Origin of the sequence: Culturomica sp., from assembly GCF_003524185.1 — a bacterium.
GTDB classification, from domain to species: Bacteria; Bacteroidota; Bacteroidia; order Bacteroidales; family Marinifilaceae; genus Culturomica; species Culturomica massiliensis.
Genome location: NZ_DOED01000026.1, coordinates 1 through 43,918, shown reverse-complemented (window position 1 = coordinate 43,918; position 43,918 = coordinate 1). Strand labels below are relative to the sequence as shown.

At 41.1% G+C, this 43,918-nt stretch carries 37 protein-coding genes and 1 tRNA gene; 15 read left to right on the top strand and 23 right to left on the bottom strand.

Annotated elements, in window-relative coordinates:
• Window positions 1–199: 199 nt before the first annotated feature.
• Both DD657_RS09245 and DD657_RS09240 read left to right on the top strand, forming a co-directional pair.
• Complete coding sequence (locus DD657_RS09245) at window positions 200–1,573, top strand: bifunctional cytidylyltransferase/SDR family oxidoreductase (protein ID WP_068688571.1); 1,374 nt, start codon at window positions 200–202, stop codon at window positions 1,571–1,573.
• Window positions 1,570–2,742: a CDP-glycerol glycerophosphotransferase family protein gene (locus tag DD657_RS09240; RefSeq protein WP_287049648.1), complete on the top strand. Its 1,173-nt coding sequence runs from the start codon at window positions 1,570–1,572 to the stop codon at window positions 2,740–2,742. The genes DD657_RS09245 and DD657_RS09240 overlap by 4 nt, the downstream gene beginning before the upstream one ends.
• Window positions 2,743–3,052: 310 nt before the next feature.
• Here DD657_RS09240 and DD657_RS09235 read toward each other — a convergent pair whose 3' ends face one another.
• The 3 genes from DD657_RS09235 to DD657_RS09225 form a co-directional block, all read right to left on the bottom strand.
• Window positions 3,053–3,847 (bottom strand): thymidylate synthase, encoded by a 795-nt coding sequence (locus tag DD657_RS09235; protein ID WP_068688568.1) that lies wholly within the window; start codon window positions 3,845–3,847, stop codon window positions 3,053–3,055.
• Window positions 3,848–4,011: 164 nt separating this feature from the next.
• Entirely contained in the window at window positions 4,012–4,641 is a 630-nt protein-coding gene (locus DD657_RS09230; protein WP_021987582.1) for an O-methyltransferase, read from the bottom strand.
• Window positions 4,642–4,705: 64 nt separating this feature from the next.
• A complete protein-coding gene (locus tag DD657_RS09225) occupies window positions 4,706–5,923 on the bottom strand; it encodes a M16 family metallopeptidase (protein WP_068688566.1) in 1,218 nt (405 codons plus the stop codon).
• 359 nt (window positions 5,924–6,282) lie between these two features.
• Between DD657_RS09225 and DD657_RS09220 the strand changes: the two genes are divergently transcribed.
• Window positions 6,283–8,154 carry a sulfatase-like hydrolase/transferase gene (locus DD657_RS09220; RefSeq protein ID WP_287049647.1) on the top strand — a complete coding sequence of 624 codons (1,872 nt, stop codon included), beginning with the start codon at window positions 6,283–6,285 and terminating at the stop codon, window positions 8,152–8,154.
• A gap of 64 nt (window positions 8,155–8,218) precedes the next feature.
• Here DD657_RS09220 and tig read toward each other — a convergent pair whose 3' ends face one another.
• From tig to DD657_RS09195, 5 genes are all read right to left on the bottom strand, one after another.
• On the bottom strand, window positions 8,219–9,571 hold the full coding sequence (gene tig / locus DD657_RS09215; RefSeq protein WP_287049646.1) for a trigger factor: 1,353 nt from the start codon (window positions 9,569–9,571) through the stop codon (window positions 8,219–8,221).
• 117 nt (window positions 9,572–9,688) lie between these two features.
• A tRNA-Leu gene (locus tag DD657_RS09210) sits at window positions 9,689–9,770 on the bottom strand.
• Window positions 9,771–9,854: 84 nt separating this feature from the next.
• Window positions 9,855–10,586, bottom strand: coding sequence for an LPS export ABC transporter ATP-binding protein (lptB, locus tag DD657_RS09205; RefSeq protein WP_021987586.1), 732 nt, complete (start codon window positions 10,584–10,586; stop codon window positions 9,855–9,857).
• A gap of 160 nt (window positions 10,587–10,746) precedes the next feature.
• A complete protein-coding gene (locus tag DD657_RS09200; protein ID WP_068688562.1) occupies window positions 10,747–13,233 on the bottom strand; it encodes a DUF5686 and carboxypeptidase-like regulatory domain-containing protein in 2,487 nt (828 codons plus the stop codon).
• 134 nt (window positions 13,234–13,367) lie between these two features.
• Window positions 13,368–14,333, bottom strand: coding sequence for a KpsF/GutQ family sugar-phosphate isomerase (locus DD657_RS09195; protein ID WP_021987588.1), 966 nt, complete (start codon window positions 14,331–14,333; stop codon window positions 13,368–13,370).
• 429 nt (window positions 14,334–14,762) lie between these two features.
• Between DD657_RS09195 and recQ the strand changes: the two genes are divergently transcribed.
• On the top strand, window positions 14,763–16,937 hold the full coding sequence (gene recQ / locus DD657_RS09190) for a DNA helicase RecQ (protein ID WP_021987589.1): 2,175 nt from the start codon (window positions 14,763–14,765) through the stop codon (window positions 16,935–16,937).
• A gap of 90 nt (window positions 16,938–17,027) precedes the next feature.
• Here recQ and DD657_RS09185 read toward each other — a convergent pair whose 3' ends face one another.
• The 4 genes from DD657_RS09185 to lysS all read right to left on the bottom strand — a co-directional run bounded on the left by DD657_RS09185 (window position 17,028) and on the right by lysS (window position 22,005).
• The gene (locus DD657_RS09185; protein ID WP_287049645.1) at window positions 17,028–18,200 is read right to left on the bottom strand and encodes a GNAT family N-acetyltransferase; all 1,173 of its coding nucleotides are present in this window, start codon (window positions 18,198–18,200) and stop codon (window positions 17,028–17,030) included.
• A gap of 10 nt (window positions 18,201–18,210) precedes the next feature.
• Window positions 18,211–19,143, bottom strand: a complete 933-nt coding sequence (locus tag DD657_RS09180; protein ID WP_287049644.1) for a nucleoside recognition domain-containing protein — start codon at window positions 19,141–19,143, stop codon at window positions 18,211–18,213.
• A 60-nt stretch (window positions 19,144–19,203) separates the two neighbouring features.
• Complete coding sequence (locus DD657_RS09175; RefSeq protein ID WP_021987592.1) at window positions 19,204–20,205, bottom strand: NAD(P)H-dependent glycerol-3-phosphate dehydrogenase; 1,002 nt, start codon at window positions 20,203–20,205, stop codon at window positions 19,204–19,206.
• A gap of 75 nt (window positions 20,206–20,280) precedes the next feature.
• Window positions 20,281–22,005: a lysine--tRNA ligase gene (gene lysS / locus DD657_RS09170; protein ID WP_021987593.1), complete on the bottom strand. Its 1,725-nt coding sequence runs from the start codon at window positions 22,003–22,005 to the stop codon at window positions 20,281–20,283.
• A 217-nt stretch (window positions 22,006–22,222) separates the two neighbouring features.
• Between lysS and recJ the strand changes: the two genes are divergently transcribed.
• Window positions 22,223–23,983 carry a single-stranded-DNA-specific exonuclease RecJ gene (gene recJ, locus DD657_RS09165; protein WP_287049642.1) on the top strand — a complete coding sequence of 587 codons (1,761 nt, stop codon included), beginning with the start codon at window positions 22,223–22,225 and terminating at the stop codon, window positions 23,981–23,983.
• Window positions 23,984–23,991: 8 nt separating this feature from the next.
• Window positions 23,992–24,606: a recombination mediator RecR gene (gene recR, locus DD657_RS09160; protein WP_021987595.1), complete on the top strand. Its 615-nt coding sequence runs from the start codon at window positions 23,992–23,994 to the stop codon at window positions 24,604–24,606.
• Window positions 24,607–24,615: 9 nt separating this feature from the next.
• On the opposite strand, the gene cdd is transcribed toward recR, so the two are convergent.
• The gene (gene cdd, locus DD657_RS09155) at window positions 24,616–25,077 is read right to left on the bottom strand and encodes a cytidine deaminase (protein ID WP_287049641.1); all 462 of its coding nucleotides are present in this window, start codon (window positions 25,075–25,077) and stop codon (window positions 24,616–24,618) included.
• Window positions 25,078–25,198: 121 nt separating this feature from the next.
• Here cdd and DD657_RS09150 point away from each other — a divergent pair, with 121 nt between their 5' ends.
• The 3 genes from DD657_RS09150 to DD657_RS09140 are packed head-to-tail and all read left to right on the top strand — an operon-like array spanning window position 25,199 to window position 27,659.
• Window positions 25,199–26,140, top strand: a complete 942-nt coding sequence (locus DD657_RS09150; RefSeq protein ID WP_287049640.1) for a glucosaminidase domain-containing protein — start codon at window positions 25,199–25,201, stop codon at window positions 26,138–26,140.
• Between the two features lie 8 nt (window positions 26,141–26,148).
• Window positions 26,149–26,670 (top strand): DUF4199 domain-containing protein, encoded by a 522-nt coding sequence (locus DD657_RS09145; protein ID WP_021987598.1) that lies wholly within the window; start codon window positions 26,149–26,151, stop codon window positions 26,668–26,670.
• A 38-nt stretch (window positions 26,671–26,708) separates the two neighbouring features.
• Entirely contained in the window at window positions 26,709–27,659 is a 951-nt protein-coding gene (locus tag DD657_RS09140; protein ID WP_021987599.1) for a glycosyltransferase family 2 protein, read from the top strand.
• Window positions 27,660–27,697: 38 nt separating this feature from the next.
• Here DD657_RS09140 and DD657_RS09135 read toward each other — a convergent pair whose 3' ends face one another.
• On the bottom strand, window positions 27,698–28,480 hold the full coding sequence (locus DD657_RS09135; protein ID WP_021987600.1) for an acyl-[acyl-carrier-protein] thioesterase: 783 nt from the start codon (window positions 28,478–28,480) through the stop codon (window positions 27,698–27,700).
• Window positions 28,481–28,651: 171 nt separating this feature from the next.
• Between DD657_RS09135 and DD657_RS09130 the strand changes: the two genes are divergently transcribed.
• Window positions 28,652–29,695 (top strand): efflux RND transporter periplasmic adaptor subunit, encoded by a 1,044-nt coding sequence (locus DD657_RS09130; protein ID WP_287049639.1) that lies wholly within the window; start codon window positions 28,652–28,654, stop codon window positions 29,693–29,695.
• 11 nt (window positions 29,696–29,706) lie between these two features.
• On the top strand, window positions 29,707–30,123 hold the full coding sequence (gene mscL, locus DD657_RS09125; protein ID WP_021987602.1) for a large-conductance mechanosensitive channel protein MscL: 417 nt from the start codon (window positions 29,707–29,709) through the stop codon (window positions 30,121–30,123).
• Between the two features lie 105 nt (window positions 30,124–30,228).
• Here the strand turns inward: mscL and DD657_RS09120 are convergent, their stop codons facing one another.
• The 6 genes from DD657_RS09120 to aroQ form a co-directional block, all read right to left on the bottom strand.
• Window positions 30,229–31,767, bottom strand: a complete 1,539-nt coding sequence (locus DD657_RS09120) for a sialidase family protein (protein ID WP_287049637.1) — start codon at window positions 31,765–31,767, stop codon at window positions 30,229–30,231.
• A gap of 42 nt (window positions 31,768–31,809) precedes the next feature.
• Window positions 31,810–32,523 carry an outer membrane beta-barrel protein gene (locus DD657_RS09115; protein ID WP_021987604.1) on the bottom strand — a complete coding sequence of 238 codons (714 nt, stop codon included), beginning with the start codon at window positions 32,521–32,523 and terminating at the stop codon, window positions 31,810–31,812.
• A gap of 465 nt (window positions 32,524–32,988) precedes the next feature.
• Window positions 32,989–33,579 (bottom strand): porin family protein, encoded by a 591-nt coding sequence (locus DD657_RS09110; RefSeq protein WP_021987605.1) that lies wholly within the window; start codon window positions 33,577–33,579, stop codon window positions 32,989–32,991.
• 295 nt (window positions 33,580–33,874) lie between these two features.
• Window positions 33,875–34,465: a porin family protein gene (locus tag DD657_RS09105; protein WP_287049636.1), complete on the bottom strand. Its 591-nt coding sequence runs from the start codon at window positions 34,463–34,465 to the stop codon at window positions 33,875–33,877.
• A 144-nt stretch (window positions 34,466–34,609) separates the two neighbouring features.
• Entirely contained in the window at window positions 34,610–36,010 is a 1,401-nt protein-coding gene (gene pyk / locus DD657_RS09100; RefSeq protein ID WP_021987607.1) for a pyruvate kinase, read from the bottom strand.
• 46 nt (window positions 36,011–36,056) lie between these two features.
• The gene (aroQ, locus tag DD657_RS09095; protein WP_235837400.1) at window positions 36,057–36,473 is read right to left on the bottom strand and encodes a type II 3-dehydroquinate dehydratase; all 417 of its coding nucleotides are present in this window, start codon (window positions 36,471–36,473) and stop codon (window positions 36,057–36,059) included.
• Window positions 36,474–36,920: 447 nt separating this feature from the next.
• Here aroQ and xerD point away from each other — a divergent pair, with 447 nt between their 5' ends.
• Together xerD and DD657_RS09085 are read left to right on the top strand one after the other, a co-directional pair.
• Window positions 36,921–37,874, top strand: a complete 954-nt coding sequence (gene xerD / locus DD657_RS09090) for a site-specific tyrosine recombinase XerD (protein WP_021987611.1) — start codon at window positions 36,921–36,923, stop codon at window positions 37,872–37,874.
• A gap of 76 nt (window positions 37,875–37,950) precedes the next feature.
• Window positions 37,951–38,457, top strand: coding sequence for a hypothetical protein (locus DD657_RS09085; RefSeq protein WP_118774013.1), 507 nt, complete (start codon window positions 37,951–37,953; stop codon window positions 38,455–38,457).
• Here the strand turns inward: DD657_RS09085 and miaA are convergent.
• A complete protein-coding gene (gene miaA, locus DD657_RS09080) occupies window positions 38,439–39,371 on the bottom strand; it encodes a tRNA (adenosine(37)-N6)-dimethylallyltransferase MiaA (protein WP_287049635.1) in 933 nt (310 codons plus the stop codon). The two genes, DD657_RS09085 and miaA, sit on opposite strands and share 19 nt — an antisense overlap.
• A 159-nt stretch (window positions 39,372–39,530) precedes the next feature.
• Here miaA and DD657_RS09075 point away from each other — a divergent pair, with 159 nt between their 5' ends.
• The gene (locus DD657_RS09075) at window positions 39,531–40,343 is read left to right on the top strand and encodes a tetratricopeptide repeat protein (protein WP_021987614.1); all 813 of its coding nucleotides are present in this window, start codon (window positions 39,531–39,533) and stop codon (window positions 40,341–40,343) included.
• A 63-nt stretch (window positions 40,344–40,406) separates the two neighbouring features.
• Window positions 40,407–40,943 (top strand): GNAT family N-acetyltransferase, encoded by a 537-nt coding sequence (locus DD657_RS09070; protein ID WP_021987615.1) that lies wholly within the window; start codon window positions 40,407–40,409, stop codon window positions 40,941–40,943.
• Window positions 40,944–41,125: 182 nt separating this feature from the next.
• On the opposite strand, the gene der is transcribed toward DD657_RS09070, so the two are convergent.
• Together der and era are read right to left on the bottom strand one after the other, a co-directional pair.
• On the bottom strand, window positions 41,126–42,433 hold the full coding sequence (gene der / locus DD657_RS09065; RefSeq protein ID WP_021987616.1) for a ribosome biogenesis GTPase Der: 1,308 nt from the start codon (window positions 42,431–42,433) through the stop codon (window positions 41,126–41,128).
• 45 nt (window positions 42,434–42,478) lie between these two features.
• Window positions 42,479–43,360 (bottom strand): GTPase Era, encoded by an 882-nt coding sequence (gene era / locus DD657_RS09060; protein ID WP_068688539.1) that lies wholly within the window; start codon window positions 43,358–43,360, stop codon window positions 42,479–42,481.
• Window positions 43,361–43,918 lie beyond the last annotated feature (558 nt).

The following is a 43,918-nucleotide window of genomic DNA, read 5'->3' as shown; positions in this document are numbered from 1 at the left end:
AAACGACCGTTTTCCTTGACATCAAATCGATCAATATAAGCAAGTATACCGTAAAATATACGCATTGCCAGGTAACTTCCGATGTGTATATTTTGTATTATATAAATATATAGTAAATGAAAAAAATGTCCTTATCGTTGGATTTTCAGCAAGAAGCAATGAAAAATAACCTGGACATATAAAAAAAGAAAAATTCTTTATGAAAAATATAGCTGTAGTTTTAGCCGGAGGCTCCGGTAGTCGTATGGGAGAAGATTACCCCAAACAATTACTGAAAATCGCAGGGAAAAAAGTCATAGAGCACACTCTGGATGTTTTTGAAAAACATCCGCTTATTCATGAAATTTTCGTAGTATCGCATACGAACTATATTCATGATATAGAAGATATCGTTACGTCTAATAACTACCGGAAACTGACAAAAATCCTGTCCGGAGGAAAAGAGCGTTATGAATCCAGCTGGGCAGCGATTCAGGCATGTGAAGAAAAAGAATGCAACATTATTCTTCATGATTCGGTGCGTCCTTTGATAAACGAACGCATTATTACCGACTGTATCGAAGCTTTAAAAACGTATAATGCGGTAGATGTCGCAATTCCCACAACGGATACAATTATTCAGGTCAGTGAAGATAATAAAATCAAAAACATCCCCCAACGCTCCACTTTGCGAAACGGGCAAACCCCACAGGCATTTAAACTTTCTGTCATCAAAGAAGCCTATCAGAAAGCCATGCAAGATCCGCAACTACAAACAACAGACGATTGCGGCATTATCCTGAAATATTTGCCCGATGAACCCATATATGTCGTCAACGGAGAAGTTTTCAACCTGAAATTAACATACAAAAGCGATTTGTTTTTATTGGACAAACTATTTCAATTAAAATCGATCCATAATCTTCAACACCGTATCAATAATGAAGAAAAAAAACAATTAGCCGGAAAAGTAATCGTTTTATTCGGCGGTAGCTATGGAATCGGAAAATCCATCGCTGACATTTGTTCCGAGGCCGGGGCCCGGGTATTTTCATTCAGCCGGAGTAGCAATAAAATCGATGTTTCCAATCACGAAAATGTAGCAAAAGCATTAAAACAGGTACATGAAGAAACAAACCGAATCGATTATATCGTAAATACCGCCGGTATCTTAATGAAACAGCCTTTAGAAGGTATGTCCTATGAAAATATCTGGCAAATAGTAAATGTAAATGTGCTGGGAGCAATAAATGTCGCAAAAGAAGCTTTTAAATATCTTAAACAAAGTCAGGGTATGCTACTTTTATATACGTCCAGTTCCTACACCAGAGGACGTTCCTTATACAGTATTTACTCCGCATCGAAATCCGCAGTTGTCAATCTTATGCAAGCATTGAGTGAAGAATGGTATAAACATCACATCTCTGTCAACTGCATTAATCCGGAGCGAACAAAAACACCCATGCGCATCCGGAATTTTGGAAACGAACCTGAAGAAACGCTGCTGACAGCTGAAGATGTCGCCAATGTATCCATTAACACCCTGCTCTCAAATATGACGGGTGAAGTTATTGATGTAAAACTCAGTAAATGAAAAAATATTTTAAAATCATATCCAATAGCATTGCATATACCCTAAGGGGAATTTCGTATTTAATACCACGCAATAAAGATAAATGGGTAGTAGGCAATTCCAGAGGTTTCAACAACAATACCAAATACTTTTTCATTCACGCTAAAACCGTTTTGGGAAAAAACAAATGTTATTGGATCAGTAAAAACAAATCCTCCCGCAAAATTGTACGGACATTCGGATTTAAAGCATATCATCCCTGGAGTATTACAGGGATATATCATTTACTTACCGCCGGAGTTTATATATACGATTCCCGGGTGTCTGCTTTAAATTACTGGGTTTCGGGAGGAGCTAAATTTGTAAATTTATGGCATGGAGTCGGTATTAAAAATATCGAGTTTGCAGGACAGGTAAAACCATTTCCGGCAGAAACCTGTATGAATAAATTTTTAAAACCAGTCATTTACTTAAAACCGGATTTATTTTTATCGACGTCTCCATTAATGACCCGGCATTTTTGTAAATGTTTCAGAATATCCCCCCAACAATGTATTGAAAGCAGTTACCCCCGCAACGAAATCTTACAGTGGGAAGAAAGCAGACTACTCGAATTTATACAAAAGTATGAACCGAAAGAAACAATGGCGATCATCCGGCGTCTAAAAAAGGCAACACAATCTTTTATATATATGCCGACATTCCGGGATGAAAATAAAAATTTCCTCGAACAAAGTGGGATCGATCTCAAAAAGTTAAATGATACCTTAAAAGCACAAAACAAACTTTTCATTTTAAAACTTCATCCTTTTACCCGTATCAATATGGATCTCTGTGCTTTCGATCATATACTTACGGTAAATAATAAAACGGATATCTATCCCATTTTACCCTTCACAGATGTTTTAATTACCGATTATAGCTCCATCTATTTCGATTATCTGCTCATGAAAAATAAATCCATCCTTCTATTTCCTTTCGATTACCAAAAGTATATCGAAGAAGACCGGGATTTAGCTTTCGATTTCGTCACTTATATGCCTGGGCAACACGTATACAATTTCAATGCATTAATTGAGACCATAAAATCCGGAAAGATACAGGCCTCCGACAAAAACGAATGGATCAGAAATCAATTTTGGTACAGTCCCCACCCCCAAAATTTGTACGATGCTATTTCAAGATTGTAGTATTATGCATGTAAGAGATACGTCCTGAGCGACACACTTCTCTCCCCTTTCATCGTAAAAAACAAAAGAGAATATTCTATTTGTTTAAAAAATATTCAGTCAATCGGACAGTATTTTATTACCGTCTTTACTGCGGCAAAACACCGATAAGATTGAATCACCCATTTTGCTTTTCACCCACAACGGGAATTCCTGAATCCGGAAAGCTACCCCATACACACAGGGACATTAGACATGCACTCGAAATATGTAAAAAACAGGGATAATTATATCAAGTCAATACAATGAAAAAATCCTTCTGTATAAAATTTCACACTGCAACCTCTCCCTTTATATGAGGGTGAGGATTGTAGCCGGTCAATTCAAAATCCTCGTATTTAAAACCGAAAATGTCTTTTACATCCGGATTGATATGCATTCGGGGCAATTCCCGCGGTGCACGGGTCAATTGTAATTTCACCTGCTCGATATGATTCAGGTAAATATGCACGTCTCCGAAAGTGTGAATGAATTCCCCGGGTTGTAGACCACATACCTGGGCCACCATCATCGTCAGCAAAGCATAAGAAGCAATATTGAAGGGTACTCCCAGAAAAGAATCCGCACTGCGCTGATACAACTGACAGGACAATTTACCGTTCAAGACATAAAACTGGAACAAGGCATGACAAGGAGCCAATGCCATTTTATCGATCTCTCCGGCATTCCAGGCGCTGACGATCAGCCGCCGGGAATCGGGAGACGTTTTAATATCCTGAATCAACTGAGTGATCTGATCCAGATGCGAACCGTCCGGCCGGGGCCACGAACGCCATTGATAACCGTAAATATGACCGAGATCCCCATCTTCATCCGCCCATTCATCCCATATTTTAACGCCGTGCTCATGTAAATACTTTACATTCGTATCCCCCTGCAAAAACCATAAAAGTTCATAAATAATAGACTTCAGATGCAATTTCTTGGTTGTCAATAAAGGAAATCCTTCTTGCAGATTAAAACGCATCTGATGTCCGAATATACTTATTGTGCCGGTACCTGTCCGGTCGGTTTTGCGTTCGCCTTCTGTTAGAATCCGATCTAATAAATCCAGATATTGCTTCATGATCATCAAAAATTAATACAACAAAAGTACATATTAAATTATAGATTTACGATTTTAGATTAAATACATCTGATAACGAATCAGTTTACCAGACCATCTAAACTGCTCCGCAAAGATACAGTCCATTGAAAATCCCGATTCTGGATCGTAAATCAGAAATCCGTTTATTTTTTACGAATTAACATCAAGCCATGACGTACAGGCAATATCAGTTTTTCAACACGCTCATCGCCGGCAACCAAATCATTAAATGCCATAATCCCCCGGGTTTGGGCATCTTTATCCGTCAATACTTTCCCTTCCCACAAAACATCATCGGCTACAATAATTCCTCCCGGTTTCAGCTTATCGAAAATTAAACGGTAATACTCCGGATACTGCCGCTTGTCGGCATCGATAAATACCAAATCAAACGTCTCCGCCAAATCCGGGATAAGCTCACAAGCATCTCCCAACAAAAAACGGATTCGTTCCTCCAAACCGCTCTTCCTGATATATTCCCGCGCAATATCTTCAATTTCATCATTGATATCAATCGTATAAACGATCCCGTCTTCCTCAAGTCCTTCTGCTAAAGAAATTGCCGCATAACCGGTATATGTACCGATTTCCAAAACCCGCCTCGCTCCGATCATCCGGCAAAACATTTTCAGCAATTGCCCCTGCATATTCCCCGAAAGCATCCGCGGCCGCATGACATTCAGATGGGTTGCCCTCCGCAATGCAGCCAGGACCTCAGATTCCTGCTCCGAATGAGCCGTAATATATTCCTCCAGTTCCAAACTCCACTCCATAATTTACTCCTGATTCATACTATTAACAGACTTCCGAAAGGTTTTACAGATTTATTCTAAAAATCTACTTGTATATCAATACCGATTGTTTTTCTATAGCAAAAATCTCCGCTGCCACTTCCTGTAAAGTAGACACATCGACTTCCTCCACCTTCGTACAGATTTCCTCGATACTATCAACCCGGTCGTATACCAGAAAACTCTTCCCGATAGAAAGCATCGTATTTTCATAATTTTCAGCCGACAAAGTCAACTGTCCTATCGTCTGAATCTTAATTTTACGCAACTGCCCATGTCCTAAAGCATGAGTATACAAATGCTCCATCTCCCGCTCACACAATTTCCGGCATTTCTCCAGATCATCCGCATCGCAACCGAAATATACAGTAAACAACCCCGTATCCGAATAAGGCGTATAGGCAGCTTCTACATTATAAGCCAATCCGTGTTTTTCCCGGATATTCAGATTCAAGCGCGAATTCATGCCGCTTCCCCCCAACAAATCCACCAGCATGGATAAGGCTAAACGCTTATCATCCCGGTAATCATACGCAATATTACCGATTATGCAGTGATTTTGAAAAGTTCCTTTATCGATTTCCCGGAACTGAGGTACATACAACATAGGTTTCACCCGGCAAACCGAACTATCATCTCCGGAAATACCTCCGAAGTATTTTTCCACCCAACGTACCAATTTCGAAAAATCAATATTCCCGACCGAGCTAATCACCATACGTTGCGGTCTGTAATTCCGCCGGACAAAATCCAATATCTGTTCCCGGCGCAAATTCCGTACATTCTCCTCACTTCCCAGGATATTCCGTCCGATCAGTTCCCCTTTATACACCAGCTCCTCGAAATCATCGAATATCAACTCTCCGGGAGAATCCTTATAAGAGTTAATCTCATCGATAACCACCTCCTTCTCTTTCTCAATCTCCTTCTCCGGAAACACCGAATCAAAAATAATGTCCGCAAACAATTCCAAAGCCCGCTCATAGTCCTTCGGCAAAAAAGAGGCATAGATACAAGTGTCTTCTTTCGTCGTATAAGCATTCAATTCCCCGCCTACATCCTCCATACGGCTAAGGATATGATAAGCTTTCCGCTTCTCTGTTCCTTTAAAAATCACATGTTCGATAAAATGCGCAATCCCAGCCTCATCTTCCCGTTCGTCCCGACTCCCCGCATTAATAATCAATCCGCAATAAGCAGCCTTCCCGTCTACCTGCTGATGAATAATTTTCAGCCCGTTACTCAATATATACGTTTGGTACATCACCTTGAATTCACCTCATTTTCAATTCGCCCACAAAAGTAGGCAAAATATAGAAGATTCAGAAACAAATAAACGGTTTTACCCACGTCTTCCGGAAAAGATATATACAAAACAGAAAATACTAAAAAAACAGGTCGTTTATAAAAATACCTGTAAAAATCGGTCGTTTTTTATGGCTTGATATCAGATAAAAAAAACGACTCCTGTTTCATTTTAGCACCTACCAACTACACACTGTAAATGAAACACATAACAATGATTTTACAAAATTAGTCATTTATTTATTATTCAATATTTATTTCCATAAAAAACGACCGTTTTTTTAATTTATAAAATAATATGTAATTTACAGTTAGTCCATGAAACATATCCTTTCGCCGGAAAAAGAAATCTATTTAAAAAAGGGGTTCTTATTTTTCATATCCACTACCGTTATCCTGTTTACTCAATTCTTTGCATACCTGTACAACAGCTACTTAACAACATCCATCGATTGGATCGGCTGGCTGTATTATACCTTATCGGCCAGCGGTCACGCTTTTCTGTTTACACTCATTCCTTTTTTTACCTTGTACCTTCCTTCAGTCCTATTCACCCGTTTTTATAAAACAGCCCTGACCATCTTATTTTCTTTCTATCTTTTATTGAATCTGTTAGCCTACCTCAACGGAATCATTTTCCGGCTTTACAAATTTCACATCAACGGATTCGTAACCGATATGGTCTTCGGGGCAAATGCCGGGCAAATATTTGTATTCAATCCGGCTTTGGTATACAAAAGCATTGGTGTCGTTCTGGCATTTTTTATCATCGGCTTGATCCTGCTTTGGATAAGTAAAACATATTACAGAAAAATCCATCTGAAAAACGCAATTTTCATCTGTATCTTTTTTATTTCAGGCATTGTCACATCCCACATCGGTCATGCCTATGCCGCTGTTGCCGGTAAAAGTTCCATAGAAAATGCTGCGCTCAGCTTACCTCAATTTTATCCGTTGACAGCCAACCGTTTACTATTAAAACTGGGAGTTGTCAAAAAAGAAGATTTATACACCGACAACTCCGAGAAAAACAAACATAACGTTGTAAACTACCCTTTACACTCCCTGGAAACAGACGATCATATCTCCCGGAAAAACATCATATTTTTGTTGGTCGATTCGTGGAATCCCCGGACTCTTACTCCGGAAACCTGTCCCAATATGTACCGATTTTCCCGGAAATCAGAAAATTACCTCCGGCATTTAAGTTCCAGTAACGGTACGCGGGGTGGAATTTTCGGCTGGTTTTTTGGCATATCTCCCATTTACTGGAAATATTTTGAAATTGCCGGCATTCAACCGGTCTTCATTGAGCGTCTATTGCAACTCGATTACGATATCCGTATACTTGCCAGTGCCAGTCTTGTCAACCCGCCCTTCTACCGGGTAGTATTCGGAAATGTGAAAAACCTCCGGACAGAAACTCCCGGCTCAACACCTTTTGAACGGGACAACCGGATTACAAAAGATTTCCTTGCCTATCTGGATCAACGCGAACAGGATACGATCGCACACTCTCCTTTCTTCGCTTTTCTATTTTACGATTTACCACACGCCATAGATCTCCCTCAAGGTTATCCCCGCCGGTTCCAGCCGGCCTGGGAATACGCGGATTATATGCAACTCGGTAACGAAACAGATCCCACCCCTTTTTTCAATTTATATCGCAATTGTACTTGGCATACCGACTCTTTGATAGGATGTATACTACAAAAACTCGAAACCCGGGGATTACTTGAAAACTCCATCGTCATCATAAGCGGTGACCATAGTCAGGAATTCAATGAAAATAAGAAGAATTTCTGGGGACACAACGGTAATTTTTCCGATGCCCAAATTCATGTGCCTCTCCTGTACTATTATCCGGGAGTCACACCGGGTCAAATCACCCATCAAACCACTCATTACGATATCATCCCGACCTTGATGCATACCTGGCTGGGTGTAAACAATCCCTATTCCGACTACAGTATGGGACAACTACTCTCCGACAGCCTACGGCCACCGTTTCACATCACCGGCTCGTTTGACAACCATGCCGTCATCACAGACAGTGTCATCTACGAAAAAAAGACAGCCGGAAGGTTAATCATCACCGACCGGCAACTGAATAAGTACGAAGGCCGTTCCGATGCCCGTGTCTTACAAGAAGCCATACGATTTAAAAACCGTTTCCTGAAAGACAAATAACCGAAAAAGAATATCCCGGAAATCCATAGATTTCCGGGATACACATTCTACCGTATTATTTTCCTTACTTCTGGAATAATTTCTCAAAATCAGCCATAGCAATTTCCTGCTCTTCCAACTTCACATTCTCTCTGATTGCAGCAAATATTTTATTATCCACAGCTCTTTCATACAAATGCTGACGCTGTTTGGAATCTTCAAGCAATTTTACGGCAAATCCGTCCAACTGCTCGTCACTCAAACCATACAAACCATATTGCTGTAATTGAGCAGCAGCAACTTCACGGGCAACAGACTTCATATCCACTTCTTCCACTTTCAACCCGTATTCTTTACCCAAAGCTGTCTTAATGACCTGCCACTTGAATTCGTCACGATATCCCTCGAAATCTTTCTCTACATCCTCAGCCTTCATATCCTTATTGACAGCCACAATCCATCTTTTCAGGAAAGCATCCGGCAATACCACATCTTCGTTCTTTTTCAGGATCTTCTCACGGGCATCAATTGTAAAGCGATATTCCGAATGTCCTTTCAATTGTTTCTCAATATCTTCCTTCACTTTCGTACGGAATTCTTCAACACTCTTCACGTTGTCTTTTCCATAAACCCGGTCAAAAAGTTCCTGATTTACTTCAGCATCCGTATAACGTTTGATTTCATTCACAATAAAACAGAAATCCGGATTCACCTGTTCAGCTTCTTCTTTCGTCACACCGAGCATAGAAGCAAAATCTGCCTTATTCGGGAAAGATTTCACTGCATTGAATTTTACTTCCTGACCTACTTTCGCCCCTTTGAATGCATTGACAGACTCTTCATCCTTAATGTGCATTACCGACAACGAAGCATCTTCATTTTTCACTCCTCCCTCTTTTACACTACCGTCGGCATTCAGTTCGATCAATTCTCCCTTTATATATTCCGTACCTTCGATTTCATCGACCGGTTTCAACTCACCGTTGCCTTTACACATACTTTCAATCTGCTTGTCGATCATCTCATCATCGACTTTTATCAGATAATAAGGTACTTTTTCCCGCTTGCTCAATTTTACATTTACTTCCGGAGAAAGGGCAATATCATATATGAATTCGAATTTGTCATCTTCCAAATTCAATTCTTTCTGCTCCGTTTCATTCGGCAGCGGTTCCCCCAGAATCTGAAGATCATTTTCTTTGATATAATTTGTAAGAGCTTCTCCGAGTACTTTATTGATTTCTTCTACCAGAATCGCTTTCCCATACATCTTCTTAACAATTCCCATCGGTGTTTTTCCCTTCCGGAAACCGTCAATCACAACCTTTCTCTGATAATCTTTCAATACATTCTCTACGCGCTCGGCATAATCTTCTTTACCTAACTCAATCTTAATCATTGCATTAAGATTGTCATTCTGGGTCTTTGTTATATTCATGCTATCGTTTTTGTTACAACAGTCGCAACAGTTACAACAGTTACAACAGTTTTAATTATACATATTATTAAATCCTCATATCTAAAAAAGCCACCTCTTAAGGCGGCTTTCATTCTGTACGGGCGAAGGGACTCGAACCCCCACGTCTTTCGACACTAGATCCTAAGTCTAGTGCGTCTACCAATTTCGCCACGCCCGCTCATTATTTTTTCGGCGTTGCAAAAATAATCTATTTTTTCAAACTGTCAAAATCTTTACCGATTTAGACACAGAAAATACTAAATTACTTTTTCTTACGCAATTCAAAATTCTTGCCCAGGTATACACGTCTCACCTCCGGATCTGCCGCCAGATGCTCCGCAGTACCCGATTCCAATATCCTCCCGTCATACAACAGATAGGCCCGGTCGGTAATCGACAGTGTTTCCTGTACATTGTGGTCCGTTATCAATATGCCGATATTTTTCTCCTTCAATTTCTGAACAATACTCTGAATGTCTTCCACAGCTATCGGGTCAACCCCGGCAAACGGCTCATCCAGTAATATAAATTTAGGACGAATCGACAAAGCCCGGGCAATCTCCGTACGCCGCCGTTCTCCTCCGGACAACTGAATACCGAGACTCTTCCGTATATGCTGCAATCCGAACTCATCCAACATCTCTTCCAAACGCTCCCGCTGTTCTTCTTTGGGCATCTTGGTCATCTGCAACACAGCCTTGATATTATCCTCCACACTTAACCTCCGGAATACCGAAGCCTCCTGTGCCAAATAACCGACTCCCAATTGTGCCCGTCTGTATACCGGTTCTTTTGTGATCTCCCGGTCATCCAAAAAAATACGTCCGCCATTCGGAGTAATTAATCCCACTATCATGTAGAATGAAGTCGTCTTACCTGCTCCGTTAGGTCCCAGTAAGCCCACAATCTCCCCTTGTTCTACCTGAACAGAAACCCCCTTCACAACCGTACGACTCTTATATTTTTTAACAAGATCTTCTGCCCTTAATATCATATTGCCCTATATTATATTTAGGTAATAACCAAATACAGACCCAGCTCCTATTTTAGCCGGAATCTCCCTGAAAACCAAAACAACAAGCAGTCAACAGGCTGCAAAGATAGACAATTATTATCTGAAATTAAAATTCAATCCGGCTTAAACCGTTAGCGGCTTAAAAATTGAGATTTATACTGAAATTTATAGCAAAATTCTGTACATTTTGTCCGGGTACACTATGCCGGTGGCTCAACCGCCAGATCGCATCCACCCGGAGAATCCGGCATATATTTTCAATACCGATACCAGCTTCAAAATAAGGTTTAGATACCGACGACATACCTTCCGGAAAGAGCAATATCGCTTTCGTATCAGCCAAACTTCCGTTATTACGGTCTTCCAGGGTTCCGATCAGCGCCTTGAAAATAAACACTTCCCGCCATTTCAAACGCTTCATCAACGGAATCTTGCCTAAAAAGAAACCTTTAAAATGATGTTCATATATCAACGATACCCATAAATCTGATGCAAATTCATAGTAATTCATACATGAAAAAGCATAGGTATCGTAAAAATAAGTTGCATTTCCTTCATGTAATTTCAACAACGGATAAGGCACCTTACCGAAAACCTTACCACCGTTAATTATAAATTTCGATGTTCCGATAGGAGGAATACCTAAATCATACAATACCGTTCCTACTACCCGATAGTATTCATAATCATTCTTAAACATCCCTTTTACCCCCATCGATAAATCAATTCCCACAATCGGATAATCCGATCCCAGCGAAAACTTATCGAATGTTTTCCGTACCACGATCTCATCACGGGACAAACGGGTTTTCAACTGCAAGGAAAACGTCTGTATTGAATTCACCACTTGTCCGTCCGGTCGCACAAAAGGCACATAAGGAGATGAAAAAATGGTCCGCATTTGAGCGGCAAAAGTATTACTGATTCCTTGTCTCCATTCGTGTTCGTAAGAAATATCACCCTGATTTACCAAACTGAGACGATCGTTATTGCCCCGCGAAAAAACAGAACTCAGTATGTTTCCTTCCGTAAAAGCATTGACACCGGCTCCCAACTGTACGGCATCGTGCTTATAGGCCAGCTTCAACTTCGATGTCGGCAATTCATTGACCATATACTCTATTCCTCCGCCACCTTTAAAATGATTATCCTTCGTACCGTACGCCCCATATCCGCTCAACCGGATTTTCCTGCTAAAATCCGTCGTGGTACGCAACCCAAGCTGAAATCGAGCCCCCTCCAACTTATTAAAACTAAACATTTTATAATAAGGTCCGATACCTACATATTTGGTATCGTAATACCCTCCGAGCACAGTCGACAGCAATGTATAAATATTATGGTACAAAGGCACATTCTTTATTGAATCCACCATTCCATATATCTGCTTCTCCTTGTCGCTCAATGCAAAAGGACGTATTGAATCCCAATAACTTTCGTCATTTTTCAAAACATCCCTGGATATCACGACATTGTTATCCAACTTTAAAACCTCTGCCGGAATAGGTTCATTCAGGCGCACATGCGTATAATCAACCTGACGGTGTCCTAAAAAAGAAACGACCTTGGCTGAATCGGACATAACGATCGAAAAATCCGCAAAAATCTTATCCTGTTTCGGAAACCACACAGAATCATTTATCAAACGGCTTTTTGTCTCAATCACCAGATGCCTGATCCAGTTCACATTCAACCCCTTCATCATCTTCACATTAGCCGACTGTAAAGCCCAGGAAGCCGAATCGATATTAACCTCACCGTCCAGGACAGGCGTAGACATCCCCTTCGGATGAAACCGGATCTTATAAGTCTTGCGTCCGTTCACCTGCATACTGTCTACCAGAAAATACTTATAATACAGTAAGCCGTGATCGGACAGCGGACTGGCAAACTTTACGTCGAAAACATCTATATAATTGTCGTATAAATTGACATTACCGTGTAAATGTCCGGTAAACTGAGCCAATGTATAATCCTCTTCAATTCCCGAAATCCGGCTTGCCTTTACGATTTCACGGGAAAAAGAAGGATTTTTGCGATGATAATAATCCGCCGTCGCTTCCGAAATCATTACCGGCAAAAAAGATTTACCGGTAATGACCGAGGTATCCATATGTTCAAATATAAAACCGAAATTCTTCTGGAGTTTTTTATTCTTAAACCACGGGTTTATGTTGGTAAGGTCCAGCTCCATCTTAGTATAGGTTGTACAATTGTACAAAGCTATTTCGTCCGGATTATTCCTTTTCTTATTGTCCGAAACATTCCGTAAAATAGCATGTGCCGGATTTTCTCCCGGACGCACCTTTACCTCTTCCAGGTCAAAAGTAATCGGTACCAACTGAAAATCAACAGCATTAAAGGCCGTCGGAATAATCTTTACCGTCTGGGGTTCATATCCCACAAACGACACCTGGAGTTCGGACACCGGTTCCCGGGTCTCGATTACATAAAGCCCGTCAAAATCCGAAGTGACTCCTATCGTCGTACCTTTAAAAACAACGTTCACCAAAGGCAGCACTTCCCCCGTCTTTGCATCTGTAATCTTTCCCCTGACACGGGTACTCTGACCCGCAACAATGCCGGCAAGCAATAACAATATCCCCAAAAGTACGGTCCTTTTCATTGAAATCTAAATTAAAGTTGCCTCGCAACTCCCGAAAATATTCTTTTAGTTACTCGGTTCCTTTTTAACCCATAATCTGCAAATTCAATCCTAAACTCACCTTTTTTTGCTTTCTCTCATTTTTAAATTTACGATCAAACAACCCCTTCTTTTAAGATATCGTGTAAATGAACCATACCTTTATATCTTTTTTCTTTATCGACAACGACCAGTTGGGTGATACTGCTCTTCTCCATCAACTGAAAGGCATTGTAAGCCAACTCATCTTCTCCAATTGTCTTTGGAGACGATGACATAATGTCTGTTGCTTTCAAGCCATCAACATCTTCGTATTTCTCCAGCATTCGTCTCAAGTCGCCGTCCGTAATAATCCCCAGCAAATGCTCCCCTTCATCCGTGACAGCTACTGCCCCCAAACAACCGCCGGACATTTCCAATATAATCTTCCGGATATGATCATCTATAGCTACCCGGGGCTTGTTTTCCCGGTCAAACACATCCGCGACCCGGGTATACAACCGTTTCCCCAATGAACCTCCCGGATGATAACGGGCAAAATCCCGGCTTGAAAAACTTCTCAATTCAATCAGGCACATCGCCAGGGCATCTCCCATCACCAATTGTGCCGTCGTCGAATTCGTAGGGGCCAGATTATTCGGACAAGCTTCCCGCTCTACTGTCGCTTTCAATACAAATTCCGCATTTTGAGCCAAAAAAGAATCTGTATTCGACACCATAGCTACAATATGATTATTTCCGATATTCCGGATCAAAGGCAATAACACTTTAATCTCCGGCGTATTCCCACTCTTAGAGATAAATATCACAACATCTTCATCCTGTACCATTCCCATATCTCCATGAATCGCTTCCGCTGCATGCAAAAAAATAGCCGGCGTACCGGTTGAATTCAAAGTAGCTACAATTTTTTGTGCAATAATGGCACTCTTGCCTATCCCCGTTACAATCACCCGCCCTTTGCTTTCATAAATCAATCTCACGACCTTTTCGAAATCATCATCGACATAGCTTATCAAGCGTTTTACAGCCTCCGATTCATCTGAAATAACTTTTCTAGCAATATCCTTTATATCAACCATTTTCATTTATCATTAGAAATCTGTACAGTTAATTACAATATTTATGCCAAAAAAAAAAGTAAGAAACTATTGTAACAACCATTTTTTGCTATAACTTTACTAATGGCAAAAGTATCATTTTTTTATAATACAGCCATAAGAAGAGTAGGTTTAAGATTGTAGATTTACGATTTTAGATTTTAAATTAAATAAATCCGACGACGGACTGGTTTGTCAGGCAATTTAAAATTTACAATCCAAAATTTACAATTTATATGTAGGTTTAAATGAACGGAACAGGTCTTACAACATTGCAAAGACATCATTTCTTTCAAAAGATTTGAGAACTTTCGGATTTCTGAATTATGGATGTATTTTTGTTTGTTCATTCGAATTAAGTTATAAATTTGCAACTCCTTTTTCGAAAAAGTGTGCGAAAACAATATTGCGATGAAATTGGAAATTGATTTACATACAAAATTAAAAGAGTATTTTGGCTTCGATAATTTCAAGGGAAACCAGGAAGCCATAATCAGAAATATATTGGCCGGGAAAAACACCTTTGTATTGATGCCGACCGGAGGGGGAAAATCTCTATGTTATCAATTACCGGCATTGATACTCGAAGGGACAGCCATCGTTATATCTCCGCTGATTGCCCTGATGAAAAATCAGGTCGATGCCATGCGTGCATTCAGTGCAGCAGACGGAGTAGCTCACTTTCTGAATTCTTCTTTGACGAAATCCGAAATTCTGAAAGTCAAAGAAGATATTTTACAAGGCAAAACAAAACTGCTTTATGTAGCACCGGAATCGCTCACCAAAGAAAGTAATGTCGAATTCCTGAAAAAAATCAGGATATCTTTCTTTGCCGTCGATGAAGCTCACTGTATTTCTGAATGGGGTCATGATTTCCGGACGGAATACCGGAAAATACGCCCTATTGTCGAAGAAATCGGGGAAGCCCCCATCATTGCCCTGACAGCAACGGCAACCCCTAAAGTTCAGCATGACATTCAGAAAAACCTGGATATGCTGGACGCCCAGGTATTCAAGTCATCGTTTAACCGTCCCAACCTTTACTATGAGGTAAGACCTAAAAACGAACCGACAAAAGACATTATCAAATTCATCAAGAATCACGAAGGAAAATCCGGCATTATATATTGTCTCAGCCGGAAAAAAGTCGAAGAGCTGGCAGAAGTATTATGTATCAACGGCGTTAAAGCTGCACCTTACCACGCAGGTATGGATGCTGCTACGCGTAGTGCCAACCAGGACAAATTCCTGATGGAAGAAGTAGATGTCATCGTTGCTACGATTGCCTTCGGTATGGGAATCGACAAACCGGATGTACGGTTTGTCATCCATTACGATATTCCCAAAAGCCTGGAAGGATACTACCAGGAAACCGGACGGGCCGGACGAGACGGAGGCGAAGGAATATGTATCACATATTACAGCTACAAAGACATTCAAAAACTGGAAAAGTTCATGCAGGGAAAACCCATTGCCGAACAGGAAATAGGGAAACAATTGCTCATGGAAACCGTATCTTATGCAGAGACCTCCATGTGCCGCCGCAAAGTACTTCTTCACTATTTCGGAGAAAACTACACCGAAGACAACTGCGGATGCTGCGACAATTGTCTCTACCCCAAAAAAGAATTCGACGGACGGGAATATATGCAGGATGCTTTATCTTTGGTTACTGAAGTAAAAGAAAAATTTAAGATAGAACATCTCGTTAATATTTTGATCGGAGAAGCTGATTCTGCCGTAAAAGCATACAAGCACGATAAACTGGATATGTTCGGAAGCGGTACCGAAAAAACACGCCAATTCTGGACAATGGTATTCAGACGCGCACTTATCAGCAGATTTATCGAGAAAGATATCGAGCAATATGGTGTAATAAAAATAACAAAAGAAGGTTTAGACTTTTTAGAACATCCTAAAGAACTTAAGATGATGGAAGATCGTAATTTTGAGGAAAGTGAAGACAAAATCCAGGAAAAAGGTGGCGTTTCTGCATTAGACAATACATTGTATGCCATCCTGAAAGATTTACGTAAAAAAATAGCTAAAACAAACGGACTGCCCCCATATGTTATTTTCCAGGATCCTTCACTGGAAGATATGTGTATCAATTACCCGATCACTCTCGAAGAACTGGCCAACATACAGGGGGTCGGCATGGGAAAAGCCCAGAAATACGGACAGGAATTCATTGACATCATCAAGCAATATGTAGAGGATAATGAAATTGAACGGGCACAGGACATGGTCGTAAAAACCGTAGCCAATAAATCCCGCTACAAAGTATATATCATTCAGAATATCGACCGACAGATCGACCTCGAAGATATTGCGTCTGCACAAGGCCTGTCTTACGAAGAACTGATTAAAGAAATGGAAGCGATCGTATTTTCCGGTACAAAATTAAATATCGACTATTACATCAATAAGATTCTGGACGATGAGCAACAGGAAGAAATATTTGATTATTTCATGGAGGCTCAAACAGATAATATCTCAGAAGCATTCGATGAATTCGATGGCGAATATCCCGAAGAAGACCTACGCCTGATGCGTCTGAAATTCCATTCTAAACACGGAAATTAACACTACCGTTTATAAAAACAGGGGCTTTCACTAAAATGTAAAAAGCCCCTGTTTTATTATACAATTCCCACCAAATTCTTATCTACGGCATCATTTGTCGGCCGAGCGGACGAAAGTAATATCCTCCCGGAACAACTTCCGGTAAGTAATATGGGTTTTTACGGCAGTAGCACTCAAATAATCCATCAAATGCATCATTTGCGGATTAAAATCACCGACCCAATTCATTTCCAAAAACTTATAATGACTGTTTCGTTTCACGACCGTCTCACAAAAACATTTAATCAAAGCAGCTTCTACACCTTTCCCCTGAAATTCAGGTATGACACCAAACAACTGTCCCAAAGCCACATCTACTTTCTTTATATGACGATAATACAGGAATTTCAATATTCCCGTCAGATTCATCTTCCCATTCATATGCCTGATCACCTGATTCATTTCCGGAAACATCAGGAAGAAGCCGATCGGAATATTCTTATAATACCCGAAATATATCAAATCCTTATCAATGACCGGTTGCAAACTTTTATAAATCGCCTCCACCTGTGTCCGGGTAATCCCGTCTACCCCATGAACTTCCAGATTCCAGGCTTTATTATATACTTCCAATAAAGAATCGATGGCCTTTTGCTTACCGATTTCCCGGTAAGTATACACGGCATAATCCGGATTTTTCAGTAAACGATCGGCTTTCCACACGACAACCGGTGCCAGACTATCTATAGACAGGCGATTGCGGTACGTAAATTGACGGAAATAATCCCGGAAACCATAATCTTCAAAAAATTTGACGTAATAGGCATGAGTATAGGGCATCGCATAATTGGGATAGCGGTCGAACCCATCCGCCAGCAACCCCCACCATTCAATCCGTTCTCCGAAATTTACCGGCCCTTCCATAGCTTCCATGCCTTTCTCCTCCAACCATTTGCGGCATTGATCAAAAAGCATAAATGCGGCTTTTTCATCATTAATGCACTCGAAAAAGCCCATCTGTCCTACCGTATAATGATCCAAACGGCAAGTCTTTCCGTTTATAAAAGCCGCAACCCGTCCGATAACCTCCCCCTTGTCATCCTGTAACAACCAGCGTACACACTCTCCGTTCTTAAAACAGGGATTTTTATCTTTATCGAATACATGGCGTATATCGCTATCCAACGGACGAATCCAATAAAGGGTATCTTTATATAATTTCACCGGAAGCAGAATAAAAGCTTCCTCCTGTTCTTTCGTTTTTACTTCAGTTATCGAATACATAAATCAAATATTACATACGGTCCTGCCGTATTGAAACTCTATAATTTTTCAGTTTACCCATCTCCGACAATTTCAATTCCAGCCTTCGCTCCCACACAGCCAATATAGCGAGGATTAAACGCGGAATAATCAACCAAAAAACAGGCAAACCGATAACCATAAACAACAAAGGGTCCTCCAGCTCCGAATGAGAAACTGCCAGATGGTGATTCAGCAAATCCGCCTCTCTCCTATTCAAATAACCGGATGCACCGTAATCCATCATGATAGCCGCACCATAGGCCAAACCTACTGTATTTCCGACAATCCACAAAAAAGAAGTCGAAGCCGGCAAACCGAACAAATACATCAAAGGGGCAAACAGCCGAGACAATACCTTTAATATTCCGAATTCTTCCAACAAACGCTGCAATATCATCAAAGAGATAATAATCGCAAAAATCTTGACACACAAAATCAAGCTTCCTTTCAGCCAGGTCAGCATCGTTTCTGTGAATCCGACAGCAGTTCCCATTGTCGAAGATAAAACCTCCGGCATCTGAGGCAAAACCCAATTCAAACCGACGGCTGCAATGAGACTCCCCGACAAACGCAGCAAAACCATACGTAAGGCGGCAGAACCGGTCTTCTTCTGAACCAATGTCTCAATGATAAAACCGTGTGAAATCAGGCACATCACGGCCAATATGATCCCTTCCCGAACCGTGAAGTCCAAAGTTACGATAAGGGCTATTACGGTATAAATATTGGTAAAAATACTGGTCACAAATACCAAAGCAGCATCTCCCGGCAAACCCAGAAACCGGAACAAGGGAGCTGTCAAAGAAGACAAATAAGGCAGTATCCCGAAATAAGACAACAAGGTAACAAAAAGAGTAACCGGTAACATAATCTTCAGAAACCAGCAAGAGGTCCTCAATGCTACCGGAACTGCATTCCGCACACACTTGAATATACGTTCTTTAATCAACGGTTTTTACTTATAAATCCAAACATCCCCCCCTTACCTCAGTTCCTCCGTCAGCAAACGAATTTCCATCGTCGGACTGATACGCTCGTACAAAATATTATATACTGCATTTGTTATCGGCATATGTACATTGTAATGTTTGTTGATCTCCTTAATTCCTTTTACAGCAAAATACCCCTCTGCAATCATCAACATTTCCATTTGTGCCGATTTCACCGAATAGCCTTTTCCGATCATCGTACCGAAGGTGCGGTTACGGCTGAATTGCGAATAAGCCGTCACCAACAAATCCCCCAGATAAGCCGAACTTTTTATATCACGATGAATCGGATGTACTGCCGCCACAAAACGTTCGATCTCCTGAATTGCATTGGAAATCAACACCGCCTGAAAATTATCTCCGTAACGCAATCCATGACAAATACCGGCTGCAATAGCAATCACATTCTTCAATACGGCTGCATATTCCGTACCGTAAATATCGTCTGAAATACTCGTCTTTACATAATGGCAATCGAATGTCTGCGCCACCGAACGGGCCATTTTCAGATCATTGCTGGCAAATGTCAGATACGAGAGTCGCTCCAAAGCAATCTCTTCCGCATGACAAGGACCCGAAATAACGGCAATCTGCTCCAAAGGCACCTCAAAACGCATATTGAAAAATTCCCCGATAATCAGATTATCATCCGGTATCAGCCCTTTAATAGCCGATACCACCACCTTGTTTTTCAAAGAAACGGTAATGTTTGCCGTTACATTTTTCAAAAAGGCACTCGGTATGGCAAAGATGATAATATCACAAGCTCCGATCAACCGATTGATATCATCCGTAAAAGTAATCTTCGAAAGATCGAATTCTACTTCACACAAATAACGCGGATTATGACTTAACTCGCGAAAAGCCTTGATCGTATCAATATTCCGCATAAACCAATTGATATGGTCATTCGTCTCCGTCAGAATCTTGGCAATGGCTGTTGCCCAACTTCCTCCCCCTACGATTCCGAGCCTCGGTTTTTGTGGTAGTTCCATAAAAATAATATTTACGATTACGTTTTTACTTCACGATTACGTATACCCGCAAAGCAAAAACATATTCCTTATCATTTATTGTTCAACCCATCTCCTGACGTCTTCCTGAGCAGGTGCAGTCAGACCGAGTTTTTCCTTCTTATTGATACCGCATAACTGCTGATGCAATTTGTTCGGATTCTCCGTTGCTTTCAATCCCTCGACCGTTTGTATACCTGCTTTACGCAAAACAGCAACCCATTCCATCGGTATTCCGATTTCAACAAACTTGTCATCAGCATCTACGGTTATTTTTTTCTCGGGTTTCATCTGCGGAAAAAACAATACATCCTGAATGGAAGAGCTGTTCGTCAGGAACATACAAAGGCGGTCGATACCGATACCCATACCGGACGTCGGCGGCATTCCATACTCCAAAGCCCGTACAAAATCATAGTCGATATACATCGCTTCATCGTCTCCCCGCTCCTGTAATTTCATCTGTTGCTGGAACCGGTCCAACTGATCGATCGGATCGTTCAATTCCGAATAAGCATTGGCAACTTCCTTGCCGTTGACAAACAACTCGAAACGCTCCGACAAATTCGGATTTGCACGATGTTTCTTTGTCAAGGGCGACATTTCTTTCGGATAATCATAAATAAATGTCGGCTGTATATAATGTCCTTCACACTTTTCTCCGAAAATTTCATCGATCAGCTTTCCTTTGCCCATCGTCTTGTCTACCGGAATATTCATATCGATACAGGCCTGATACAAATCCTCCTCGGACATTTTTTCAATATCGTATCCTGTATATTCCTTAATGGCATCCGCCATCTTCACCCGACGGAACGGCGGTTTAAAATCAACCTCCTGATCTCCGATGACAGCTTTTGTCGTACCGTTTACCGCAATAGCAGCCCGGGATACCATCTCTTCCGTAAAATTCATCATCCATTGATAGTCCTTATAGGCCACATAAATTTCCATACAGGTAAATTCCGGATTATGAGTACGGTCCATCCCTTCATTCCTGAAATTCCGCGAAAATTCATATACTCCGTCAAATCCTCCGACAATCAAACGCTTCAGATACAATTCGTTGGCAATACGAAGATACAAAGGAATATCCAATGCATTGTGATGTGTGATAAACGGACGGGCAGAAGCTCCACCGGGAATAGCCTGCAATACCGGAGTTTCCACTTCCAGATACCCCTGACTATTGAAAAACTCCCGAATGGCATTAATCATCTTCGTGCGTTTCACAAATACATCTTTTACCTGCGGATTTACAATCAGGTCAAGGTAACGTTGCCGATAACGCAATTCCGGATCAGTAAAAGCATCAAACAGCTTCCCGTCTTTTTCCTTCACAATAGGCAATGGCCGCAATGATTTTGACAACATCACCAACTCCTGTGCGTGTATGGAAATTTCGCCGGTCTGCGTCCGGAAAACAAACCCCTTCACCCCGACAATATCACCGATATCCATTAACTTCTTGAAAACAGTATTGTAAATCGTGGCATTCTCATCCTTCGAAATATCATCACGGCTCACGTATACCTGTATACGCCCGGTCGTATCCTGTAATTCAAAAAATGAAGCTTTACCCATCACCCTCCGGCTCATCATTCTCCCTGCAATGACAACCTCCCGCTTAGGAGCAGCATCATCAAAATTATCTTTAATCTCTGCTGCATGTGCAGTTACTGTAAATTCTGCTGCAGGATAAGCTTCTATCCCCAGCTTTTCCAACTCCGTCAATGAATTTCTCCGGATAATTTCCTGTTCACTCAATTCAGTAAAACCCATTTTATTTTAGTTTAATCATTTTATATCCAACACCTTACCTTTTCCAAAGGTCATTTCGAATTGCAAAGATAATAAAAAATAAAAGAATCCTATTCTATTCATTTGATTTGTAACCCTATACCCATTTTATGTTTTAACTATTGAAAATTTATAGTTCTTTAGTTTTGAAATGCCAAGGAATTTCCGCTTCTTTGTAACAGAATTGGAGAAAAGTATAATGAAAAAAAGATGGGTTATAAACACTCCTCCGGAGACAAATAAAATACAAGAACTCGCACATAAAATAAATTGCAATCCGATCATTGCAAACCTTCTGTTACAACGCGGAATCAACAGCCCGGAAGTTGCCCAGGCTTTTTTTTATCCATCCCTCAACATGCTTCACGATCCGTTCCTTATGCAGGACATGGACAAAGCTGTCGATCGGCTGGACAAAGCCATTGCCCGGGAAGAAAAAGTAATGATATACGGTGATTACGACGTAGACGGGACCACCGCAGTAGCTTTATTATACAAATACCTCAAAAATAAATGCAATAAAAATAATCTGGAATACTACATTCCGGACCGTTACACCGAAGGCTACGGCGTTTCTGTGAAAGGTATCGATTATGCTGCTGAAAACGGTTTCAGTCTTATCATTGTGACCGATTGTGGAGTAAAAGCGGTAGAAAAAGTACGTTATGCCAAAGAAAAAGGCATTGACATCATCATCTGCGACCACCACACTCCCGGTGAAATATTGCCGGATGCCGTTGCAGTACTCGACCCCCAACGTGCAGATTGCCAGTACCCATACAAATGGTTGAGCGGCTGCGGTGTGAGCTTCAAGCTGGTACAGGCGCATAGCATCAAGCACAACCTGCCCATGTCCGAATTGTACCGATTACTCGATCTGCTTTGTGTAAGTATTGCCAGTGATATTGTCCCCATTACCGGAGAAAATCGTATACTGGCTTATTTCGGATTGCAACAACTGAATGAAAAACCCAGTCTCGGTCTGAAAACCATCATCGAAGTTTCCGGTATAGATAAAGAAATTACCATCAACGACATCGTTTTCCGTATCGGTCCCCGCATCAATGCAGCCGGACGCGTCGAATCCGGCAATAAAGCAGTTGCCTTATTGACTGCCGATGAAAAACTTTCAGCCAATGACATCGCTTCTGCCATTAATATTTTTAATGACAAGCGAAAAAAACTGGATCACGACATCACAGAAGAGGCCATCGCACATATTCTTCATTCAGAAATAGAACCGTCTAAAAAAACCACGGTACTCTTCAATCCCAGATGGCACAAGGGAGTTATCGGAATCGTGGCTTCCCGGCTGACAGAATCTTTCTATCGTCCGACCATCGTATTGACTGAATCCAACGGGATGGCAACCGGTTCTGCCCGCTCGGTTGAAGGCTTCGATCTGTATTACGCCATTTCACAATGCAGCGAGCTTTTGGAAAACTACGGCGGACATAAATATGCTGCCGGTCTTACACTCAGACTGGAAAACATAGAACTGTTCAAAGAAAAATTCGAACAGATCGTCCGCGAAACGATAAACGAAGAGATGCTGACCCCTCAAATCAACATCGACGCCCAGCTTAAACTTTCGGACATTACCCCGGAATTGTATGATATGCTGCAAAAATTCGCTCCCTTTGGCCCCAACAATTCAATCCCCGTATTCATGACAGAAAACGTCGTTAACTTTATCGGTACGCGAAGGGTGGGACGCAATCACGAACATCTGAAACTTGTCGTTGTCGACGATACCCGGGTTTGTAAAGACCGTAGCGGCATCGGTTTCAACATGGGGTATCTGTATGATGAAGTGAACTCCGGAAAATATTTTGATATCTGCTATTCCTTACAAGAAAATGAGTTTATGGGAAAAACGGATATACAGATGATACTGAAAGACATCCGATTCAACACCTCCGGAAAAGAAAACGAAAGAAACGAAGAATCCAAAGCCTGAGAACCGATATGCAAAGCTTCTCTTCAAAGTTACTGGAAAAAGCCGTAGAACAATTTGCATCCCTGCCCGGTGTCGGGCATAAAACAGCATTAAAATACGCTTTGCACCTTCTGAAAAGAAATCCGGAAGAAGTACGGCAATTTATCAAAAGCCTCAGTGACCTGAAAGAAAACATACACGAATGCCGGGAATGTCATAACATTTCCGACGGGGAACTCTGCGAGATATGCTCGGACCCGAAACGGGAAACCTCTCTGATCTGTGTTGTAGAAAGCATAAAGGATATTATGTCGATAGAAGCAACTTCCCAATATCACGGCCTATATCATGTGCTGGGCGGTATTATATCTCCCATGGAAGGAATAGGCCCCGCCGACATACACATCGAAAGTCTGCTGCAACGCATCGCTACAAATGAAATAAAAGAAATCATCTTTGCATTGAGTGCAACCATTGAAGGCGATACGACCGGTTATTACATCTATAAAAAAATCAAAAACCGGGAAAACCTGACGATCAGTACCATCGCCAAAGGTATCTCCATCGGCAATGATCTGGAGTATACCGACGCATTGACCCTCGGACGCTCAATTGTCAATCGGGTAAGCTTCTCTGAATCGTAATACGTATATTTACAGCAATGTAAATGCAAACGGGAGCAAATCGGAAGCCTTCAGACAAACCGAACGGTCCCGGCCTATCATAATGACCTCAAAATCCCCATAACGTTTGACCACTTCCGCCATAACCTGACGGCAAGCCCCACAGGGCGTAACAACATCCTCCGTCTGTATTCCCTTATTAAAAGCCGCAATAGCCAATGCTTTAACCTTTACTCCCGGATAAACCGACTGTGCATAAAACAAAGCTGTACGTTCCGCACAAAGACCGCTCGGATAAGCTGCATTTTCCTGATTCGTTCCGGCTACAATCTCTCCGTTTTCCAGCAAAACAGCCGCCCCGACCGAAAAGCCCGAATAAATACTGTATGCATTCGGAATGACCTCAACTGCTTTACGGCATATAACCTCATAAGCCGAAGGGCAGGAATTTTCATAAACCGTATAATCTATTTTTACTTCTCTTTTATCCATCGCTTATTTTTATTATTTTTACAGCCCGATAACGGACCGGTAAAGTTCGTAAAAGTTTATCAGAATACCACTAAAAATATATTTTTTAATCGCATAGCGGCCATCGCCATATTTAAATTTTATGAAAACAGTTTGTAAAATATTACTTCTTCTGATATTAAGTACACTCACATTAACTCTCTTCGCCCAGTCCCGGAAAGATTTTATCCGCAAATACAAACATATCGCCATCAAGGAAATGGAACGTACCGGTATACCGGCAAGCATCAAGCTGGCACAAGGCATCCTGGAATCCGGTTGCGGGGGTTCTCCCCTCTCTACCGAAGCCAACAATCATTTCGGAATCAAATGTCACGACTGGATAGGCCCGGCTTTTCACATGGACGACGATGAAGCCGACGAATGCTTCCGAAAATACAAAAATCCGGAACAATCCTGGATCGATCACAGCGAGTTTTTGCTTTCACGCCCTCGCTACGCTTCCCTTTTTAAATTAGAAGCGACAGATTATAAAGGCTGGGCCAGAGGATTAAAAGCTGCCGGCTACGCCACCAATCCCAAATATGCCGACATGCTGATAAAAATCATAGAAGAAGAAGAACTTTATCTGTACGATCACCGGGTTAAACATCCGACTGCAGGCGAACAAATACGGGTCTCTGCAATTGAAAAAGCATCAGACCCGAATCCGGTTACCACCACCATAAACTACCGGAAACGGGAAGAAATGCGAAACGGTATCATTTGTATCGAAATCAAAGAAGGTGATTCCCTCGAAGGCATCGCCCGCTATTATAACATTAAACTAAAGAAATTACAGGCATTCAACGACAAGCAGGACAGTAACCTCCAAATCGGTCAGTACATTTATCTGAAAAAGAAAAAAAGCAGAGCCGCCAAAGGATATGAATTCCACCGGGTAAAAAACGGCGACACACTCTACCTCATTTCTCAAATGTACGGTGTACGGCTCAAAAGTTTGGTCAAGTACAATTACATAAACAGCAACACCCCTCTCGTTGAAGGTGAAAAAATATACCTCCGCAGTAAAGCCGGATTTTAATTTAAATTATGGAGCATAAACAACCGACATTCATTCAACAAAACACCCTTTTCGGGATGCTAATCGGCTGTTGCTGTGTGGCAGCTTCATACGTATTTTTCAAACAGACAGGCAACATCTATGCTAATCCGTCCCTGGACAGGATCATAACCTTTCTATTTGTCATTGGGCTTTTCATGCAAATCCGGCGATACCGGGAAAGTGAAGAACTCAAGGGCTACATTTCTTACGGGAGAGCTCTTCTGACAGGTATGTACCTGTCCGCTGTCGCAGGTTTTTTCTATGGCTCTTATGCTCTCATCATCTACTCGAAACATCCGGACACGCTGGAGAATTACCTGATGTATGCAGAAAGCCTGTTCAGGCAACTTTACCCCGAGTCACCTTGGGCTGACAACATGATACAAATGCTTCAGGCATTCACAACGCCCGTGTCGATGGGAATTACAGAATTTTTTTCAAAAGCTTTGATGGGCCTGATTTATACCCTGGTCATCGCTTTTATACTTAAAAAAAGGAAACCGGAATAGCCCGTTATCAGTAATCGGCAAAATAAAAACACATCATCATGAATATCTCCGTAATCATTCCGCTATACAATGAAGAAGAATCCTTACCTGAATTGACAGCCTGGATCAAAAAAGTAATGGAGACCCATAATTTCACCTACGAAATTATCATGGTCGATGATGGAAGCAATGACCGTTCCTGGAAAATTATCGAAGAACTGGCAGCTCAGAATCCGTCTATCCGGGCCATCAAATTTCGCCGTAACTATGGTAAATCCGCAGCTTTACACTCCGCCTTTCAGGTGGCACAAGGAGATGTAGTTATCACTATGGATGCCGATATGCAGGACAGCCCGGACGAAATACCGGAGCTCTATCGTAAAATTATGGAAGAAGATTATGATATGGTCTCCGGCTGGAAAAAGAAACGATACGATCCCATTTCAAAAACCATTCCGACAAAATTATTCAACGCTACGGCACGGCGAGCCTCCGGCATTCGGCTGCACGACTTCAACTGCGGCTTGAAAGCCTATAGAAATACAGTTGTAAAAAGCATCGAAGTATATGGTGAAATGCATCGCTACATTCCCATTCTGGCTAAGCAGGCCGGTTTTACACGCATCGGAGAACAAGTTGTACAACACCGTGCCCGTAAATACGGTAAAACAAAATTCGGAGGGTTGAACCGTTTTATCAATGGTTTTCTGGATCTGTTGTCTATAACTTTCATCACCCGATTTTCCAAAAAGCCGATGCATTTATTCGGAGCTTTAGGCACCTTATTATTCTTCATCGGCTGTGGTTCCATCCTCTGGATCGGTATCGACAAATATTTATGCCTTACCAAAGGGATAAAAGCACCGTTAATAACCGATACACCCTATTTTTATATTGCTCTCACAGCGATGATATTGGGAACACAATTATTCCTCGCAGGCTTTATTGCCGAACTGGTATCCCGCTCCGCAACAGATCGTAACGTATATCAGATCGAAAAGGAAATCTGACGGTTATCCCACAGCCGCAGTTTTTCCCAAGCCTCCTGTCAGCTTTGGGGTGTCCGTGTATCTGCATGTGCCATCCATACGGTTTCGGCCACACAATGCATCAGAGAACCTTCTTCATTCCTGATCTGGTGATAAACAACAACTCTATTTCCTTCCGGCTGCATCTTATAATAAGAGACAATGAGGCTATCCGGCATAATTTCATGTTCATACACCACTTCGACCTCTGTCAGAATGTGGTTTTTTAAAAAACCGAAAGGCAATGAATTAGTGATCCACCGCATATAGGAAGCCTGTGTGACATGTCCGTTAAAATCAATGTTATCAAATGTCGCCGTAAAATAACGACAGTCTTCCATATCCCCGGGCATCTCTTTTTCCCGCAAGAGATGCTCTATAGGCAACTTTTCAATCCCGTGCGAAGTACTCATTTCCACAACCCGGGCCAACGGCCTTACCGGGCGGCGGCGATTCAAATCGACGGTCATCCATTCCGACGTCGCCCGTACCAGCTCTTCTCCGTCATTTCGCAATAAACGGTAATCCCGTAAAGCAAACAACCGGTCGATACCGGACGGCCAGGTTTCTACCACAACATTTTCTTCTTTCTGCGGCATCTTATGTATCAGAATATGCAGACGATGAAGCATCCAGGTCAACCCCGATTTATTCAGGGTATCCACATCCACCCCCAATAATTCCGTTTGTCCTTCTGCAACATCGTTGAATAAATCACACAAGGTTTTTATAAACAAGCGTCCTTTATAGTTTGTGTAATGATTATGTATCTTCAGTTCCTCTCTGTATTTCCCGATTTCCATAAGCTCCGATTTATTTTGATATAGAGTATACAATTCTGCCAATCATATAAAATTTGTCCGCCCGTTTATTTAAAAAACGAAACAGGCTTCTGCAAAAATACAAAGAAAATAAGAATTGTACTGTAACAAGACTCCCGGAGTTTTTCGTACAAGCAATAAAAAATGTCATAGATGTCAAATATTTATCTATTTTTTCTTTTTCTGCTGCTCCTGACCGCCTGCCAGCAAGAAGCCGATCGTTCCGAAAACATTCCGATACGACCCGTACAGGTTGTAAAAGTCGGGAGTCTGGGTACCATCGACAACTCGTACACCGGCACCGTGGAAGCAGAAGAGTTCAGTATACTCGCTTTTAAAGTATCCGGAACCATTACGGATTTCCCGGTTACCGAAGGCCAGATACTCCCGCAGTCCAAACGAATAGCCCGCATCGATCCGACAGATTACCAGCTCAAATACCAAACTGCCGAAGCCAATTATAAGGCGGCAAAATCCATTTACGAACGCACCCGGCGGCTACTGGAACAAAACGCAACGGCTGTTCAAAACCTCGAAATTGCCCGCGCCGATTACGTCAAAGCTTCCTCTGCCCTCGATATTGCCCGACGTACACTGGGATATACGGAACTTACAGCTCCGTTCCGGGGACTTATTGAAAAAAAATATGCCGAAAACTTTCAGGAAATACTGACAGGCGATCCCATCGTACGTCTGGTTAATCCCGATAAAATCAACGTCCGTTTCATCCTGCCCGAAACGGCTATCCGCTTGATCGGAATTCCCAAAACAATTTATGTACAGTTCGACACCCGCCCGGGACAATGGTTTGAGGCCGATATCAAAGAATACATTTACTCGTCCGATGGTTCCGGTATTCCCGTTACCTTACGCATCACAGACCCGGCTTTTGCCCCTTTCAGTGAAGAAGTATATCCGGGATTTTCTGCCAAAGTATTATTTAAAATAGAAAATACAATATCCGACAATTTCGTTATTCCGGCAAGTGCACTACGGGAAGAAAACGGGAAATTCTATATATGGATCGTCGATCCCCGAAACCAAACCGTTAATCTACGACCTGTTGATATTCTTCGTTTTGAAGATAAAGCACTGGTCAAAAAAGGAATTGCCTCCGATGATATCATTGTTACGGCCGGAGTATACGATTTACAAAACGGACAAAAAGTGAAAATACAAACCAGTACTAACCCCTAACTTACACCATCATGAGTTTTATAAAAGAATTCAAATCTTTTGCCATGAAAGGCAATGTTGTAGACATGGCAGTCGGTATCATCATCGGCGGAGCTTTCGGTAAAATCGTCTCATCCCTCGTCACAGACATCATCATGCCTCCGCTCGGACTTTTAATCGGAGGCGTTAATTTTCAGAGCCTGGTCATTCATCTCAAACCGGCCGGAGTAGACGCAGCCGGAAAAGCCACTGAAGCCGTCAACATCAATTACGGCAACTTCATACAGACCAGTTTGGACTTTCTTATTATCGCTTTTTCTATCTTTCTATTTATCAAAGGAATAAACAGTCTGCATCGCAAACAAGAAACAACACCCCCACCTCCTCCTGCACCCAGCAAAGAAGAGACATTACTCACTGAAATACGGGATATTCTAAAAGAAAAATAATACCTCGGTCAATCCTGCTGATTTATTTTGGATTTTAGATTGTAAATTAAAGGCAAACAGATTTTATCGGCTTTTCTGATTTACAATCTAAAATCTACTCATCACTTATTCTCCTATGTTTAACCGCTGAAAATAAAGTTCACCGGCACCTTCATACAAAACCCCCAAAGTCGTAGAATCGATCTGTGTCAGACAAGAATATCCATAGCTACCCGGTTCATATACCAAAGTATGGTATTTTTCCGGCCAGGTAACCCCTTCATCCAAACTGATTTTCAACGTAGAATGTACCCGTCCCTGCGTATTTGCCGGATTAAAAAACGCCAGCGCAGGTTTCCCGCCTTTCAAATGAATACGAATCAGACTCGCCTGGCATACCGGCTCCGGAAGAGCTGAACGGGAAGAAACATGCTCTGTCCATGTTTTACCGAAATCTTTGGTAATCATAACCGCCCGCGAGCCGCCTCGGTCATCCCGCATATTCAACATCAGACTTCCGTCTGTCAATTCGACAACCTGAGCCTCTGTCGTGTTAGAACGCGCACCGGTACCGATATCCCAGGTTTTACCCTTGTCTTTACTATAAATAATTGTAGAATACGGCACCTGATTCTTATCTTTAAATTGGGCCGGAAAAACAAGTGTACCTTCCTGTGTCGTAATTCCCATTCCAGGTCCTTGAAAACACAAATACCACTCTTTCTTCTTTACCTGAGACGTAATATTTATCGGTTCTGACCAGGTTGCTCCATCATCGTCGCTATAAGCCAATACAAACTGACCGGTCTCTTCAGGCGTAATTCCAGGCTTAGAAGCCCACCACGCCCGTTTGCCCGGATTACCGTGCAACCATAAACCAGCGATCCAAACCCGGCCGGTTTGCGGATCAACCAGAATAGCCGGATCACCGATTCCGTTTTCTTTATGGGAACGTCCGCCCCATTCCCCCATATCCATTGCAATCTGCATCGGTAACCAGGTCTGACCTCCATCCACGCTACGGCTAACACCGACGTCGATATTTTCCTGCAAATCGACGGCACTGTTATAACGGACATCATATACAGCTATCAAAGTTCCCTTAGGTGTACACACCAACCCGGGAATCCGATAAGCATTTACCTGATCGTCCCCACGCAACCGGACAGCATACCCTACAGCAGAAGACAGTAAAGGCAGACTATCTGCCACAACGACACAAGCATCTGATAACGTCGCATCCGTACAGGTAAAATGAATCTTATCGGACAATAATGCATTTTCCGACAAACAAACGGACACCCAGAAATGATTGATACCCGGCTTTAAAGCCTGTTGTCCTTTAAATGTATTGACTTCTCGGGCATCTTGTGTATGACCGAACAAAACCGTAGAACTAAAATTAGGATTCAAACCTGTAAAATAAATCCGGACCTGTTTCACAGCTTCTATACGGCTCGTTCCCTTAGCAGATAATACAAGTTTATTCAAAACCAATTCCTTATCCGTTGTATTGTCGACCTGGATATGCAAAACAGAATTCTCCTCCTGTCTGATAAAAACAGGAGCGACCTGTTTATCCATACGCAAAGAAATAGTCGGACACGAAGAATTACACCCATACAATCCACACCACAGAAATAACCCAAAAACAAACTTGATCATAATTATTTATTTTAAATTTACGACTTTATACAAAAGAACCTTCTAATCACACCCGCAATCACCGATCCGAAAAATATCATAACTTAACGTCAGATTCGCCTGTACAGGAAATATCTTTTTGGGATACAAATCCGATTTTTTCATCAAATCCTTTACACTGACATTGATCTTAAACATCAGATTCAGATGCTTGACAATTCTCTGCCCGACCCCGATCACAACCCCCGCATCCCATTTATCCGTATCTGCCTGAAAACGTTTCTTTTTTTCATAAACAGCCAATCGTCCCTTATATATCCATGAAAAATACCCCCCACATAAAATACTATTACCATAAGGCCCAAGCAGATATTTAACATAAACCGGTACATTTAAAGCCTGTATTTTGAGATCAGCCTCCACATCCCGTTGATAAATATTTTCTCCCTCAGAGAAAGAAAAGCTGTGTTTATTCTGGGTTCTTAGCTGATTGTAATTGAACTCCGCCCCCAAAAACCACCTCCGGGTAAACGGAAACGTCATTTTCAATCCGTAAATACCATCAAACTTCATACCGTTGATCTTTCCCGGTAAAAGGATACCGGTACTTCCGCCGGCCTGAACAGCAATAGCTGCATCGTAGTCCACTCTCCGCACCAATTGAGCGGAACAAAAATGAACGACAAGAATAAAAACGGATACAAGAATAACTTTAAACTTCATAATCACACGATAACCAATTTGTAATTTCAGACTCCCGACCGACTTTTTCAGCATGTTCCGGATTAATCAGAGAATCGGACTCCGGAATACATCTCAGACACCACAAACTGATTTTCAAAATTAATACGAGCAACACCGGCTTCTCTTACCAACTTCTCCATTTCATCAAACAAACTACTTACAAGAGTCTCTCTCTGATCAATAAAATAACTTCTTATTTTTCCGGAAAAACGGTTTTCTTTTATTTTACAAACATATAGAATAAATCCTCGATTCTAAAATTTTTTACAAAAAAGCGATAAAACAGTTTCTTCCCGGATATCTGCAAACCAGCCTTTAGAAACACACTGCACGCACAATTCCGGATATTTTCAGACAGACTCAATCATTTTCAATAAAATAACGGTTGGAACCGTTTCCAGCCAAGGACACCGGTACCAACCGTCATTCATTCTCTATCCTCATAGAGAATCGCCCGAAAAGTTGATAATAAAAATAAATGATCTTTTCTACATCACATTAAAACAAATCATTGAAACGATATCCCACCGACAATTGGAACACATGATTCTTATTGTTATCTCCCGCAGCATCCTTATCTATCACATTGGTAATACCAAAATTATAACGGGCTGAAAACATAAAATCTTCCCAATTATAAGATAGTCCCAATGCAAAACTCAAATCAAAGGTATTAAGATCCCGGATTTTCCTTTTTTCAGAATCTCCGTCTTTTGAAAATTTATACTTACCGTTCAACGCAAAACCGAACTGAGGCCCTAAATCCACACTCAATTCATCCCATACATAAAATTTAGCCAAAACAGGTATATTCAGATAATTCACACGCGCCCTACGCTTCCAGCCTTCGAGTTTCTCTGCACGCAACCCTTGACGGGAATACACCAACTCAGGCTGAACCGAAAAATAATCGTTTACCTTGAATTCGGCGAATGCACCCAAATGAAAACTAAGTTTATTCTTATTGTCATCGATGTTCGAAATATTAGTGATATTCCATCCGGCTTTCGGACCGATAACAATCGATTGGGCTTTAAGTCCGGCGACAGACGCCATACATACTGCGAATAGTAAAATAATTTTTTTCATTTTCTCTTCATTTTAATATGAATTCCTCTATTGTTTCAGATCGTAAACTTTAAATTGAGATATAGTCGTCAAAACCGCAATTTAAAATTTCACAATTTTAAATAAAATACAAGAATCATGCCAAAAAAGAAGAAAACAAACAAAAATAAATAAAGAGGTTGCCACAAAAAACAGAATTATCATCACGTCATCTCACGCCATAATCCGTAATTCAAATGATAACAATTGATTAAGATCACCGAATCCTCCCATGGGACAATAAAAAAGTTCCCGGGACAACCTCCTGCATTCCATTTTACAAACGATATCCGACAGACAATTGGAAGACATGATTTTTATTACTGCTTCCGAATTTATCTTTATCAAACACATTACTAAGTCCTAAATTATAACGGGCCGACAACAGAAAACGGTCGAACAGATCGTAAGAAACCCCGAAAAGGAAACTACACTCGATCGTATTTAAATTGCGCATTTTACTTTTGACAGTCGTACCGGACTCTTTATAACGCGCCTTGGCATTCAGTGCGATCCCCAGTTGTGGTCCCAAATCCACACTCAAATGCTCCATGACATAAAGGCGTGCCATAACCGGAATATTCAGGTAATTTACACGATACTTCACGTTCACATTATCCCCGTCAATATCCACCTTATCACGCCATCCCTGACGGGAATAAAGTAATTCCCCCTGAATACCCAGCAGGTCGTTAATCCGCATCTCTGCAAAAGCTCCTACATTTATACTGACTTTATTATCTCCGTCGGAATGGGTCAAATTCGTCACATTCAACCCGACTTTCGGTCCGAATCGGAATTCGGTCTGTGCTTGCGCCGTACCCCAGAGAGCGATCCCCGCGATCAACGCCAATACTAATTTTTTCATTTCGCTCTAGTTTAGTTAGTTTATACAAACACAAAGTTATGAAACATTCTGTGATGAGCGGATACTAAAAATACGGGCATTCACAACAAATACCCGTATTTTATCCTATAAAATGTTAGCGAAACTTAAAAGCGACTTCTTGACTTATTTAATATCGCTGATTTTACATATTTCCATAAAAGAAGCTCCCCTGACATGCCCGAAACTACCTCCGATAACCAGAATATAATCTTCCGGATCATAACCGGCATGCAATAACACATCCGGAATATCACGGATAAACTCATCCCGCGAGGTGGGTTTTTCCGTAAAATAAGGCCGTATCCCAAAAGAAAGTGCCAGTTCCCGCATCACTTTCTGATTATAACAACGGGCATACACAGGCAATGCACCCCGGAAAGCTGACAAATAACGGGCTGTACGTCCACTTAAGGTATCCACGACAATGGCTTTAATGGGCAGCATGGTTGTCGTCTTTACTGCCACACGTGCCAAAGCTGCAGTAATCTCATTATTGATACGCACTAAGCTACGGCCGGAATCAGGAGGTGTCATCAGTTCGTTGGCCTCAGCCACTTTCGTCATCACTTTTACAGCCTCCAAAGGATATTCCCCATAAGCCGTCTCCCCACTCAACATAATCGCATCCGTCCCCATAAACACAGCATTGGCGATATCACTCACTTCTGCACGCGTAGGACGCGGATGGTCAATCATCGTATGCAGCATTTGAGTGGCAATAATAACAGGCTTTTTACTTTCGATACATTTCGTCACAATATAACGTTGAATCCGAGGAATTTTTTCCGCATCGATTTCAATAGCCAAATCCCCACGGGCCACCATTACACCGTAAACATGATCTAAAATCTCATCGATATTATCAACTCCCTCCTGATTTTCAATCTTAGCGATGATTTTGATGTTACTGTTATGCTGGTCCAGGATTTGCTGAATAGCCAGCACGTCTTCTTTATTGCGGACAAAAGAATGGGCGATAAAATCCACTTCGTTTTCGATGGCAAATTCGATAAATGTACGGTCCTTATCACTCAACGACTGCAATTTCATCATCGCCCCCGGTACGTTTACACTTTTCCTATCTTTTACATATCCGGGATTCGTCGCTACAACCTCAAGACGATCAGTATATTTATCCTGTACAATAAACTCCATATCCCCATCGTCAATCAGAATCTTATCCCCGACTTTTATATCGGCCGTAAAATTTTCATAAGAAACATGGATCAGTTTCTCATCCAATGTCAAAGTATCGTCCCCGGTAATATATATGACCTCCCCTTTTTCCACCTCCATCGGCTGCTCGATCAGCTTTGTTCTTATTTCCGGTCCCTTGGTGTCTATCAATAAAGGTATTTTATCAGATACAATCCGGACATTACGGATCACCTTCATAGCATCGTCAAGAGTTTGATGCGCCGTATTCAAACGCACCACATCCATTCCGGCTGCATATAAATCCTGCAAAAAATCCACATCACATCTTTTATCCGATATCGTCGCTACAATTTTTGTTCTCTTCATAATTTTTCAATTTTCTGTCTCCGAATTCTTTATTTTCAAATCTGCATCATTTTCTACGTAAAAGCAATGCCTGTAATGCCAGTTCATACGAATCCAACCCGAATCCGGTTATCGTTCCAAGACACACTGCCGATAAAAAAGATACATGCCTGAAATTCTCCCGGCGGGCAGTATTGGAAATATGTACTTCTATAACAGGGGTTGTCACAGCAGAAATAGCATCGGCCAATGCAATAGACGTATGTGTATAGGCGCCGGCATTCAATATAATACCCTCGTAAGAAAAACCCGTCTCGTGAATCTTATTGATCAGTTCGCCTTCTATATTGGACTGAAAATAGTCCATATCTATACCTTCATATTTTTCACGTAACACGTTCAAATATTCATCAAATCCCTCTTTCCCGTATATACCCGGCTCTCGTATACCGAGTAAATTCAGATTGGGACCATTCATTATCATTATTTTCCCATTCATCATTCAATATTTCTGTCAGTTCACAAATTTAGTCATTTTTTCGAGGTTAAAAATCAAAAAAGAAGGATTCTTGATATTAATATACCGTTTCATTTTCTGACTTCCAAAAGACGATTTCATACATTTTGAACACAATTCTAATCATTATCCGTTAATAGCGCTCCTCCCAAATAAATTATCATTATGACAAAACTATGTAAAGAATGATATTGCATTTTTGGACGAAATTCTAAATTTTGCATAAGAAATTTTGCCTTTTATCTAATAATTAATTTACTTTGTATTATTATTTTGAGATAATTATAGTGAGATAAATTAAAAAATATATATCTTTACCGACGAATTTATATTATATCGATAAAACAATATTTATATGAATACACTTATATCGATACATTGGGATAATTTATTAATAACTTTAAACTAACACACATGACTTGGGAAAATGCCATTGAAAGCTACAAGACATTCTTAATTCTCGAAAAATCGCTCTCAGCCAATTCAGTTGAAGCTTATTTGAATGATGTCAGAAAATTAGCTACTTATTGTGAAGAAACTTTGAAAGTAAAAGGACCGGAAAAAATCTCCTATGACATGCTGAAAGATTATATCAGTTATGTAAATGAGGCAGGTGTAACCAACCGGACTCAAGCCAGAAGTATTTCCAGCATCCGTTCCTTCTTCAAATATTTAGCTTATGACGGAGTATTGGAAAACAACCCTGCAAAATTGCTGGAAGCACCGAAAATCGGACGTAAACTTCCCAGTGTCCTTACTGTAGATGAAATCGATGCCATTTTACGTGCCGTCGAAATGTATAAGCCGGAAGGACAAAGAAACAAAGCAATCATCGAAACACTCTACTCTTGCGGATTACGTGTATCGGAATTGATCAGTGTAAAAATCTCCAACATCAATTTCCGTGGCGGATATATTAAAATCGAAGGAAAAGGGAACAAAGAACGTATAATTCCATTGAGCAAAAATGCAAAAGAGGAAATCAAATTATACATGAAAGGTTACCGAAGCTACCTGGATATAGAACCGGGATACGAAGACGTCTTATTCCTGAACAAACGCGGAACAGCCCTTTCAAGAGTGATGGTATTCAATATTATCAAACATCTGACCACCCGGGCTAAAATCACCAAACAGGTATCTCCGCATACGTTCCGTCATTCATTCGCCTCACACTTGGTTAGTGGCGGTGCTGATTTACGGGCTGTACAGGATATGCTGGGACATGAATCCATCCTGACAACAGAAATCTACACTCATCTTAACAATAATTTTCTGAAAGAAACCCTCAGTAAATATCATCCGCGAATCATCAAAGAAGAGCAGGAAAAAGAGGAAAAGGAAGAAAAAAAGAAAAAGAACGAATGAAATAATTTCAAAGAGAGCGTTTAAATAAACGCTCTTTTTTTATCTTCGCACTCCTAAGTAATCAATCATGACAACAATGGAAAACAAAGAAGATATATTGAAAAAACTCGGCAGCGAAGAAATCCAGTTAAGACAAGAAGCCCTGGCTGCTGTTAAAAACGAAGGGGACATCACAATCGTTCCGGCTTTACTGGATATTCTGACAACTGCAAAAGATCACAAAACAACAGAAGAATTAGTCAATCTATTGGCAGACATCAAAGACAATGCCTTCCCGCAAATTGTAATCGACCGGATCCGGACAACAACCGAAACGATCCCAAAATCACGGTTATTGAGATTATGCTGGGAATCAGCACTGGATTTCTCTCCTTACATCGTTCTCTTTGCAGAGTTGACTCTACAGGAGGATTTCATAGTTGCTCTGGAAGCTTCTACAGCCATAGAAAATATCCATAGAATAGATGAAGAAAAGCGCACAGCAGCAATTCGTATCTTAAAACAAGGAAGTCCCAGTGAAGAAAAACAATTTCTGATCGATAATGCGCTGCACTTCCTGACAAACTACACCGAAGAAGACTGACAACCCGTTTCCATCAGTTCACGAACCAGCATGACTTTTTCATCCATAGGCAAATTACCGTCAATCCAATGGATGGAAAATCCTTGCCGTTCCATCTTTCTGAACCAGGTCATTTGCCGTTTAGCAAATTGATGAATGGCAATATTCAGCTTTTCAACCATATCCTCATAAGTCAACTGTCCCGTCAGGTAAAGAGTCAGGTATTTATACTCCAATCCGTAATAAATCAAATCCTCAGGTGCAATATCTTGTTCCAGCAATTGTTGCACTTCTTCAACCATCCCGTTTTTCAATCGTTCCTGCAAACGCTTATCGATACGTGTCCGACGTACTTCCCGGCTGACATCCACACCGACAATCAAAGGATGAATCTCCGGAAACTCCCCTTCGATACAAGAATGCAGTTTATAATATTCCTCAATTTCGATAGCCCGCACAGCCCGCTTTACCGTATCCACATCTGTTGTATTATGCATTCGTTTATATGCCGACAGAATAACACTCAATTCAGACAAACTTTTATTTTCCAGTGTTTTCCGCAATGCTTCATTCACAGGCACAGCTAACAAACGATAAGCCTTCAAAACAGCTTCTAAATACAACCCGCTACCACCACACAAAACAGGAAAAACATTCCTGTTTTTACAATCCTTCCATACTTTTACAAAATCCTGCTGATATTCAAAAACGTTGTATTTATATCCGGCATCCACAATATCGATAAGATGATAAGGTATGGACCGCCCTTCATAATCATATTCCTCCAAATCCTTGCCGGTCCCGATATCCATCCCCCGATACACCTGCCGTGAATCGGCACTGATAACCTCCCCGCCTAATTCTGCCGCCATCCGGACGGCCAAGGCCGTTTTACCGCTCGCAGTCGGCCCCAATACACATAAAAGATTAAACATTATTAGTTAATTTTTCGTATATAAATCGTGTCTGTACCCCGGTCAGAGCCAATACCGACTCTGTCAACGGGCAAAGACAAAAGTAATTAATAATATGTTCTATTTCATGAAAACAGACTATATTTGTCTCATTACACCCGACTAAACGACAAACATTCCATGCTCAAATATATATTACTACCCCTACTTTTCATCACAGTTTTTCCGGACATCTGCTGTGCCGTTCCGGATAAACCCCGGAAAGCAATAGAAAAATGGATCAGTGAAAAAAATTACGGCAAAGCCCTGGAAGCACTTACCCGGCTTCCGGAAAAGTGGCAATACGACACAGAAATATTACTGTTAAAAGGAATATGCTACTATCATACAGACTCCCTTTCCTCACAAGCTGTCGGGATATTACAAACCGCTTATGCTGAAAACCAGGAAAAATCACTGAACAAAAGCATCCTCTATCACCTGGCAAAAGCACACTCGGCCAATCGGGAATACATCGAAGCCATCAAAACATATAATAAATTACAGCAATCTATCCCGGCAAATGCAATAGAGTTACTGGACATTATCGAAGAGGAAATCAACTTCTGTAACAAACAAGTCCGGACATACAAGATGACTTCCGGGAAAACGGGGCAACAAACGACTCCCCTCCCGATTGAAACGACAGAAGAACAAAACCGATCAGACACCACACGAACAATCGGCGAGCCGGAAAAAAACACCAAATATACCATTCAGATCTGTTCGATGAGTTTTCCTTTATCCGATGCTTTCTTCAAAGGACAATACGGAATCAAAGTCATGCGTATGGGAGATTTATACCGCTATGTTTACTCCGTATATTATACCCTGGCAGCAGCACGGCAGGATTTACCCAAAGTCAGAAAAGTATATCCCGATGCTTTCATTCGCGAATTCGATGAAGAAAAACTAGGTAAAGCTATTGATCTGAATATGGAAAAAATAAAATAATTTTATAAATTAAGTCCGTTTTTAAACGAGTAAAATTACACCTAATAATTAAAAGTTAATACCATGATGAAAGACGAATTGGTTCTTATAAGAGCCTTGGAACCGGAGGATTTAGAATATTTATATAAATGGGAAAACAATATGGATTTATGGGAAGTCAGTGATACACTCACTCCCTTCTCTCATTTTGCATTGAAGCAATACATTGAAAACTCTCACCGGGATATTTACGAAACCAAACAGGTGCGTTTAATGATATGCAAAGAACAAGACAATACACCTATCGGTCTGGCAGACATATACGATTTCGATCCCTACAACCTAAGGGCCGGCCTGGGAATTATGATTTATGATAAAGAAAACCGTAAACAAGGATATGCTAAAAATGCGATCAAACTGATTATCGACTATTGCTTCGAAGTCCTTGGATTGCATCAGGTATACAGCAGCGTCCCCAGTTGTAACATCGCCAGTCAGAAATTATTCGACTCCCTGACATTCGACCGCACCGGCTATCGTAAAGAGTGGCTGAAAAGAGGAAACGAATGGGAAGATGTTATTTACTACCAGTTATTAGCTTCCTCCTGGAACGGAGAATAAGTCAAAATATAATAATTTTAAATTGTAAATTTTAGATTGTTTTTAGGAAAGTCAGACTTCGGATGACAGCTTTGTTTCTCTTAGAACCAAAACTACTTAAAATTTTTAAATCAGGTCACCCCAATAGCAGATCCGTTTATCTGTCAATCTAAAATTTACAATTTAAAATCTAAAATAACCCATTATTTTTTCCGCATAAATATCTGAATGGGAACGCCGGTGAAATTCCAATTTTCCCGCAGTTTATTTTCAAGAAAACGTTTATACGACTCCTTCACATATTGCGGCAAATTACAATAAAAAGCAAAAGAAGGCGCATGTGTCGGAAGTTGAGAAACGTATTTAATTTTTACCGATTTTCCTTTTACCATTGGAGGAGGATAATTTTCGATCGCCTCCAACATTACCCGGTTGAGTTCGGATGTTTTAATCTTCTGGGTACGCCGTTCATATACCGCTATCGTTGCTTCGAGTGCTTTCAGTAAACGTTGCTTGGTTATTGCCGAAGTAAAAATAATATCAACATCCCTGAAAGGCGCTATTTTTTCACGGATCTCTTTTTCAAAAACAATCGTCGTTTTATGGTCCTTCTCGATCAAATCCCACTTATTCACCAGAATAACGATTCCTTTACGGTTACGCTCGATCAAATGGAATATATTCAAATCCTGGGCTTCCATTCCACGCGTAGCATCGATCAAAAGCATACACACATCAGCATCTTCGATAGCTCTCACCGAACGCATCACGGAATAAAATTCCACATCCTCATTTACTTTAGCCCGTTTACGCAATCCCGCCGTATCTACCAAAAGAAAATCATGACCGAAACGGTTATAACGGGTATATAAGGAATCCCGGGTTGTGCCGGCAATATCTGTAACAATATTCCGTTCTTCACCGATCAAAGCATTAATCGTAGAAGACTTTCCGACATTGGGACGTCCCACTATCGTTATATGCGGTAAATGATCTGTATCTTCAATCGTATCTTCCTTAAAATTAGAAACAACCTGATCCAGCAACTCTCCGGTTCCAAAACCGCTGGCAGAAGATACACAGTAAACTTCACTATCGATACCCAAACGATAAAACTCACTGGCATCATATATCCGGTCATTGGTATCGACCTTATTGGCGACCAGATAGATCGGCTTTTTGACATTGCGCAATAACCGGGCAAAATTCTCGTCCAATCCGGTCAGACCTATTTCCACGTCTACCATAAAGAGAATAACATCCGCTTCATCAAGGGCCAAAAGCACCTGCTTATTGATCTCCTCCTCAAAAATATCATCACTTTTAGACACATACCCTCCGGTATCAATGACCGAAAATTCTTTTCCGTTCCATTCCCCTTTTCCGTAATTCCGGTCCCTCGTCACTCCACTCTCCTCGTTCACGATAGCTTTCCGGCTACCGATAAGCCGGTTGAAAAGTGTAGACTTCCCGACATTGGGTCTTCCGACTATTGCAACTATATTACTCATAAATATCCTATTCAGATTAAATTTAAATGAAAACAGCAAAATAATTTACTGTACATATCCGAATTTTTTCAAATCCTGATCCTTATTCCGCCAGTCTTTTTGCACCTTAACGTAAAGACTCAAAAAAACGTTTTTCCCGAAAAATTGTTCGATATCTTGCCGGGCCTCTGTGCCGACCTTCTTCAAAGCAGCTCCCTGGTGTCCGATAATAATACCTTTTTGCGATTCCCGTTCCACATATATTACGGCCATAATATTGATCCGCTTATTGTCCTCCTGGAATTCCTCCACTTCTACCTGCACCGAATAAGGTATCTCACGGTCATAATTCAACAATATTTTTTCCCGGATAATTTCATTGACAAAAAAACGGGCAGGCAAATCTGTCAGATCGTCTTTCGGGAAATAAGGCTCACCCTCAGGCAACAACTCCAAAATCCTCCGATATAAATTATCCACATTAAAATTTTCAGTCGCAGATATCGGAAAAATTTCTGCCCGCGGAATCAATGTCTTCCAATTCTCAAATAAAGCTTCCAACTTCTGCTGGTCTGTCAGATCAATCTTATTGATAACCAACAAAACAGGGGCTTTCATGTGATTTACCTTCTCTATAAAATCGGCATTTTTCCGAATATCTTCCACCACATCCGTCACATACAGGATAATATCGGCATCCACCAAAGCGGATTTCGAAAATTCAAGCATACACTCCTGCATCTTGTAACTCGGTTTTACAACTCCGGGTGTATCGGAAAATACGATCTGAAAATCTGGTTCATTCACAATTCCTTTGATCCGATGGCGAGTCGTCTGCGACTTGGAAGTGATGATCGATATCTTCTCTCCTACCAAACGGTTCATCAATGTAGATTTTCCTACATTGGGATTACCGACTATATTTACAAATCCTGATTTATGACTCATGTAGTAACATATATTTTAGCGGTGCAAAGATAGATATAAAAGTCGAAAGTCCCAAAGACACCAACCTCTTATAAAATAACCACATATTAAGGTCAACCGGCCGTTCATAGAACTTCGGCATTCCCAAACTCATTTCATTTTTAACAATTCTTAATTTATGATCCCGTTTCCATAACATCAGCTATCATTTATTCCTATCGTAAACCCTTTCTCGGGCTACGTATCTGCTCCATATTCAATCCAAAACCTAGATAAAATGTAGATTTGCGATTTTAGATTAAACGAAATCCAACGACAAATCCCTTTGCCAAGCAATTTAAAATCTAAAATCTAAAATTTAAAATCATAAACAACCTCTTCTAAACCCTTCTACGAATCAGCATTCACCCCAATCGTAAATCAAAAATCATAAATCGTAAATTACACAATAAGCCCGTCCCAGTGTGTAATTTTCTCCCTCACTGTTTCCCAATTTAAAATCTAAAATCTACAATTTAAAATTCCAAACAACCTCTTCGAACCCCCTCTACAAATCAACAATCTCCCCAATCGTAAATC

What these genes read in the sequence shown, in the direction of transcription:
- lptB (WP_021987586.1), bottom strand. Translation starts at nt 10,586, where the DNA reads ATGATATTAAGGGCAGAAGATCTTGTTAAAAAATATAAGAGTCGTACG.
- DD657_RS09220 (WP_287049647.1), top strand. Translation starts at nt 6,283, where the DNA reads ATGAAACATATCCTTTCGCCGGAAAAAGAAATCTATTTAAAAAAGGGG.
- DD657_RS09175 (WP_021987592.1), bottom strand. Translation starts at nt 20,205, where the DNA reads ATGGAACTACCACAAAAACCGAGGCTCGGAATCGTAGGGGGAGGAAGT.
- cdd (WP_287049641.1), bottom strand. Translation starts at nt 25,077, where the DNA reads ATGGATAAAAGAGAAGTAAAAATAGATTATACGGTTTATGAAAATTCC.
- DD657_RS09070 (WP_021987615.1), top strand. Translation starts at nt 40,407, where the DNA reads ATGATGAAAGACGAATTGGTTCTTATAAGAGCCTTGGAACCGGAGGAT.
- DD657_RS09240 (WP_287049648.1), top strand. Translation starts at nt 1,570, where the DNA reads ATGAAAAAATATTTTAAAATCATATCCAATAGCATTGCATATACCCTA.
- DD657_RS09145 (WP_021987598.1), top strand. Translation starts at nt 26,149, where the DNA reads ATGGAGCATAAACAACCGACATTCATTCAACAAAACACCCTTTTCGGG.
- DD657_RS09185 (WP_287049645.1), bottom strand. Translation starts at nt 18,200, where the DNA reads ATGTATTCGATAACTGAAGTAAAAACGAAAGAACAGGAGGAAGCTTTT.
- pyk (WP_021987607.1), bottom strand. Translation starts at nt 36,010, where the DNA reads ATGAAGAGAACAAAAATTGTAGCGACGATATCGGATAAAAGATGTGAT.
- tig (WP_287049646.1), bottom strand. Translation starts at nt 9,571, where the DNA reads ATGAATATAACAAAGACCCAGAATGACAATCTTAATGCAATGATTAAG.
- aroQ (WP_235837400.1), bottom strand. Translation starts at nt 36,473, where the DNA reads ATGATAATGAATGGTCCCAATCTGAATTTACTCGGTATACGAGAGCCG.
- DD657_RS09195 (WP_021987588.1), bottom strand. Translation starts at nt 14,333, where the DNA reads ATGGTTGATATAAAGGATATTGCTAGAAAAGTTATTTCAGATGAATCG.
- DD657_RS09235 (WP_068688568.1), bottom strand. Translation starts at nt 3,847, where the DNA reads ATGAAGCAATATCTGGATTTATTAGATCGGATTCTAACAGAAGGCGAA.
- DD657_RS09085 (WP_118774013.1), top strand. Translation starts at nt 37,951, where the DNA reads ATGGAAAACAAAGAAGATATATTGAAAAAACTCGGCAGCGAAGAAATC.
- lysS (WP_021987593.1), bottom strand. Translation starts at nt 22,005, where the DNA reads ATGGGTTTTACTGAATTGAGTGAACAGGAAATTATCCGGAGAAATTCA.
- DD657_RS09120 (WP_287049637.1), bottom strand. Translation starts at nt 31,767, where the DNA reads ATGATCAAGTTTGTTTTTGGGTTATTTCTGTGGTGTGGATTGTATGGG.
- recR (WP_021987595.1), top strand. Translation starts at nt 23,992, where the DNA reads ATGCAAAGCTTCTCTTCAAAGTTACTGGAAAAAGCCGTAGAACAATTT.
- DD657_RS09110 (WP_021987605.1), bottom strand. Translation starts at nt 33,579, where the DNA reads ATGAAAAAAATTATTTTACTATTCGCAGTATGTATGGCGTCTGTCGCC.
- DD657_RS09150 (WP_287049640.1), top strand. Translation starts at nt 25,199, where the DNA reads ATGAAAACAGTTTGTAAAATATTACTTCTTCTGATATTAAGTACACTC.
- mscL (WP_021987602.1), top strand. Translation starts at nt 29,707, where the DNA reads ATGAGTTTTATAAAAGAATTCAAATCTTTTGCCATGAAAGGCAATGTT.
- DD657_RS09075 (WP_021987614.1), top strand. Translation starts at nt 39,531, where the DNA reads ATGCTCAAATATATATTACTACCCCTACTTTTCATCACAGTTTTTCCG.
- DD657_RS09225 (WP_068688566.1), bottom strand. Translation starts at nt 5,923, where the DNA reads ATGTACCAAACGTATATATTGAGTAACGGGCTGAAAATTATTCATCAG.
- miaA (WP_287049635.1), bottom strand. Translation starts at nt 39,371, where the DNA reads ATGTTTAATCTTTTATGTGTATTGGGGCCGACTGCGAGCGGTAAAACG.
- DD657_RS09230 (WP_021987582.1), bottom strand. Translation starts at nt 4,641, where the DNA reads ATGGAGTGGAGTTTGGAACTGGAGGAATATATTACGGCTCATTCGGAG.
- DD657_RS09200 (WP_068688562.1), bottom strand. Translation starts at nt 13,233, where the DNA reads ATGAAAAGGACCGTACTTTTGGGGATATTGTTATTGCTTGCCGGCATT.
- recQ (WP_021987589.1), top strand. Translation starts at nt 14,763, where the DNA reads ATGAAATTGGAAATTGATTTACATACAAAATTAAAAGAGTATTTTGGC.
- era (WP_068688539.1), bottom strand. Translation starts at nt 43,360, where the DNA reads ATGAGTCATAAATCAGGATTTGTAAATATAGTCGGTAATCCCAATGTA.
- xerD (WP_021987611.1), top strand. Translation starts at nt 36,921, where the DNA reads ATGACTTGGGAAAATGCCATTGAAAGCTACAAGACATTCTTAATTCTC.
- DD657_RS09140 (WP_021987599.1), top strand. Translation starts at nt 26,709, where the DNA reads ATGAATATCTCCGTAATCATTCCGCTATACAATGAAGAAGAATCCTTA.
- DD657_RS09245 (WP_068688571.1), top strand. Translation starts at nt 200, where the DNA reads ATGAAAAATATAGCTGTAGTTTTAGCCGGAGGCTCCGGTAGTCGTATG.
- DD657_RS09105 (WP_287049636.1), bottom strand. Translation starts at nt 34,465, where the DNA reads ATGAAAAAATTAGTATTGGCGTTGATCGCGGGGATCGCTCTCTGGGGT.
- DD657_RS09130 (WP_287049639.1), top strand. Translation starts at nt 28,652, where the DNA reads ATGTCAAATATTTATCTATTTTTTCTTTTTCTGCTGCTCCTGACCGCC.
- recJ (WP_287049642.1), top strand. Translation starts at nt 22,223, where the DNA reads ATGAAAAAAAGATGGGTTATAAACACTCCTCCGGAGACAAATAAAATA.
- DD657_RS09115 (WP_021987604.1), bottom strand. Translation starts at nt 32,523, where the DNA reads ATGCTGAAAAAGTCGGTCGGGAGTCTGAAATTACAAATTGGTTATCGT.
- der (WP_021987616.1), bottom strand. Translation starts at nt 42,433, where the DNA reads ATGAGTAATATAGTTGCAATAGTCGGAAGACCCAATGTCGGGAAGTCT.
- DD657_RS09135 (WP_021987600.1), bottom strand. Translation starts at nt 28,480, where the DNA reads ATGGAAATCGGGAAATACAGAGAGGAACTGAAGATACATAATCATTAC.